Here is a 56,555-nt window from a genome sequence, read left to right on the forward strand (position 1 = left end):
TCTACGCGGCCGGCGGGGCCACGGCCGTCGCGATGTTCGCCTACGGCACCGAGTCCTGCGCGCCCGCGAACATGGTCACCGGCCCCGGCAACATCTGGGTCGCCGCCGCCAAGCGCTACTTCACCGGCCGGATCGGCATCGACGCCGAGGCCGGCCCGACCGAGATCGCGGTCCTCGCCGACGACACGGCCGACCCGGTGCACGTCGCCTCGGACCTGATCAGCCAGGCCGAGCACGACCCTCTGGCCGCCGCCGTCCTGGTCACCGACTCCGTCGAGCTCGCCGACGCGGTCGAGAAGGAACTGGAGCCGCAGGTCGCGGCCACCCGGCACGTCGAGGACCGGATCGTCCCGGCCCTGTCCGGCCGGCAGTCCGCGATCGTGCTGGTCGACGGCATCGACGAGGGCCTCAAGGTGGTCGACGCGTACGGCGCCGAGCACCTGGAGATCCAGACGGCCGACGCCGCCGCCGTGGCCGACCGGGTCCGCAACGCCGGCGCGATCTTCATCGGCCCCTGGGCGCCCGTGTCGCTGGGCGACTACGCGGCCGGGTCCAACCACGTCCTGCCCACCGGCGGCTGCGCCTGCCACTCCTCGGGCCTGTCCGTCCAGTCCTTCCTGCGCGGCATCCACATCGTCGACTACACGCGCCAGGCGCTGGCCGACGTCGCGCACCACGTGGTCACGCTGGCCGAGGCGGAGGATCTGCCGGCCCACGGCGCGGCGATCAAGGCGAGGTTCGACTGGAAGGTTCCCCAGGGCAAGTGAACGACGTACGCATCGACGATCTCCCCGTACGGGACGAGCTGCGCGGCAAGTCCCCCTACGGCGCGCCCCAGCTGGACGTCCCCGTACGGCTGAACACCAACGAGAACCCCTACCCGCTGCCCGAGCCGCTGGTCGAACGCATCGCCGAGCGGGTCCGGGAAGCCGCCCGGAACCTCAACCGCTACCCGGACCGGGACGCGGTCGAGCTGCGCACGCGGCTGGCGGAGTACCTCACCGACACCTCCGGCCACGAGGTCGGCCTGGCCAACGTCTGGGCGGCCAACGGCTCCAACGAGGTCATCCAACAGCTGCTGCAGACCTTCGGCGGACCGGGCCGCACGGCCATCGGCTTCGAGCCGTCGTACTCGATGCACGGCCTCATCTCGCGCGGCACGGGCACCGGCTGGATCTCCGGCCCCCGCAACGAGGACTTCACCATCGACCTCGCCGCCGCCGAGAAGGCGATCGCCGAGAACCAGCCGGACGTCGTCTTCATCACCACCCCCAACAACCCCACCGGCACGGCCGTCCCGCCCGAGACGGTCCTCGCGCTGTACGAGGCCGCGCAGGCCGCCAAGCCGTCGATGGTCGTCGTCGACGAGGCGTACATCGAGTTCAGCCACGGCGACTCGCTGCTGCCGCTGCTGGCGGGCCGCCCGAACCTCGTCGTCTCCCGCACCATGTCGAAGGCGTTCGGCGCGGCGGGCCTGCGCCTCGGCTACCTCGCGGCGCACCCGGCCGTCGTCGACGCCGTCCAACTCGTCCGGCTGCCCTACCACCTGTCGGCCGTGACCCAGGCGACCGCCCTGGCCGCCCTGGAGCACACCGGCACGCTGCTGGGCTACGTCGAGCAGCTGAAGACCGAACGGGACCGCCTGGTCACCGAACTGCTCGCGATCGGCTACGAGGTCACCGCGTCGGACGCGAACTTCGTGCAGTTCGGCCGGTTCGCGGACTCCCACGAGACCTGGCGGAAGATCCTCGACCGGGGCGTCCTGGTCCGGGACAACGGCGTGCCCGGCTGGCTCCGGGTCACCGCCGGGACCCCCGAAGAGAACGACGCGTTCCTCGACGCGGTACGTGAGTTGAAGAAGGAGCAGAGCACATGAGCCGCGTAGGCCGCATAGAGCGGGTGACCAAGGAGACCTCGGTCCTCGTCGAGATCGACCTCGACGGCGCCGGGAAGACCGACATCAAGACCGGCGTCGGCTTCTACGACCACATGCTCGACCAGCTCGGCCGGCACGGTCTGTTCGACCTCACGGTGAAGACCGAGGGCGATCTGCACATCGACTCGCACCACACCATCGAGGACACCGCCCTCGCCCTCGGCGCTGCCTTCAAGCAGGCCCTCGGCGACAAGGTCGGCATCTACCGCTTCGGCAACTGCACGGTCCCGCTGGACGAGTCCCTCGCCCAGGTCACCGTCGACCTGTCCGGCCGCCCCTACCTCGTGCACACCGAGCCCGAGAAGATGGCGCCGATGATCGGCGAGTACGACACGACCATGACCCGGCACATCCTGGAGTCCTTCGTGGCCCAGGCACAGATCGCGCTGCACGTGCACGTGCCCTACGGGCGCAACGCGCACCACATCGTGGAGTGCCAGTTCAAGGCGCTCGCCCGCGCCCTGCGCTACGCGTCCGAGCGTGACCCGCGCGCGGCCGGCATCCTCCCGTCCACGAAGGGCGCCCTGTGAACGGCACCTCGACCCTGCTGATCGTCGTCGGTCTCTTCCTCGTCGGCGGGATCTACTCCTTCGTCAAGCAGAAGATGCCCAAGGGCCTCATCGTGCTGCTGTCGATCGGCGCCGCGATGTGCCTGGCGGCCGGTGTGGTGAGGCTGGAGGTGTGGAATTGAGCGGCCCGGTGAAGACGCGGAAGAAGGTCGTCGTCTTCGACTACGGCTTCGGCAACGTCCGTTCCGCCGAGCGCGCCCTCGCCCGCGCGGGTGCCGACGTCGAGATCACGCGTGACTACGACGAGGCCTTGAACGCCGACGGCCTGCTGGTCCCCGGCGTCGGCGCCTTCGCCTCCTGCATGACGGGCCTGCGCGAGGCCCGCGGCGACTGGATCGTCGACCGGCGGCTGTCCGGCGGCCGCCCGGTCATGGGCATCTGCGTCGGCATGCAGATCCTCTTCGCGCGCGGCATCGAGCACGGCGTGGAGAGCGAGGGCCTCGACGAGTGGCCCGGCTCGGTCGAGCCGCTCCAGGCCGAGATCGTGCCCCACATGGGCTGGAACACCGTCGAAGCGGCGCCCGGCTCGCAGCTGTTCGCCGGCCTCGACCCGGACGCCCGCTTCTACTTCGTGCACTCCTACGCCGTCCACGACTGGTCGCTGGAGACGCACAACCCGGCGATGACGGCCCCCAAGGTCACCTGGTCCACCCATGGCAAGCCGTTCGTCGCCGCCGTCGAGAACGGCGCCCTGTGGGCCACGCAGTTCCACCCCGAGAAGTCCGGCGACGCCGGAGCCCAGCTCCTCACCAACTGGATCGGAACACTGTGAGCAAGCTCGAACTCCTCCCCGCCGTCGACGTCCGGGACGGCCAGGCCGTCCGCCTGGTGCACGGCGAGTCCGGCTCGGAGACCTCCTACGGCTCCCCGCTGGAGGCCGCCCTCGCCTGGCAGCGCTCCGGCGCCGAATGGCTGCACCTGGTCGACCTCGACGCCGCCTTCGGCACCGGGAACAACCGCGAGCTGATCGCCGAGGTCGCCCGCGCCATGGACATCAAGGTGGAGCTGTCCGGCGGCATCCGCGACGACGAGACCCTCGCCGCCGCCCTCGCCACCGGCTGCAAGCGCGTCAACCTGGGCACGGCCGCCCTGGAGACGCCGGAGTGGGTCGCCAAGGTCATCGCCGAGCACGGCGACCAGATCGCCGTCGGTCTCGACGTCCGCGGCACGACCCTGCGCGGGCGCGGCTGGACCCGCGACGGCGGCGACCTCTACGAGACGCTGGAGCGCCTCGACAAGGAGGGCTGCGCGCGGTACGTCGTCACCGACATCGCCAAGGACGGCACGCTCCAGGGCCCCAACCTGGAACTGCTGCGCAACGTGTGCGCCGCCACCGACCGCCCGGTCGTGGCCTCCGGCGGGGTCTCCTCGCTCGACGACCTGCGCGCCATCGCCGACCTCGTCCCGCTCGGTGTCGAGGGCGCCATCGTCGGGAAAGCGCTGTACGCGAAGGCGTTCACCCTGGAAGAGGCCTTGGAGGCTGTGTCGTCATGACCGTGCGGCGTGTGCAGAGCGGAAGTCCCTGGGAAGAGTCCTTCGGTTTTGCACGCGCCGTCGCGGCGGGCGACCGTGTGCTGGTCGCGGGCACGACCGCGTTCAAGGGCGATGTGCTCTACGGCGAGGGCGACCCGTACGAGCAGGCCAAGGTGGCCTTCACCACCGCCCTGGAGGCGATCGCCGAGTTCGGGCTCGCGCCCGAGTCCGTGATCCGCACCCGTGTGTGCCTGGCACACGCCCGGGACGTCGACGCGGTGGGCCGGGCCCACAAGGAGATGTTCGACGCCGTACGCCCGGTCACGACCCTGCTGGTCGTGCAGGGCTTCATCGACTCCCGGGTCCTGGTGTCGGTGGAAGTGGAAGCATTCAGAGGGACACCTTCAGAGGAACACTAGAGGAGCACGATTCATGACCCTGGCGGTCCGAGTCATCCCCTGCCTGGACGTGGACAACGGCCGGGTCGTCAAGGGCGTCAACTTCCAGAACCTGCGCGACGCGGGCGACCCCGTCGAGATGGCCAAGGTGTACGACGCCGAGGGCGCGGACGAGCTGACGTTCCTGGACATCACCGCCTCGTCGGGCAACCGCGAGACCACGTACGACGTGGTGCGCCGCACGGCCGAGCAGGTGTTCATCCCGCTCACGGTCGGCGGCGGCGTCCGCACGGCCGAGGACGTGGACAAGCTGCTGCGCGCCGGTGCGGACAAGGTCGGCGTCAACACGGCCGCGATCGCCCGCCCCGACCTGATCCGCGAGATCGCCGAGCGTTTCGGCCGTCAGGTGCTGGTGCTGTCGGTCGACGCCCGCCGCACCGAGTCGGGCTCCTTCGAGGTCACCACCCACGGAGGCCGCAAGGGCACCGGCATCGACGCCGTCGAGTGGGCCCACCGGGCCGCCGAACTGGGCGCCGGTGAGATCCTGCTCAACTCGATGGACGCCGACGGCACCAAGGACGGCTACGACCTGGAGATGATCCGGGCCGTACGCAAGCACGTCACCGTCCCGGTCATCGCCTCGGGCGGCGCCGGCAGGCTGACCGACTTCCCCCCGGCCGTCGAGGCGGGCGCGGACGCGGTCCTGGCGGCCTCGGTGTTCCACTTCGGCGACCTGCGCATCGGCCAGGTCAAGGAGACGCTGCGGGAGGCGGGGCACCCGGTGCGGTGACGCCCCCGTCTGACGAGAGCCCCGGCCGCGTGGCGCGGCCGGGGCTCTCGCCCGTCCCTCGGATCCCTCAGATCCCGAGCTGCTTCGACTCGTGCAGCTTCGTGATCGCGTTCTCGTCACCGTCCAGCTCGACCTTGGCCGCGCTCTGACGGCCGTAGGAGAACAGGACCAGTTCGGACGGCTCGCCGGTCACGGTGACCACCGGGGTGCCGCGGTGGGCCACCGCCGTCTGGCCGTCGGGGCGGCGAAGGACCAGGCCCGTCGGCACACCGCGGCCCATCAGTCGGGCGGTGCGCTCCAGGCGGGACCACAGGGCGTCCTGGAAGACCGGGTCGAGGTCGCGCGGGGACCAGTCGGGCTGGGCGCGGCGGACGTCCTCGGTGTGGACGTAGAACTCGATGATGTTCGACGCCTCGTCGACCGGCTTGAGGGAGAAGGGCGAGAAACGCGGGGGGCCCGTACGGATCAGCTGGATCAGCTCCTCGTACGGCTTGTCGGTGTACTCCGCCATCACCTTGTCCAGGCGAGACGCGAGCTGCTTGATCAGCATCCCGCCGGCGGCGTCCGGACGGCGCTCGCGCACCACCACGTGCGCGGCGAGGTCCCGGGTGGCCCAGCCCTCGCACAGGGTGGGCGCGTCCGGGCCCGCGGTCTCCAACAGGTCGGCGAGGAGAAGTCGTTCACGCTTGGCATGGGTCGACATGCGGCCAGCCTACGACCGGCCTGCCGGTCAGCCCAGCGGACGTGCCGTCAACGGTCGGGGGACCGGTCCGTCCAGTGGACACCCGACCTGGCCTGCCGCCGGCGCGCGGCACAATGGACGGCATGACCAGCACGCCCAGTCACCTCGACCCGGAGATCGCCGCGCGCCTCAAGCGCAGCCCCGACGGTCTCCTGCCCGCCATCGCCCAGCAGTACGACACCGGAGAGGTGCTGATGCTCGGCTGGATGGACGACGAGGCGCTGCACCGCACCCTGACCACCGGCCGGTGCACGTACTGGTCGCGCAGCCGCGGCGAGTACTGGGTCAAGGGCGACACCTCCGGTCACTTCCAGTGGGTGAAGTCCGTCGCGCTGGACTGCGACGCCGACACCGTGCTCGTCAAGGTCGACCAGGTCGGCGCCGCCTGCCACACCGGCGCGCGCACCTGTTTCGACGAGGACGTGCTCCTCAAGGACGGCGGTCCCGCCGGCTCCGCCACGGATCAGTAAGGTCAGCGGCCATGGACCTCGAGACCTTCCGCAAGCTCGCCACCGACCGGCGGGTCATCCCCGTCACCCGCAAGCTCCTCGCCGACGGCGACACCCCGGTCGCGCTCTACCGCAAGCTCGCCGCCGAGCGCCCCGGCACGTTCCTGCTGGAATCCGCGGAGAACGGCCGCTCGTGGTCCCGGTACTCCTTCGTGGGCGTGCGGTCCGCGGCCACCCTGACCGCACGGGACGGGCAGGCCCACTGGCTCGGCGCCCCGCCCGTCGGCGTCCCCACGGACGGCGACCCCCTCGCCGCCCTGCGCGCCACCATCGAGGCCCTGCACACGCCCCACCAGGAGGGCATGCCGCCCTTCACCGGCGGCATGGTCGGCTACCTCGGCTACGACATCGTCCGCCGCCTGGAGAAGATCGGCCCCGGCGAGCGCGACGACCTGAAGCTGCCCGAGCTGACCATGCTCCTCACCAGCGACCTGGCCGTCATGGACCACTGGGAGGGCTCGGTCCTGCTGATCGCCAACGCGATCAACCACAACGACCTGGAGACCGGCGTCGACGAGGCCCACGCCGACGCCGTCGCCCGCCTCGACGCCATGGAGGCCGACCTCTCCCGCCCGGTCGCCCAGCCCCCGGCGGTTCTCCCGCCCTCCGAGCTCCCCGAGTACACCGCGCTGTGGGGCGGCCCCGACTTCCAGGTGGCCGTCGAGGACATCAAGGAGCGCATCCGCGCCGGTGAGGCCTTCCAGGTGGTCCCCTCCCAGCGCTTCGAGACCCCGTGCACGGCGAGCGCGCTGGACGTCTACCGGGTCCTGCGGGCCACCAACCCGTCCCCGTACATGTACCTGTTCCGCTTCGACGGGTTCGACGTCGTCGGTTCGTCCCCCGAGGCCCTGGTCAAGGTCGAGGACGGCCGGGCCATGGTCCACCCCATCGCCGGCACCCGCTGGCGCGGCGCCACCCCGCAGGAGGACCAGGCCCTCGCCGAGGAACTGCTCGCCGACCCCAAGGAGCGCGCCGAGCACCTCATGCTCGTCGACCTGGGCCGCAACGACCTGGGGCGGGTCTGCGAGCCGGGCTCGGTCGAGGTGGTGGACTTCATGTCCGTCGAGCGGTACTCGCACGTCATGCACATCGTCTCGACGGTGACGGGCCGCGTCGCCCAGGGCCGCACCGCCTTCGACGTCCTCACGGCCTGCTTCCCGGCCGGCACCCTCTCCGGTGCCCCGAAGCCCCGCGCCATGCAGATCATCGACGAACTCGAACCCTCCCGGCGCGGCCTCTACGGCGGCTGCGTCGGCTACCTCGACTTCGCCGGCGACTCCGACACCGCCATCGCCATCCGCACCGCCCTCCTGCGGGACGGCACCGCCTACGTCCAGGCCGGGGCGGGCATCGTCGCCGACTCCGACCCGGTCGCCGAGGACACCGAATGCCGCAACAAGGCGGCCGCGGTGCTGCGGGCCGTCCACACGGCGAACCGGCTGGGAAAGGCCTGAGATGAACCCCGGGTGACGGTTCGCCCGGGGTTCAGGCGATAGTGGGACGCGTGACTGCTGTACCTCACCCCCGTTCCGAAGCCCCCGGATCCGCCCGGGCCGGCCGCCTGAGCCTCGCCGTCGCGCTGCTGAGCGGCGCGCTCGGCGCCGCCGTGGCGCTGCTCGCCACCCGGCAGCAATGGTCGCAGGGCACCGCGACGGTGGCCGGTGGCGCCTTCCCCCTGACCGCCAAGGGCAGCGACGTCACGGGTGTTCCCGCGGCGCTCGCCATAGTGGGCCTCGCCGCGCTCGTCGCCGTGTTCGCCGTCCGCCGCGCCGGCCGCTTCGTCGTCGCCGCGCTGCTCGCGCTCTCCGGCGTCGGCATCGTCGCCGCGGCCCTGCTCGGCGCCTCCGACAGCTCCGCGCTCGACGAGCAGGCCGCCCAGGCCTCCGGCGACGCCTCGGCCTCCGTCGACGCCCTCAGCCACACCGCCTGGCCGTACGTCGCGGTCGTCGGCGGTGTCCTGATCCTCGTGGCCGGACTGCTCGCCCTGCGCTACGGCCGGCTGTGGCCCGCCATGTCCGGCCGCTACGAGCGCGGCGCGACGCCGCAGCCGCGCCGCAAGGCCCCCGCCGTCGACCCCGACCGGCCCGAGGACCTGTGGAAGGCACTCGACCGCGGCGAGGACCCGACCGGGGCCTGAGCCCACCCGGGGGAGCGGTGGAGCACCCCCGCTCACCCCGCGGGCGCGCGTGCGGGACAATGGCCCCGAGCGTCCTGCTCAGACACGCACACAGCAACGAGGAGCAAGCAATGGCGGGCAGCAGCCACGGTCACACCCCGGCCGCCTGGACCGGTGTCACGATCGCCTTCATCGGTTTCTGCGTCTCGGGCGCGTTCATGGTGCTGGACCAGCCGGTGGGCTTCTGGGCGGGCATGGTGGTCGTGCTGCTCGGCGGTGTCGTCGGCGGCATCATGCGGATGATGGGCCTGGGCCAGCCCAAGGAGGCGCACCAGCCGCACCGGACCACGGGCGACCGCGAGCCGGCCGGCGCCGGGAGCTGACCTCCGCGGCACGATCCGCGGAGCACGTCCTCACGTGAGGGGCGGCCTGGCACACGGGTGCCGGAACCGCCCCTCACGCGCGTGCGGGGCACAATGCATACCGTGAACGCCGAGAGCCGAAGGGTGACGCAGAGCGCCCCGAGCCGCCTGGCCGTCCCCGCCGGGGTGCTCGCGGCCGTCGCCGCCGCGTTCGCCTACGTGGGCACCGTGGACCCCAACGAGCCCGGCCACTACCCCGTCTGCCCGCTGCTGCGTTACACCGGCCTCTACTGCCCCGGCTGCGGCGGACTGCGCAGCGCGCACGCCTTCGTCCACGGGGACCTCCTCGCGGCGCTGCACGCCAACGCGCTCGCGACCCTCGGCTATCTGGGCTTCGCCGTGCTGTGGACCGTATGGGTGGTCCACGCGGTTCGCGGGCGCCCCCTGCGGATCGACCCGCGCCCGGGGCTGGTGTGGAGCCTCGGAGCGTTGCTGCTGGTCTTCACCGTTGTCCGGAACCTGCCCTTCGGTGGCTGGCTCCATCCTTGATCAACAGGCGGATGTCCAGGTAGTGGGACCGGCGTCAACCGGATGTGAGGCCTACGCCCCGCTGCGGATACCATCGCAGTGACCATCGGTTTTCGATCGGTCGCTGGAACTGTCAAGAGTCTGGAAGGGGGCCGCTCGCGTGAGTGTGCTCGACGAGATCATCGACGGAGTCCGTGCCGACCTTGCGGAGCGGCAGGCGCGCGTCAGCCTCGACGAGCTCAAGGAGCGCGCGGCGAAGGCTCCCGCGGCCAAGGACGGCGCGGCCGCACTGCGCGGCGACGGCGTCAAGGTCATCTGCGAGGTCAAGCGCTCCAGCCCCTCCAAGGGCGCGCTGGCCGCGATCGCCGACCCGGCCGGACTCGCCGCGGACTACGAGGCGGGCGGCGCGGCCGTCATCTCCGTCCTCACCGAGGAGCGCCGCTTCGGCGGCTCGCTCGCCGACCTCGAGGCGGTCCGCGCCCGGGTGGACATCCCCGTGCTGCGCAAGGACTTCATCGTCACGTCGTACCAGCTGTGGGAGGCCCGCGCCTACGGCGCCGACGTCGTGCTGCTGATCGTCGCCGCCCTCGACCAGCCCGCCCTGGAGTCCCTCATCGAGCGCGCCGAGTCCATCGGGCTCACGCCGCTCGTCGAGGTGCACGACGAGGACGAGGTCGAGCGCGCCGTCGACGCCGGCGCCCGCGTGATCGGCGTCAACGCGCGCAACCTCAAGACCCTCGAGGTCGACCGCGGCACCTTCGAGCGGGTGGCGCCGGAGATCCCCGACCACATCATCAAGATCGCCGAGTCCGGCGTCCGCGGCCCGCACGACCTCATCGCGTACGCCAACGCCGGCGCCGACGCGGTCCTGGTCGGCGAGTCCCTCGTCACGGGCAAGGACCCGAGGACGGCGGTCTCGGACCTGGTGGCGGCCGGCGAGCACCCCGCACTCCGGCACGGCCGGAGCTGATCACCCGCTAGGCTTGCCCCGATGACTCCCACCATGACGACCGTGGACCGGTACGCCCGCCTCGCGCGCGGCTGCCGCCCCCGCGGCTGCCGTGCACCGGCCCGCCGGATCCACGGCCGCCGCGTCCGGTACGTCATCGGCGACGAACCCGGGCAGGTCAACGGCATGCGATGGCAGCGCGCCCTTTAGGGGCGCGGGGAACTGCGCGACCAGCCCCAACGGGCCCGCAGCCGACAGGTAGTCCTCGCTCCCACGGCGATTAGTGCATTCCACACACACTCACCGTGAGGTATTCGCATGCCCAGCCAGTTCTTCATCCCCGACCCCGAGGGTCAATCGCCCAACCCCGAAGGCTACTTCGGGGCCTTCGGCGGCAAGTTCATCCCGGAGGCCCTCGTCGCCGCGGTCGACGAGGTCGCCGTCGAGTACGACAAGGCCAAGCACGACCCCGAGTTCGCCAAGGAACTCGACGACCTCCTGGTCAACTACACCGGCCGCCCCAGCTCCCTCACCGAGGTGCCGAGGTTCGCCGAACACGCCGGTGGCGCACGGATCTTCCTGAAGCGGGAAGACCTCAACCACACCGGCTCCCACAAGATCAACAACGTCCTCGGCCAGGCCCTGCTCACCAAGCGCATGGGCAAGACCCGGGTCATCGCCGAGACGGGCGCCGGCCAGCACGGCGTGGCCACGGCCACCGCCTGTGCGCTGTTCGGCCTCGAGTGCACCATCTACATGGGCGAGATCGACACCCAGCGCCAGGCCCTCAACGTCGCCCGCATGCGCATGCTCGGCGCCGAGGTCATCGCCGTGAAGTCCGGCAGCCGCACGCTGAAGGACGCCATCAACGAGGCCTTCCGCGACTGGGTCGCCAACGTCGACCACACCCACTACCTCTTCGGTACCGTCGCCGGACCGCACCCCTTCCCGGCGATGGTCCGCGACTTCCACCGGGTCATCGGCGTCGAGGCCCGCCGCCAGCTCCTGGAGCGCGCCGGACGCCTGCCCGACGCGGCCGTCGCCTGCGTCGGCGGCGGCTCCAACGCCATCGGCCTCTTCCACGCCTTCATCCCCGACACCGACGTCCGCCTCATCGGCTGCGAACCGGCCGGGCACGGCGTCGAGACCGGCGAGCACGCGGCCACCCTGACCGCGGGCGAGCCCGGCATCCTGCACGGCTCCCGCTCCTACGTCCTCCAGGACGACGAGGGCCAGATCACCGAGCCGTACTCCATCTCGGCCGGTCTGGACTACCCGGGCATCGGCCCGGAGCACTCGTACCTGAAGGACTCCGGCCGCGGCGAGTACCGCGCGGTCACCGACGACGCGGCCATGCAGGCCCTGCGCCTGCTGTCGCGCACCGAGGGCATCATCCCGGCCATCGAGAGCGCCCACGCGCTGGCCGGTGCCCTGGAGGTCGGCAAGGAGCTCGGCAAGGACGGGCTGATCGTGGTCAACCTGTCCGGCCGCGGCGACAAGGACATGGACACCGCCGCGCGCTACTTCGGCCTGTACGACACCGACGCCGAGGTCGCCGAGGACGCCTCCGGCACCGCCGAGATCGAGGGGGACGCCAAGTGAGCGGGAACATCCGGCTGTTGAGCGACACCCTCGCCGCGGCCAAGTCCGAAGGGCGCTCCGCCCTCATCGCCTACCTCCCGGCCGGGTTCCCGACCGTGGACGGCGGCATCGAGGCGATCAAGGCCGTCATCGACGGCGGCGCCGACGTCGTCGAGGTGGGCCTGCCGCACAGCGACCCCGTCCTCGACGGCCCCGTCATCCAGACGGCCGACGACATCGCCCTGCGCGGCGGCGTGCGGATCGCCGACGTGATGCGCACGGTCCGCGAGGCGCACGCCGCCACCGGCAAGCCGATCCTCGTCATGACGTACTGGAACCCCATCGACCGCTACGGCGTCGAGCGGTTCACCGCCGAGCTCGCCGAGGCGGGCGGCGCCGGGTGCATCCTGCCCGACCTGCCCGTGCAGGAGTCGGCGCTGTGGAGGGAGCACGCGGAGAAGCACGGTCTCGCCACCGTCTTCGTCGTCGCCCCCAGCAGCAAGGACGAGCGGCTCGCGCAGATCACCGCGGCGGGCACCGGCTTCGTCTACGCCGCCTCCCTCATGGGCGTCACCGGAACCCGCGCCAGCGTCAGCAATCAGGCCCAGGACCTGGTGGAACGCACCCGGGCCACGGGGACGGACCTGCCGGTCTGCGTCGGGCTCGGCGTCTCCAACCCCGCCCAGGCCGCCGAGGTCGCGCGCTTCGCCGACGGCGTGATCGTCGGCTCGGCCTTCGTCAAGGCCATGCTGGACGCCCCGGACGACGCGGCCGGTGTCGAGGCCGTGCGCGCGCTCGCCGGTGACCTCGCCAAGGGCGTGCGCGGACAGGCGTAAGAACGCCGGAAGTCATACCGGTCCCTCGTACGGGTGGACCTGAGGCCGGGGAGGCGCGCTGCGCCTCCCCGGTTCGTTTCCGGGGTGTGAGCGAGAAGAACCGTGAGGGAAAGCGCACCGCCCGGGAGAAGCTGGCGGTCGAGCGCGAGAAGCAGAAGTCCGCGGACAAGCGCCGGCGCGCGCTGATCGTGGGCGGGGCCGTCGTCGCCGTCCTGGGACTCGCGGCCGTGATCGGCGTCGTCGCGGCCAACGCCGGCAAGGACGACGACAGCGAGGCCTCGGGCCCGGTCGTGGCGCCCTCGGGGGCCCAGGGCAAGGACAGCCTGGCCATCCCGGTCGGCAAGGACAGCGCCAAGTCCACGCTCACGGTGTGGGAGGACTTCCGCTGCCCCGCGTGCAAGTCCTTCGAGACGGCGTACCGGCCGGTGATCCACGAGTTGACGAACGCAGGCGAGCTGAGGGTCGAGTACCACCTGGTCACCCTGATCGACGGCAACATGCGCGGCACGGGCTCCCGCAACGCCGCCAACGCCGCGGCCTGCGCCCAGGACGCCGGGAAGTTCCCCGCGTACCACGACGTGCTCTTCGACAACCAGCCCTCGGAGGTCGACGACGCCTACGCGGACAACGCCAAGCTGATCGAGCTGGCCGGCAAGGTCGACGGTCTGGACACCCCCGCCTTCCGCACCTGCGTCGAGAAGGGCACGCACAACGGCTGGGTCGCCAAGTCCCACCAGGCCTTCAACAAGGGCGGCTTCTCGGGCACGCCGACCGTGCTGTTCGACGGCAACAACATCTACCAGGACCGGACGATGACCCCGGCCAAGCTGAAGCAGATGGTGCAGGAGGCGAACAAGGAGTAAGGGTCTTCTCACGCCCCCGTTATGGACCCGTAGCCGGGCTGCCTGCCGCGGGCCCGGTGCGGCACGGTAGCGTCGACCTTGCCATGGAACTTGCCTTCATTCCCAGCCCGTCACGCGGGGTGCTGTACCTCGGCCCCATTCCGCTGCGCGGCTACGCGTTCTGCATCATCATCGGCGTCTTCGTCGCGGTCTGGCTCGGCAACAAGCGCTGGATCGCCCGGGGCGGGCGGGCCGGCACGGTGGCCGACATCGCCGTCTGGGCCGTGCCCTTCGGTCTCGTCGGCGGCCGGCTCTACCACGTGATCACGGACTACGAGCTGTACTTCAGCGAGGGCCGTGACTGGGTGGACGCCTTCAAGATCTGGGAGGGCGGCCTCGGTATCTGGGGCGCGATCGCACTCGGCGCGGTGGGCGCGTGGATCGGCTGCCGCCGCCGTGGCATCCCGCTGCCCGCGTACGCCGACGCCATCGCCCCCGGCATCGCCTTCGCGCAGGCGATCGGCCGCTGGGGCAACTGGTTCAACCAGGAGCTGTACGGCAAGCCCACCGATCTGCCGTGGGCCCTGGAGATCACCTCCTCGTCGGACGGGCGGGTGCCGGGCACGTACCACCCGACGTTCCTCTACGAGTCGCTGTGGTGCATCGGTGTGGCGTTCCTCGTCATCTGGGCGGACCGCCGCTTCCGCCTCGGACACGGCCGGGCGTTCGCGCTGTACGTCGCCGCGTACTGCACGGGCCGGGCGTGGATCGAGTACATGCGCGTCGACGACGCCCACCACATCGCGGGCCTCCGGCTGAACGTCTGGACCGCGATCCTGGTGTTCCTGCTCGCGGTGACCTACCTGGTCGTGTCGTCCAAGAAGCGGCCCGGGCGGGAGGACGTCGTGGAGCCGGGCGCCGTGACCTCCGGTGACGACGCCGACGGCGGCGAGAAGTCCGAGGACACCGGTACGTCCGCGGACGCGGGCAAGGACGACGGGAACGAGAACGAGGCCGAAGCCGAGGCGGACGCCAAGGACGAGGCCGGGTCGGGCAAGAAGACCTGACGACCCGCACACGTGACGAACCGAGAGCGCCCGGGGAGATCTCCCCGGGCGCTCTCGGCATGTCAGCGTCGGCGTGCCAGGGACAGGGTGCGCTGGGCCGCAGTCACCACCGCCGCGTCGACGAAGCGGCCGTCCGGCAGGGCCTGGGCGCCCCGATCCGTGGCGGCGGCCTTGAGCACCGTCTCCGCCCGCTCGATCTCCGCCTCGGTGGGCAGATAGGCGCGTTCGATCACCGCGAGCTGACGGGGGTGGATCGCGGCCCGGCCGAGGAACCCCAGGGCGCGGCCGTGGGCGCAGGAGGCCGCCAGCCCGTCCAGGTCGCGGGTGTCCGGGTGGACGGACTGGGGAGGAGGGGGCAGACCGGCGGCCCGGGCCGCCACGACCACCCGGGAGCGGGGCCAGTCGAGGCCGCTGTCGTCGCGCACACCGAGATCGGCCCGCAGGTCGGCTTCACCGAGTGCGATGCCGCGCAGGTTCGGATGGGCGCCGGCGATGGCGTACGCCTGCTCCACGGCGAGGGCCGTCTCCAGCAGGGCGTACAGGTCGGCCCGAGCGGCCCGGCGTGCCACGTGGGCGACCTCGGCGGGTGAGGTGATCTTGGCGAGGCGGAGACCGGAGAGCCCGGGAGCCGGGGCCAGGGCCGCGATGTCGCGCTCGCCCCAGGGGCTGTCCAGGGCGTTGACACGGACATGGACCGGGACGGCCGGCGGGTGTTCGAGCAGGTCGGCGGTGGCGGCGCGGGCGTAGTCCTTGCGGTCGGAGGCGACCGCGTCCTCCAGGTCGACGACGACAACGTCGGCGCCGGAGGCCAGGGCCTTCGCGACCACCTGAGGGCGGTCACCCGGGGCGTAGAGCCAGGTGAGCGGGTACGCCGTCACAGGGCGCCCTCCGCGCGCAGTGCCGTGACGTCGTCCGGGGTCAGGCCCAGCTCGGTCAGGATCTCCTCGGTGTCGGCGCCGTGCGGGCGGCCGGCCCAGCGGATCGCGCCGGGCGTGGCGGAGAGCCGGAAGAGGACGTTCTGCATCCGCAGCGGGCCGAGTTCGGGGTCGTCGACGGTGGTGATGGTGCCCAGGGCCTGGTACTGCGGGTCCGCCATCACGTCCCGGACGTCCTGGACCGGGGCCACCGCCGCCTCGGCCTTCTCGAAGGCGGCCATGACGTCGGTGCGGGTGCGCGCGGCGATCCAGCCGCCGACCGCCTCGTCCAGGACGTCCGCGTGCCGGGCGCGCTCGGCGCCCGAGGCGAACCAGGGCTCGTCGATCAGTTCCGGGCGCCCGACCAGGTGCATCACGCGTTCCGCGACCGACTGCGCCGAGGTGGAGACGGCGACCCAGGTGCCGTCCGCGGTGCGGTAGACGCCGCGCGGGGCGTTGTTGGGGGAGCGGTTGCCGGTGCGGGGCTGCACATGGCCGAGTTGGTCGTACCAGAGGGGCTGGGGGCCGAGGGCGGCCAGGATCGGCTCGATCAGGGCCATGTCGACGACCTGGCCCTCACCGGTGCGCTCGCGGGCGGCGAGCGCCGTCATCACCGCGTACGCCGTCGTCAGGCCCGCGATGGAGTCGGCCAGGCCGAACGGCGGGAGGGTCGGGGGCGAGTCCGGTTCGCCGGTCATCGCGGCGAAGCCGCTCATCGCCTCGGCGAGGGTGCCGAAGCCGGGGCGATGAGCGTAGGGGCCGAACTGGCCGAAGCCGGTGACACGGGCCAGGACCAGGCGGGGGTTGACGGCCGACAGCTCCGGCCAGCCCAGGTCCCACTTCTCCAGGGTGCCGGGGCGGAAGTTCTCGATGATCACGTCGGTGGTGGCGGCCAGGCGCAGGAGGGTGGCGCGGCCGCCGGGCTTCGACAGGTCCAGGGTCATGGTCCGCTTGTTGCGGCCGAGCATCTTCCACCACAGGCCCACGCCGTCCTTCGACGGACCGTGGCCGCGGGAGGGGTCCGGCTTGCCCGGGTGCTCGATCTTGACGACCTCGGCGCCGAAGTCGCCGAGCAGGGTGGCGGCCATCGGGCCGGCGAAGAGGGTGGCGAGGTCGAGGACGCGGAGGCCGGTGAGGGGCGCGGTCGTGGACGCGGTCATGGGCGGCAGGTCTCCCGGTGCGTGAGGTGGGCGAGGGTGTCGAAGCCGATGCCGTCGAAGTCGCCGATGGAGGTGGCCAGCCGGTTCTTCAGGGGCGCCGTCCAGCTGTCGGGGAGCGCCGCGGGGTGCCCGGCCAGCAGTCCGGCGACGGAGCCGGCCGTGGCGCCGCCCGAGTCGGTGTCCCAGCCGCCGCTGACGGCACGGCAGATGGAGCCGGCGAAGTCGCCGTGCGCGTGGGTGAGGGCGGCGGCGATCAGGGCGGTGTTGGGGACGGCGTGCACCCAGTGGTGGGTGCCGGCGTGGGTGGCGTGGAGTGCGTCGACGACCGACTCGAAGTCCGCGTGCTCGTGCGCGAGTCGCACGGCCTGCCGGACGGCTCGGGCCAGGCGGGAGCGCGGGGGGACGACGGCGAGACCGGTGCGCAGGCAGGTGTGGACGTCGTGGTCGCCGGTGGCCGCCGTGGCGATGGTGGCCGCCGTGAACATCGCCGCGTAGACGCCGTTGGCGGTGTGCGTGAGGGTCGCGTCCCGGTGGGCCTGTTCGGCTGCCGCGGCCGGGTGGCCGGGGTTGGTCCAGCCGTGGACGTCCGCGCGGATCAGGGCGCCGATCCATTCGCGGAACGGGTTGCGGTGGCGGGCGGTGCGCGGAGGCTCCAGGCCGGAGAGGAGGTTGCGGTAGGCGATGCGTTCGGCGGTGAACGTGCGGCCGGCGGGGAGCTCGTCGAGCCAGGTGCGGGCCACGTCCGTGGTGGTGAACGTCCTGCCGTGGCGTTGCAGGAGGACGAGGTTGATCAGGGGGTAGTTGAGGTCGTCGTCCTCGGGCATGCCGTCGATGTTCTCGGCAAGGGAGGTGGGCGCCGAGCGGCGGTTCCAGGGGTGCCGCGCGAGGAGTTCCTCCGGGACGCCCCGGGCGGTGAAGTAGGTGGTGAGGGGCCAGTTGCCGGTGGCCCGGGCGAGTCGGCGGATGGCGTCGAGGGGGAGCTTCTCGACCGGTTTGCCGAGGAGGCAGCCGGTGGCGCGGCCGAGCCAGGCGGCTTCCAGGGCGTGCGGGGTGGTGGCCGGGGTGCCCACCGGCTCCGGCCAGTCGGGGCAGGCGGACCGGATCCTGGCCAGGTCCGTGGGTTCGTCGTCCGCCAACGCGCTCGGCAGATCGGCCAGTTCGTCCAGGAGGTCTTCCGCCAGCTGACGGAGGTAGCGGGACGCCGGCGTGGGGGACGCGCCCGCGGTGGCCGGGGCCTCGGGGCCGCCCGCCGCTCGCCAGCGGGCCGCGACCGCCTTCGGCTCGCGGCCGTCCTGGGCCGCCTGGCGGAGCTCGTGGCCGAGCAGGTCCTCCGGCTGGACCCAGGTCAGCCGGAGCATGCCGGGCCTCCGAGGGACGCGAAGGCCTGCTCGTGGGTGCGGCGGCGGGCCACGTCCCGGTCGAAGATCTCGCGGGTCACGGCGGTGAGGGTGGCCGCCGGTTCCCAGAGGTCCAGGCGGCTTGCCTCCGCGACCGTCTTGGCCCACTCTTCCGGGACCGGTGAGCCCAGGGCCCCGGCCACGGCTCCGGCCATCGTGGCGATGGAGTCGCAGTCGCGGCCGTAGTTCACCGCGCCGAGGACCGCGTGACGGTAGTCGCCCCGCGCCACGAGCAACATGCCCAGAGCGACGGGCAGTTCCTCGATAGCGTGCAGGCGGGACGGGCGGCGGGCGCCGAGCGAGGGGGCCCGGTAGTCGGGGCCGACCGTGTCGTAGGGGGTCACCGCCTCGCGCAGCGGGCGCAGTGCCGACTCGAAGTCCGTGTGGCGGGCCGCCTCTTCGCAGACCCGCTCGATCGCGGCCCGGGTGCCGTCCTTCGCGAGGGCGAGACACGCCGAGACGACCGAGTCCGGCGTCGCGCCCGGGGTGCACGCCGCCGCCACCGCCGCGGCCAGGACACCGGCCGCCTCACGGCCGTACGACGACTGGTGCGCGCCGGCGATGTCGAGGGCCTCGGCGTACGCCGCCCGTGGGTCGGCCGCGTTGATCAGGCCGACGGGCGCCATGTACATCGCCGCGCCGCAGTTGACGATGTTGCCGGTGCCGGCCTCGCGCGGGTCGGCATGGCCGTAGTGGATCCGCGTCACCAGCCACTTCTCCGCCAGGAAGATCCGCTGGAGGGGGAGGGCCTCGCTCTCCAGTTCCGGGATCCAGCGCGGCTCCGTCATCAGGTCCGGGACCAGATGGTCGGCGATGGCGTAGGCGTCGAGGTGGTCGCGGACCCGGGCGTAGACGCGGACCAGCGCGTGGGTCATCAGGGTGTCGTCGGTGACGTGGCCGTCGCCCTTGTGGTACGGGGCGAGGGGGCGGGCCGTGCGCCAGTCGTCGCCGTGCCAGGGGCCGACGACGCCGTGCACGCGGCCGCCATGGCGTTCGAGGATCTGCTCGGGCGAGTAGCCCTCGACGGGGCCGCCGAGCGCGTCGCCGACCGCCGCCCCGACCAGGGCTCCGGCGATCCGCTCGTCCAGCGGGGCGTTTTGGTGGGTTTTGGGCTGCATGGCCGCATCATCCACCCGGGCGGGCCGGTTGCACCGCTTCCAGGAGTTCGGCGAGTTCCACGAGGTCGGTGCCGGTGAGGCGGGGGAGGACGCAGCCGGAAAGGGTGCGGCAGGTCTCCCGCCAGGAGGCGGGGATCGAGGCGCCGCCGCCGAGGGCGCCGGTGAGGGCACCCGCCAGGGCCGGGGCGGAGTCCGCGACGCGGGACAGGCAGGCCGCGGCCGGGATCGCCTCCGCGGTGCGGCCGCGGGCGGCGGTGGCCAGGGCGAGGGCGACCGGGACCGTCTCGGCGGCGGCGATGCCGTAGCTGTAGACGTGGTCGACGATCTGGTGCTCCAGGGGCGGGACCAGGGCGAAGGCGCTGTCCGCGGCGGAGGCGAGCGCCAGGGCCTGCCGGGCGTTGCGGCCGATCTCCGTCTCCTCGGGGAGCTCGGTGAGGGCCGCGGTGACGCAGGCGCCGACGTCCGCGCCGGCCAGGGCGAGCGCGAGGGCCGCCGCCATCGCGCGGGCGCCGTGGACGCCGTCGCCGTCCTGGGTGTAGCGGGCGTCGAACTCGGCGAGGTCGGCGGCGCTGCGGGGGTCGCCGGGGTGGGCCACGGCCAGGACGCAGGCGCGTACGCAGGCGGCGTCGTCGAAGTAGTGCGGGTTGTCGTGGCCGGTGGCGGGCGGGCGCAGGCCGGTGGCGAGGTTGCCGAGGCCGGCACGGACGGAGATGCGGGCGCGCAGGGGGAGCACGGCGGACTCGATCTCGGGTGCGCGGTTCGCCGCGGCGGCGACCTCGGCGGCGAGGGCGTTCCAGGTGAGGTCGATGGCGGCCCGAGTGCGGCGTTCGCGGCTGAGGTCGTCTCGGACGGTGTCGTCGCCCGCGCGCAGGAGGGCTTCTGCCGCGAAGGCCGCCCACTCGGCGTCGTCGGAGGGGCCGAGGCGGAGGGGCTCGGGGGGCTGGTTCAGGGCGATGGGGACGGGGAGGGTGGTCGTGGCGTTGTGTTCGGCGAAGGTGTCCAGTTCGCGGGTGAGGCGCCGGGTCCAGTCGGGCATGCGGGCGGCTCTGTGGCGGGCGGCGGGCCAGCCGGCGGCGTCGCCGGCGGCCAGTCCGAGCAGGAGTCCTTCGGCCCGTCTCGGGGCCTCGGCTTCGCCTTCGGCCCCTTTGCCTCCCGCCCGCGCACCGCCCGTGACTGCCACCCGAGGGGTCCTGGTCTCCCGTGGGGCGCGCTCGCCGTCGGCGGCCGCGGGTGCGTGGGTGGTCATGTGGGGGTCTCCGATCCGTCGCCGGCGACCAGGATGAAGTCCGTCGGGCCCGGGGTTTGGGTGCCCGCGGCCGGCCGGTCCTCGTCCTCCGCCGGGGTCAGCAGGTCCGCCACGTCCAGGACGTGGTAGCCCGCCATCGCCGGGAGACATCTGCCGAGGACCGGGCCGATGGGGCTCGCCCAGGCCTGGGGGATCGCCGACACGCCCCGGGTCGCGCCCGCCAAGGCGCCCGCCACCGCCGCCGTGGTGTCCGCGTCGCGGCCCATGTTCACCGCGGTCAGGACGGACTGCTCGAAGTCGCCGTCGGCCGCCGCGTACGCGCCGAAGGCGAGGGCGACGGCCTCGGGGGCCAGGTCGGTCCAGGGGTAGCCGCCGATGACGACCGCGGAGCGGACCGCGCGTTCGCCGCGGTGGGCGACGGCCACCGCGCGGCGCAGGCTGCGGGCCGTCCAGGAGTCGTCGGGGACGACCGCGAGGGCCGCGGCCACGACCGCCGTCGACGGCGCGCCGGCCATCGCCGCCGCGACGCCCGCCGCCACCGCCTGGCCGCCGTAGATGCCCTCGCCGTCGTGGCTCACCGAACCGTCGATCGCGACCAGCCGGGCCGCCTCCGCCGGGCGGCCCGCCGCGAACACCCCGAAGGGGGCCGCGCGCATGGCCAGGCCGTCGCTCCAGGCGTGCCGGTGCTGCGCGGAGATCGGGGCGGCCAGCCCCCGGCGGAGGTTCTCCAGCGTGCCGCGTTCGCTGAAGCCGGCGCCCCGGAAGGGGCCCTCGTCGCGGTCGGCGATCCACTCGTGCCAGGCCGCCTCCACATGGGCCGGGGTGAGCGCGGAGCCGTGCCGGGCCAGCAGGAGGCCGGAGAAGATCGCGTACTCGGTGTCGTCCGTGCCGGACGGGTTATCAGTGACGTAGCCGGTGATGCGGCCCCACCGGGCGCGGATCTCGGAGGGCTTCATGTTCTCGGCCGGGGCCCGAGGGCGTCACCGACGGCCAGGCCCAGCAGTGCGCCGCGTGCGCGTGCGCGGAGCCCGGTGGCGTCCCCGGGCGCCGGGACGGAGGGGATGCAGGCGATCGATGCCATACGGCATGTGTCCCACTCCGGTGACTCCGCCGAGCCTCACGAGCCCCAGCATCACCCGGTCGACATCTGGGCGCACTGTTGATCAAGTGAGCGCGGAAGGGCAAAACCGCAGGTTAGCGCAGCCTTTCCTTGCTGGCGAGGTCGGAATTCGACGGGTAGTTTTGTTGCTGTAAAAGTCTGGAACGTGTCCAAAAGACGGGGAGTGGGGTTCCTTCCATGGCCATCATCGAGACCGAGGCGACGCTGCACGAGGCGCACCGGGACAACCACACGCACCGGGACGTGAACGGCGGCTGGCTGCGTCCCGCGGTGTTCGGTGCGATGGACGGCCTCGTCTCCAACCTCGCCCTGATGACCGGCGTCGCGGGCGGATCGGTCAGCCAGCACACCGTGGTCCTCAGCGGCCTCGCGGGCCTGGCCGCCGGTGCCTTCTCCATGGCCGCCGGCGAATACACCTCGGTCGCCTCGCAGCGTGAGCTCGTCGAGGCCGAGCTGGACGTGGAGCGGCGCCAGCTGCGCAAGCACCCCAAGGACGAGGAGGCCGAGCTCGCCGCGCTCTACGAGTCGAGGGGCGTCGAGCCGGGACTGGCCCGCGAGGTCGCGCGGCAGCTGTCGAAGGACCCCGAGCAGGCGCTGGAGATCCACGCCCGGGAGGAACTGGGCATCGACCCCGGCGATCTGCCCTCACCGACCGTGGCCGCGGTGTCGAGTTTCGGCTCCTTCGCGCTGGGCGCGCTGACGCCCGTCCTGCCCTACCTGCTGGGCGCGAGCAGCATGTGGCCCGCGGTGATGCTGGCGCTGCTGGGGCTTTTCCTGTGCGGTGCGGTGGTGGCCAAGGTGACGGCACGCACCTGGTGGTACAGCGGGCTTCGGCAACTGTTCCTGGGAGGCGCGGCGGCCGGTGTGACGTACGCCCTGGGCACCTTGTTCGGAACGGCCGTAGGATAGCGCGGCTCGGACCTATGCAAGGGACTGCATAGGTAGCCGTTACTCACTGGTTTCGAATGCGGAACCACCGGGCATGAGCCGTAAGCGCTGCGGGCAACGACGCTCGCCGCGCACCCCCCGGCGAGGCGGGCGAAGACGCCCGTCCCGCTCCTCGGGCCGATGGAAAGCGATCTGACCCGATCGTTCCGTGCGGTCCCTCCATAGCTTCCACCGCTGGCGCGGTACCCCCGCCGCACACCCGCGGTGTCCGCATGCTGGAACGGATTATCCCGGTTCCCGAGAACCGCTCCATCATGTAACCTGCACGAAATTTTGCGATCACGCGAGGGCCAACGTCGTCCCTCGGCACTTGCATATGCCAGATGACGACGACGGGAGAGCCGATGCGTACGCCGCGCCAGCCGTCCCAGCATTCCGCGAATGGCCAGAACTGGTCCTTCATGGATGCTCGCCCTGCTGCGCAGGGTATGTACGACCCCCGCAACGAGCACGACGCCTGCGGCGTCGGCTTCGTCGCCACCCTCACCGGCGAGGCGTCCCACACCCTGGTCGAGCAGGCTCTGACCGTCCTGCGCAACCTCGAACACCGCGGCGCCACCGGCTCCGAGCCCGACTCCGGCGACGGCGCCGGCATCCTGTCGCAGGTTCCGGACGCCTTCTTCCGTGACGTGGCCGGATTCGAACTGCCCGACGCCGGCTCCTACGCCGTCGGCATCGCCTTCCTGCCGGAGGACTCCACCGCCGACGCCGTCTCGCAGATCGAGACGATCGCCGCCGACGAGGGCCTCACCGTCCTCGGCTGGCGCGAGGTGCCGGTCGCCCCCCAGCTGCTGGGAGCCACCGCCCGGTCGACCATGCCGGTCTTCCGCCAGATCTTCGTCAGCGACGGCGTTTCGGAGGGCATCGCCCTCGACCGCAAGGCCTTCGTGCTGCGCAAGCGCGCCGAGCGCGAGGCCGGTGTGTACTTCCCGTCGCTGTCCGCGCGGACCATCGTCTACAAGGGCATGCTGACCACCGGCCAGCTCGAGCCCTTCTTCCCGGACCTGTCCGACCGCCGCTTCGCCTCCGCGATCGCGCTCGTGCACTCCCGGTTCTCGACGAACACGTTCCCGTCGTGGCCGCTGGCCCACCCCTACCGCTTCGTCGCGCACAACGGTGAGATCAACACCGTCAAGGGCAACCGCAACTGGATGGTGGCCCGCGAGTCGCAGCTCGCCTCCGAGCTGTTCGGCTCCGACGACAAGGCCATCGACCGGATCTTCCCGGTGTGTACGCCGGACGCCTCCGACTCCGCCTCCTTCGACGAGGTCCTGGAGCTCCTGCACCTGGGCGGCCGCTCCCTGCCGCACTCCGTGCTGATGATGATCCCGGAGGCGTGGGAGAACCACGACTCCATGGACCCGGCCCGGCGCGCCTTCTACCAGTTCCACTCCACGATGATGGAGCCCTGGGACGGCCCGGCCTGCGTCACCTTCACCGACGGCAAGCAGGTCGGCGCGGTCCTGGACCGCAACGGCCTTCGCCCCGGCCGCTACTGGGTCACCGACGACGGCCTCGTCGTCCTCGGCTCCGAGGTCGGCGTCCTGGACATCGACCCCTCCAAGGTCGTCCGCAAGGGCCGCCTCCAGCCGGGCCGCATGTTCCTCGTCGACACCGTCGAGCACCGCATCATCGAGGACGACGAGATCAAGGCCGGGCTCGCCGCCGAGAACCCCTACGCGGAGTGGATCGAGGCCGGCGAGATCGAGCTCGAGGACCTGCCCGAGCGCGAGCACATCGTGCACACGCACGCCTCGGTCACCCGCCGCCAGCAGACCTTCGGCTACACCGAGGAGGAGCTGCGCGTCCTCGTGGCGCCGATGGCCAAGGCCGGCGCCGAGCCGATCGGCTCCATGGGCACCGACTCGCCGATCGCCGCGCTGTCGGACCGCCCGCGTCTGCTCTTCGACTACTTCACCCAGCTGTTCGCGCAGGTCACCAACCCACCGCTGGACGCCATCCGCGAGGAACTGGTCACCTCCCTGCGCTCGTCGCTGGGCCCCCAGGGCAACCTGCTCGACCCGAACGCGGCCTCCTGCCGCAGCGTCCTGCTGCCCTTCCCGGTGATCGACAACGACGAGCTGGCCAAGCTCATCCACATCAACGCCGACGGCGACATGCCCGGCTTCAAGGCCGCGACGCTCTCCGGCCTGTACCGGGTGCACGGCGGCGGTGACGCGCTGGCCGCGCGCATCGACGAGATCTGCACCGAGGCCGACGCCGCCATCGAGAACGGCGCCCGCCTGATCGTCCTGTCGGACCGCCACTCGGACGCCGAGCACGCGCCGATCCCGTCGCTGCTGCTCACCGCGGCCGTCCACCACCACCTCATCCGCACCAAGCAGCGCACCCAGGTGGGCCTGCTGGTCGAGGCCGGTGACGTCCGCGAGGTCCACCACGTCGCCCTGCTCATCGGCTACGGCGCCGCGGCGGTCAACCCCTACCTCGCGATGGAGTCCGTCGAGGACCTGGTCCGCGCCGGCACCTTCCTGCCCGGCATCGAGCCCGAGAAGGCCATCCGCAACCTCATCTACGCCCTCGGCAAGGGCGTGCTGAAGGTCATGTCGAAGATGGGCATCTCGACCGTCGCCTCCTACCGCGGCGCCCAGGTCTTCGAGGCCGTCGGTCTCGACGAGGCCTTCGTCGAGAAGTACTTCAACGGCACGGCCACCAAGATCGGCGGCATCGGCATCGACGTCGTCGCCAAGGAGGTCGCCGCCCGGCACGCCAAGGCCTACCCGGCCTCCGGCATCGCCCCGGCGCACCGCGCGCTGGAGATAGGCGGCGAGTACCAGTGGCGCCGCGAGGGCGAGCCGCACCTGTTCGACCCGGAGACGGTCTTCCGCCTCCAGCACTCCACCCGCTCCGGCACGTACGACATCTTCAAGAAGTACACCGAGCGCGTGAACGAGCAGTCCGAGCGGCTGATGACGCTGCGCGGCCTGTTCGGCTTCAAGTCGGACCGGCAGCCGATCTCCATCGACGAGGTCGAGCCGGTCTCCGAGATCGTCAAGCGCTTCTCCACGGGCGCCATGTCGTACGGCTCCATCTCCCAGGAGGCGCACGAGACCCTCGCCATCGCCATGAACCAGCTGGGCGGCAAGTCCAACACCGGTGAGGGCGGCGAGGACCCGGAGCGCCTGTACGACCCGGCCCGCCGGTCGTCCATCAAGCAGGTCGCCTCCGGCCGCTTCGGTGTGACCTCCGAGTACCTGGTCAACTCCGACGACATCCAGATCAAGATGGCCCAGGGCGCCAAGCCCGGCGAGGGCGGCCAGCTGCCCGGCCACAAGGTCTACCCGTGGGTCGCCAAGACGCGGCACTCGACGCCGGGCGTGGGGCTCATCTCCCCGCCGCCGCACCACGACATCTACTCCATCGAGGACCTCGCCCAGCTGATCCACGACCTGAAGAACGCGAACCCGCAGGCGCGGATTCACGTGAAGCTGGTCTCCGAGGTCGGCGTCGGCACGGTCGCCGCGGGTGTCTCCAAGGCGCACGCGGACGTCGTCCTGATCTCCGGGCACGACGGTGGTACGGGTGCCTCGCCGCTCACCTCGCTGAAGCACGCCGGCGGTCCCTGGGAGCTCGGCCTCGCCGAGACCCAGCAGACGCTGCTGCTCAACGGCCTGCGCGACCGCATCGTCGTCCAGACCGACGGCCAGCTGAAGACCGGCCGTGACGTGGTCATCGCCGCGCTGCTCGGCGCCGAGGAGTTCGGTTTCGCGACCGCGCCGCTCGTCGTCTCCGGCTGCGTCATGATGCGCGTCTGCCACCTGGACACCTGCCCGGTCGGCATCGCCACGCAGAACCCGGTCTTGCGCGAGCGGTACAACGGCAAGGCCGAGTACGTCGTGAACTTCTTCCAGTTCATCGCCGAAGAGGTCCGCGAGATCCTCGCCGAGCTGGGCTTCCGCTCCATCGAGGAGGCCGTCGGTCACGCCGAGACCCTCGACGTCACGCGGGCCGTCGACCACTGGAAGGCACAGGGCCTGGACCTGGAGCCCCTGTTCCACGTGCCCGAACTGCCTGAGGGCGCGGTGCGCCACCAGATCATCGCGCAGGACCACGGTCTGGAGAAGGCGCTCGACAACCAGCTGATCAAGCTGGCCTCGGACGCGCTCTCCGCGGCCGGTGCCACCGACGCCCAGCCGGTGCGCGCCCAGGTGCAGATCCGCAACATCAACCGCACGGTCGGCACCATGCTCGGCCACGAGGTGACGAAGAAGTTCGGTGGCGCGGGCCTGCCCGACGACACCGTCGACATCACCTTCACCGGCTCCGCGGGCCAGTCCTTCGGCGCCTTCGTGCCGCGCGGTGTCACGCTGCGCCTGGAGGGCGACGCCAACGACTACGTCGGCAAGGGCCTGTCCGGCGGCCGGATCGTGGTCCGCCCGGACCGCGCGGCCGACCACCTCGCCGAGTACAGCGTCATCGCCGGAAACACGATCGGCTACGGCGCCACCGGCGGCGAGATGTTCCTGCGCGGCAAGGTCGGCGAGCGGTTCTGCGTCCGCAACTCCGGCGCCACGGTCGTCTCCGAGGGCGTGGGCGACCACGGCTGCGAGTACATGACCGGCGGCCACGCGGTGGTCCTCGGTGAGACGGGCCGCAACTTCGCGGCCGGCATGTCCGGCGGTATCGCGTACGTGATCGACCTGGACCGCGACAACGTCAACGTCGGCAACCTGGACGCCGTCGAGGCGCTGGACGACGCCGACAAGCAGTGGCTGCACGACGTGGTCCGCCGCCACCAGGAGGAGACGGGCTCGACCGTCGCCGAGAAGCTCCTGGCCGAGTGGGACACCGCCGTCGAGCGGTTCAGCAGGATCATCCCCAGCACCTACAAGGCAGTGCTCGCCGCCAAGGAAGCCGCCGAGCGAGCCGGTCTCTCCGAGACCGAGACCCACGAGAAGATGATGGAGGCGGCGATCAATGGCTGACCCGAAGGGCTTCCTGAACCACGGGCGCGAGCTCGCCAAGTCCCGCCCCGTCGAGGAGCGCGTCAAGGACTGGAACGAGGTCTACGTTCCCGGCTCCCTGCTGCCCATCATCAGCAAGCAGGCCAGCCGCTGCATGGACTGCGGCATCCCGTTCTGCCACAACGGCTGTCCGCTCGGGAACCTGATCCCCGAGTGGAACGACTACGCCTACCGCGAGGACTGGGCGGCCGCCTCGGAGCGTCTGCACGCGACGAACAACTTCCCGGAGTTCACGGGCCGTCTGTGCCCCGCTCCCTGCGAGTCGGCGTGTGTGCTGGGCATCAACCAGCCGCCGGTCACCATCAAGAACGTCGAGGTCTCGATCATCGACAAGGCGTGGGAGACCGGGGACGTCGCCCCGCAGATCCCGGAGCGCCTGTCCGGCAAGACCGTCGCGGTCGTCGGTTCGGGCCCGGCGGGACTCGCCGCCGCCCAGCAGCTGACCCGGGCCGGTCACACGGTCGCCGTCTACGAGCGTGCGGACCGCATCGGAGGCCTCCTCCGCTACGGCATCCCCGAGTTCAAGATGGAGAAGCGGCACATCAACCGCCGCATCGAGCAGATGCGCGCGGAGGGCACCCGCTTCCGCACCGGCATCGAGATCGGCCGCGACCTGAAGGCCACGGACCTGAAGAAGCGCTACGACGCGGTCGTCCTGGCCGTCGGCGCGACCATGGCGCGTGATCTGCCGGTGCCCGGCCGTGAACTCAAGGGCATCTACCAGGCCATGGAGTACCTGCCGCTGGCCAACAAGGTGCAGGAGGGCGACTTCGTGGCGCCCCCGATCTCGGCCGAGGGCAAGCACGTCGTGGTCATCGGCGGCGGCGACACCGGCGCGGACTGCGTCGGCACCGCCCACCGCCAGGGCGCGGCCTCCGTCACGCAGCTGGAGATCATGCCCCGCCCTGGCGAGGAGCGGAACGCGGCCTCCCAGCCGTGGCCGACCTTCCCCATGCTGTACAAGGTCACCTCGGCCCACGAGGAGGGCGGCGAGCGGGTCTACTCCGTCTCGACGACCCACTTCGAGGGCGACGAGGACGGCAACGTCCAGTGGCTGCACCTCACCGAGGTGGAGTTCATCGACGGCAAGCTGACCCCGAAGCCGGGCTCCGAGCGCAAGATCCCCGCGCAGCTGGTCACCCTCGCCATGGGCTTCACCGGCACCGACCGGGAGAACGGCCTGGTCGAGCAGTTCGGCCTGGAGCTCGACGAGCGCGGCAACATCGCCCGCGACGCCGACTTCCGTACCAACGTGCCCGGCGTGTACGTCGCCGGTGACGCCGGCCGTGGCCAGTCGCTCATCGTCTGGGCGATCGCGGAGGGCCGCTCGGCGGCGCGCGGTGTGGACCGTGCGCTGACGGGTGTGAGCGAGCTGCCGGCGCCGATCCGCCCGACGGACCGCGCGCTGATGGTCTGACCGCACCTCACCCGCGGTCCGGCCACCTCATCCGTGGTCCGACCGCACCTCACAAGACGTCCCGCACAAAGGCGTGCGGAACACTGACGGCGCCTGCCCCTTGTCCCCGACCGGACGAATGGGCGGGCGCCGTCGCACGTCCTCAGCCGTTCTCGTTCCCGGTTCCGGGTGCCTTCGCGTGCCCGTCCGGCCAGACCTGGATGTGGTCCTCCTCCAGCTCCAGCAGCACCCGGTCCGCCATGCCCAGAGCCGCGGTGTACTCGGCCGGCAGCTGGAGGCGGCCCGCGCGGTCGAGCATCGCGTACTCACGGGCCACCAGGGACTCCCGGCCCGTCTCGTCGACCTCCGTGCGGCGCAGGACCTCCGTCGAGGTGCGGCCGTCGCGGATCGCGACCGTGCGGCGGACCTCGCCGGCGACCGCCTGGTCGTGCGTGACGATGACGATCGTCGTCCCCAGCTCCTCGTTGGCCCGGCGGAAGGCCGCGAAGACCTGCTGCCCGGTCGCCGAGTCCAGCTCGCCGGTCGGCTCGTCGGCGAGGAGGACGGCGGGGGCGTTGGCGAGGGCGACGGCGATCGCGACGCGCTGCTGCTGGCCACCGGACATCGCCTGCGGACGCCGGTCCCGGCAGTCGGCGACGCCGAGCAGGGACAGCAGGTCGTCCGCCCGCCCGGCCCGCTTCCGCCGGGAGGCGCCCGCCAGCTGCATGGGCAGGGCGACGTTCTGCGCGGCCGTCAGGTACGGCAGCAGATTGCGCACCGTCTGCTGCCAGACGAAGCCCACCACCTCACGCCGGTACCGCAGCCGGGCCTTCGCGTCCATCGTCAGCAGATCGCGGCCCGCGACCTTCGCGGCGCCGGCGGTCGGGACGTCCAGGCCCGCGAGGATGTTCATCAGCGTCGACTTGCCGCTGCCGGACGCTCCCACCAGGGCCATCAACTCGCCCTCCCGCACCAGCAGATCGAGCCCTTGCAGCGCCTGCACCTCCACGGCGTCCCCGCCGCCGCGCCGGGCGAAGATCCGCACCAGCCGGTCGCAGGCGATCAGGGCGTCGTGCCCGTACGCGGGCCGGTCGCGATGCTGCGCCGCGCGCCGCTGAAGCTCCGCGAGCGACTCCGTCGTACCGCTCATCGCATGTCTCCCGCCCTGAGGTGAGTGATCGGTGTCCGGCGTCCGGCCCACCAGACCTGCGCGACGGCCACCGCCCCGGCCAGCAGCACCGCGCCCGCCGCGGGCAGGCCCAGTGACCACACGTCGGCCCGCAGCACGGCATTCGGCGCCGTGACTCCGGCAGCGTCGGCCAGGGCGAGCCGGTCCAGGTCGATGCCGGGGGCGAGCAGCCCCACCGTGGCCCGGCCGACGGCCATGCCCCCGGCCGCCGCGAGCAGCGTCTGGGGCAGCGCCTCCAGGCCGAGCAGGTGCCGCCCCTGGCGGGTCGTCATGCCGAGGGTGCGCAGCCGGGCCAGCAGCGCGGCCCGCTCCGGCGCGGACCGCAGCAGCCCGAGCACCAGGGCGAGCACCGCGTAGCCCGCGCCCGCGGCGACGGCCCAGACGTAGATCCGCTCGGCACCGGCCTGCAACGGCGAGTCGGACAGCGCCGCGCGCTCCTCGCTGCGCAGGGTCACCGAGAGGTCCGGGCCGGCGCCGCGCACGGCCGCCCGCAGCGCCTTCGGGTCGAGCCCGGGACCGGCCGCCAGCAGGACCGAGGGGCCGGGGGAGCCCTTCAGGCCCGCCGCGTCGACCAGGAGGAACTCACCCTCGGGGACGGCCGGGGTGCGGGGGCGCACGGCGGTGATCCGCACGGTGACTGGGCCGCCGTCGGTCTCGATCCGGCGCGGTGCCCGCCCGAGCCGTTCGGCGACGCCCGGGGAGGCGACCGCGTCCAGCACCCCGCCCCGGCTCCGCAGCCGGTCGGCCGTGAAACCCCCCAGTCCCATCTGCCGGGCCAGTTCCGCGTACGAGTCCGGCTCGACCCCGACCACGGCCGACGACGGCGTCTCCTCGGACGCGCTCTCCGACGCGTGCCCGATGCCCACGGCGGTGACCTGCCGTACCCCCGCCACCTCCCGGACGGCCCGTGCCAGTCCCGCCGGCAGCGGGGTGCCGTCGGTGGTGGCGACCAGCGCGTCCGCGCCCGTCGCCAGCAGCGCGGCCCGGTCCCGGGCGTCCGCCACGCCCGTCAGCACGGATCCCCCGAACGCGGCCGTCGTCAGGGCCGTCAGCAGGGCGAGCAGCGGCAGGGTGGCGACCGCCGCCGGTGAGCGGCCGGCGCGGGCCAGGGACAGGAAGCCGACCACGCCCCGCCGCCGCGCGGCCGGACCGGCGGCCCACCGCAGGGGCAGGGGGTACAGCCGGACGAGGACCAGCGCCGCGACCAGCCCGACGAGCACCGGGGCGGCGCTCACCAGGAGGTCACCCGCCCCGCCGGTACCGCGGCGGCGCAGCGTCAGGACCGAGCCGACGGCCAGCACCAGCAAGGTCAGTTCGGCGACCGCGTGGCGCCCGCCGGGCCTGGCGTGGGCCAGGTCGTCGCGCTCCCGGTGGGCCCGCGGCCTGCGGTGCGCCACGGCCGCCCGCACCGGCAGCGCCGCACAGGCCAGCAGCGCCACGGCGGACGCCCCGAGTACGGCGGGCAGCAGCCGGGCCCCGTCCACGACGAGCACGGCGAACAGCAGACCGCAGGCCGCGGCGGGCAGCGCCGGCACGGCGTTCTCCGCCAGCAGCCGACCGGCGATGCCGCGCAGCGAACCGCCCCGGGCCCGCAGCAGGGCCAGTTCGGCGTCGCGACGGGCGGCGGTCAGACCCCCGCTCATGACCACGACGACGAAGGCCACCGCGGCGATCCCGAAGGCCGCGACGGCGACGACCGGCGTGATCGCGTCACGCGTCTGCGTGTACGAGCCGACGACCTGCTCCAGACCGGTGGACAGCTGCGCCGTCGGCCCGGCGGGCCCACGCATCCGCACCAGCCCCGGCCCGTCCTCCAGGGACGCGATCGCCTCGACGAGCGCCGAGGTGTCCGCCGCGGTGAGCCGTCCGGTCGCGGGCGCGAACCGCCAGTACTTCTCCGCCTCGCCCTGCCCGCCCAGCAGCGCCGGCGCGGCCCCGGGCGCCAGCAGGACGCCCGCCTCCCAGTAGAACAGCGGCGGGTGGTTCCCGACGGAGGCCAGGGCCGGTGTGCGCAGGACCGGTTCCGCGGACCAGTAACCGCCCCGCGGGTGCCGGGGTTCGAGGACGCCGGTGATCCGCACGGTCAGCGGCCCGTCCGGGAAGCCCGCCAGGGTGAGGGTGGAGCCGGACCGCAGCCGCAGCGTGCGGGCGGTCTCGGCGGTCACGGCACCTTCCACCGACCGGGTGTCCACGGACACCGTGCCGGCGGTCGGCAGCCGGCCCTCCCGCACGGTGGCGTGGCCGGCCGCTCCCGACTGCGCGAGCAGCGTGAACCGGGGCGGCACCCCGTCGGGCCGGGGCAGCGACGCGTCCAGCGCCTCCAGGCTCTTGCCGGTCCGCACCCCGTGCGCCGACTCGGCCGGGTCCGCCCGCAGCGGGGCGGGCAGCAGGGCCCGGGCCTGGGCGTCGACCGCGGCGAGCGCCTCCGGCAGGACCGCGTTCGCACGGGCGTCGTCCGGCAGTTCGAGCCCCGGCGCCGGTGCCTTCAGCTCCAGCACGGTGGACTCGGGGGCCGCGGCGGCCACGGCCTCGCGCAGCCCGTCCGTCTCGTAGGCCTCCACGGCCCGGGGCAGGACGGCCGCGAGGAACGCCGTGACCAGCACCAGCACGCCGAAGGCCACGGTGGACAAGGGCGCGGCCCGCAGCCGGGTCCGCACCCAGGGCGCGCCCTGCTCGTCCGTCGGCATGTCAGTCCTCCCCCTGGTGGCGGAGCGCGACCGCCGGCTCGGCGCGGCGCAGCGCCGACGCGGCGGTGATCAGCAGCAGCGGGGCGGCCACCCCCGCGAGGAGCAGGGCCACCCGGCCCACCGGGAGTTCGACGAGGACGGGCGGGACGGGCCGTGCCGCGTCGGAGGCCAGCACGATCAGCGGCACGACGGCCCGGGTCAGTACGGTGCCGAGCCCCAGTCCCGCGAGCAGTCCGGCCCCGATCAGCAGGCTCTGCTCGGTCGCGACCAGCCGGGCGAGGTCCCGGCGGGGCGTCCCCAGGGCGCGCAGCACCGCGAACTCCGAGGACCGCTCCCGCCGCGCCCCCGCGGCGCTCACCGCGAAGCCTCCGGCGGCGAGGGCCACGGCGGCCACCGCCACCGCCGTCAACGCCGAGCGCGGGCCCGCGCCCAACGGATCCCGCAGCAGCTCGGCCGCGGTCTCGTCCCGCACCAGCACCTGCTGCGGTTCGAGATCGGGGCGCGCCCGCAGCGCTGCGGCGACCTCGGCGGCCTTGCCGGGGGCGGCGCTCACCCACCACTCCGTGGGACCGAGCGGCGCGGCGGCCCGCCGGTCCAGCACGGCATCGACGGCCCGCAGATCGAGCAGCAGCGCCCCGCCGTCCGTGACCTCCCCGTTCGGGCCGGTGGCGGTGGTCGGCAACTCCTCCACCACCCGGACGATCCGCACCCGCACCTGCTCCCCGGACAGCGGTACGTCGACGGTGTCCCCGCGGCCGGTCCCCGCCGCCCGCAGGAAGTCCCGGGTGGCGACGGCGGCGATGCTCCGCGGCGCCCGGTCCCCGACGGTGGCGACCCGGACGCTGTAGAGCGGGGCGGTGTTGACACTCTCGTCGGGGTCGGCGCCGGTGCCGTACGACACGGTCAGCGGCGTGGTCCCGGACACGGTGGGCTTCGTGGCGGCACGAGTGAGGACGGTGCCGTTCTCCGTCACGGTCCGGCCGCCCCGCCAGCGCGTTCCGGCGGGCGCGGGAACAGTCCGGGCGGCGCCGTCGAGGCCGGTGGCGAGCAGCCGTTCGACGGTGAACCGGTGCTGTTCCGGGCGTCCGACGGGAGCGGTGTCGTCGAGCTGGAGCCCGGTCAGCCGCAGCGGTCCGGCCGGGGCCGCACGGCGGCCCGTCGCCGTCACGTCCAGATCGAGCGCGATCCGGCGCACCCGGCCGTCCACCGGGATCTCCCCGCCGCCCAGCCGGTACGCGATCCCGTACCGGTCCTCGACGACCGCCGTCAGTCGGGGTGCGCGGCCGGAGGGGGAGGAGCCGCCCCGGGCCCGCACGTCGGTGATCCGCACGTCGAGGGCGAGCCGCCGGGTGCCGTCGGGCAGCCGTATCGCCCGGTCCTCGTCCCGCCCGGGCGGGGCCAGGGACCGCAGCAGCTTCGCCGGGGCCTCGTCGGCGAGGTCGCCGCGCATCAGCATCCCGTCCCCGGCACGGGCCGTGTCCAGGGCGAGGACCGTCGCGTCGCGGCCGCCGGAGAGGCTCAGGGCGGTGCGGTGCGCGGGAGCGGCGGCCCGGGCGCCGGGCAGCGCGGCGTAGAGGCCGGTCTGCCCGGGACTGCCCGGCCGGTAGTCGAGAACCCGCACGGAGGCGCCCGTCCCGAAGTCGGCCTGGTCGCCCTGCGAGCGGTCCCAGGACGCGCCGTGCCCGATCGCCAGCATCCCGGTCGCCACGGCGATGACCAGCAGCAGCACCGGACCCGCCCCGCGCAGCGGGCGCCGGCTGAACTGCCAGCCCGCGAGCGCCGCCGGCAGCCCACGCCCGCTCGCGGAGCGCCGTTCCGCAAGCCGGGCCGCGAGCGGCAGCAGACGCAGCGTCAGCACCGTGCCCGCCAGCAGGGCCAGCGCGGGCGCCGCGACCAGCAGCGGATCGATGCCCAGCCGGCCGGCCCGGTCCCGGCTGAGCACACCGCCGCCGCTCGCGTCGGTCTGCCGCTGAAGCTGCCAGTACGCCACGCCCGCGATCAGCAGCAGCGCGGCATCGGCTCCGGCGCGCACGGGAGCGGCCGTCGTGGTGGCACGGACCCGCCGCAGCCGTACGGGCACGCTTGCCGTCGCCGCCAGCGCGGGCCCCACCACCGCCACCGCGCACGCCAGTGCCACGCCGGCCGCGACCAGCCAGACCCGGCCCGTCGGAGCGGTGTCGAGCCGCAGACCGATCCGCTCGAGCGAGGACCACCGGGCCAGCAGCCGGGCCAGCGGGCCGGACAGCAACGCGGCACAGACCGCGGCCGGCACCGCCAGCAGCAGCGCCTCCAGCGCGGCGAGCGACGCGATCCGGCCGCGCGATCCGCCCCGGGCCCGCAGCAGTTCGGTCTCGCCGGCGCGCTCGCCGTCCAGCAGCCGGGCCACCAGCAGCAGCGCGTACCCGGCGAGCAGCACCAGCTGCACGGAGACGATCACCAGGGTGGAGCGGGACACCAGCAGGGTCCGCGCGGTCCGGTCCAGGACGTCCGGCAGCCCGGTGCGCACGCTCGCGTCGCCCCCGAGCGCCGGGTCCCCGCGCAGCGCTTCGGCTCCGCGCACGGCGTCCGCGCGGAGCCCGCCGATGCCGCCCGTGGTGAAGGTCCGGTAGTCGGCCGTCGCCACCCAGCCGGTGTTGTCCTCGGAGGTGCGGCCGGAGGCGAGCACCGACGCGTCGGCCAGCAAAGGTCCGTAGGTGGTGAAGGCGAGGGTGCGTACGCCCTGGCCGCCGACGGTGTCCGCCTGCCAGTAGGGATCGGAGCTGTCGGCCGCCCGGTACACCCCGCTCACCCGTACCCGCAGAGGTGCGCCGCCCAGCCGGTCGGTGAGCGTGAGGCGTGCTCCGGCCCGCAGCTTCAGCCGGTGGGCGGCCGTCTCGGGCAGGGCGACGGGCACGGTGGCGTCGCCGTCCGCCCGGGCCGGCCCGGGCAGGGCGCCCGAGACCAGCCGGATCCGGGACCGGTCGAGAGCGGCGAGATGCGTGAGGTCGGGCTGCCCGGCCCGGGCGTCGGCGTCCTGGAGGGAGCGGGGCAGCGCGTACGGCCCGGACCGCTCCAGCCGCCGCACGGTCACCGGCAGCCCGCCGAACACCTCCCGCGCCCCGCGCACCACGGCCCGGTGCGCCGCGTCCCGCTCCTGCCGGGGCACGTCCGCCTCGACGACGAGGGAGGCGGAGACCGCGGCCCGGCCGCCCAGGGTGCTGCGCAGCGCCGCGTTCCCGACGGAGCCGGAGAAGGCCGCGAGGGCGGCGAGCACCGAGGTGGTCAGCAGGACGGCGAGCAGGGCGGCGGTGAGCAGCAGCCGATGCGCGCGCAGGCGCAGCATCAGTAAGCCCGTCACTCTTCCCCCACCCGATGCGCGAGCCGCTTTCCCCCAACCCGGCATGCATATCACGGCGTTGCCCACCCGGAACATGAGTGCGATCGCGGGTTGTCCGGCCCTTGACCGCCCGGACCGCTTCCGTATGGGATGCGGTGATGACCGAGAACGCCAACCCGGGACCCGGCGCCGCCCTCGCCGGCGAAGCGCCCGGGGAGCCGATGCTGCGGGTGGAGGACCTGCACCACTCCTACGGCACGGGGGCCGCGGCCGTGCACGCGCTGCGCGGGGCCTCCTTCGCCGTCCGGCGCGGTGAACTCGTCGCCCTCAAGGGCCGTTCGGGCTCCGGCAAGTCGACGCTGCTCCATCTGATCGGCGGCCTCGATTCCCCGCAGCGCGGCCGGGTCGTGGTGGACGGCACCGACCTGTCCGCGCTCGGCGAGAGCGAGCTGCTGGAACTGCGCCGGGACCGGATCGGTTTCGTCTTCCAGTCCTTCGGGCTCATCCCCATCCTCACCGCCGCCGAGAACGTGGGCGTGCCGCTGCGGCTGCGCCGGACCGAGCCGCGGGAACGCGAGGAGCGGGTGGCGCTGCTGCTGGCCCTGGTGGGACTGGCCGGCCACGAGACACAGCGGCCCGCCGAGCTCTCCGGCGGGCAGCAGCAGCGGGTCGCCATCGCCCGGGCCCTCGCCAACAGCCCGGCCCTGCTGCTCGCCGACGAGCCGACCGGCCAGCTCGACGCCGCCACCGGCCTGGCGGTGATGGAGCTGCTGCGGGCCGTGGTCCGCAGCGAGGGCGTCACGGCCCTCGTCGCCACCCACGACCCCCAACTCCTCGGCCTGGCCGACCGGGTGCTGGAGCTGAGCGACGGTGCGGTCGTCGAGGACTGATCGGAGCAGTGGTCCGGTTCAGGAGTGAACGGGGCGGTGGTCCTGGAGTGATCGGAGCGGTTGTCGAGGAGTGAGAGGATGCGGCCCATGGTCGCGATCAGTCTGAGCAAGGTGCAGGAGACCGCCCCCGCCCTGGTGGACCTCTACAAGAGCGCCGGGGTGTCCCTCACCAAGCACGGCCTCGACGGGCTGCGGGCCGCGGTCTACCTGGTGGTCGACTACTCCGGCTCGATGAAGCCGTACTACAAGGACGGCAGTGTGCAGGCGCTGGCCGACCGGGTGCTCGGGCTGTCGGCGCACCTGGACGACGACGGCAGCGTGCCCGTGGTGTTCTTCTCCACCGACGTCGACGCCGTCACCGACATCGCGCTCGCCGACCACCGCGGAAAGATCGAGCGGATCGTGGCCGGGCTCGGGCACATGGGGAAGACCGGCTACCACCTGGCGATGGACGCCGTGATCGACCACTACCTCGACAGCGGGGCGGCCGAGCCCGCCCTGGTGGTCTTCCAGACCGACGGCGGACCCATCAACAAGCTCGCCGCCGAACGGTACCTGTGCAAGGCGGCCAAGCTGCCGCTGTTCTGGCAGTTCATCGGGTTCGGCGACCCGGGCAGCAGACAGTTCGACTTCCTGCGCAAGCTGGACGAGCTGGCCGTGCCGGGCAAGCGGGTCGTCGACAACGCGGGGTTCTTCCACGCGGGGGAGGATCCCCGGAAGGTCTCGGACACCGAGCTGTACGACCGGCTGGTCGGCGAGTTCCCGAAGTGGCTGGTGGCCGCGCGGGCCCAGGGCATCGTCAGGGGCCCCGGCAGCCGCTGACCGGGGCTCGCTCCCCTGGCCCAACCGCCCCGCCCCTTGGCCCACGCCCCGTTTGCACGGCCGCGACGCCGTGCCACGCTGGGAAGGATCCGACGGGGAGGCGACGACGTATGGGCGACGACGGCGCACGACGGGTGTACGGGACGGACTCCGACCGGAGACCTCCCGCCGGCAAGGGCGAGAAGCTCGCCGACTGGGCGGACGGGCGGCTCGGGCTCTACGGCCTGGCCAAGGCCAACATGCGCAAGGTCTTTCCGGACCACTGGTCCTTCATGCTGGGCGAGGTCACCCTCTACAGCTTCGTCGTGCTGATCCTCACCGGCGTCTACCTCACCCTGTTCTTCGAGCCCAGCATGCAGGAGGTCGTCTACAACGGCTCCTACACGGAGCTCAACGGCGTGCTCATGAGCAAGGCGTTCGAGTCCACGCTGGACATCAGCTTCGATGTGCGCGGCGGGCTGCTGATCCGCCAGATCCACCACTGGGCGGCCCTGGTCTTCATCACCGGCATGCTGGTGCACATGATGCGGGTGTTCTTCACGGGCGCCTTCCGCAAGCCGCGCGAGCTGAACTGGCTCTTCGGCTGGACCCTGCTGATGCTCGGCATCATCACCGGCCTGACCGGCTACTCCCTGCCCGACGACCTGCTGTCCGGCACCGGCATCCGCTTCGCGCAGGGCGCGATCCTGTCCATCCCGATCGTCGGGACGTACCTGTCGTTCTTCCTGTTCGGCGGGGAGTTCCCGGGCGAGGACATCATCTCGCGGCTCTATCCCGTCCACATCCTGCTGCTGCCCGGGATCATGCTCGGCCTGGTCACCGCCCATCTGATCCTGGTCTTCTACCACAAGCACACCCAGTTCCCGGGCCCCGGACGCAAGGAGCGGTCGGTCGTCGGGATGCCCTTCCTGCCCGTCTACATGGCCAAGGCCGGCGGCTTCTTCTTCCTCGTCTTCGGCGTCCTGACGGTGATGGGCGCCATCGCCCAGATCAACCCCGTCTGGGCCTTCGGCCCCTACCGTCCCGACCTGGTCACCACCGGCGCCCAGCCCGACTGGTACCTCGGGTTCTCCGAGGGGCTGATCCGGGTGATGCCGGGATGGGAGATCAACTTCTGGGGGCACACGCTCGTCCTCGGCGTGTTCATCCCCTTCTCGCTCTTCCCGCTGATCCTGCTCGCCCTCGGCCTGTACCCCTTCATCGAGGCGTGGATCACCGGCGACAGACGCGAGCACCACATCCTGGACCGGCCACGCAACGTGCCCGTGCGCACCGGTCTCGGCGTGGCCTGGCTGACCCTGTACGCGGTGCTGCTGATCGGCGGCGGCAACGACATCGTCGCCACCCATCTGCATCTGTCCATCAACGTGATCACCTGGTTCGTGCGGATCGGCGTCTTCGTGCTGCCGGTCGCCGCCTTCATCGTCACGAAGAAGATCTGCATGGGCCTGCAGCGCCGCGACCGCGCCAAGGTGCTGCACGGCAGGGAGACCGGCACCATCAAGCGGCTGCCGACCGGTGAGTACATCGAGGTCCACGAGCCCCTCGCGCAGGCCGAACTGCACACCCTCACCCAGCACGAGCAGCACCCGCCGTACGAGATCGGGCGCGAGGTCGACGCGGGGGGTGTCCGCCGCAAGGTCAAACGGTCCGAGCGGCTGCGCGCCCGGCTCGCGCAGGCCATGTACGGGCCCGACGCGCGGATCGAGAAGCCGACCGTGGCCGAATACCGGGAGATCACCGGTGGCGATCACCGGCACTGACGACCAGGGCCCGGCACTCCTCGGGCGCGCCCCAGGCGGTGCGCAGGGCCCGGGCCTTGGTCAGCCACAGCGACAGGCCGTACTCGGCGGTGTAGCCGATCGCCCCGTGCATCTGCAGCGCGGTCCGGGCGGTGGCGTACGCCGCCTCGCACGCGGCGGCCTTGGCGGCGGCGGCGTCGCAGGGCTCCATGGTCAGCGCGGCGCCGAACACCAGCGGGCGCGCGAACTCCAGGGCGATCCTCGCGTCGGCCAGCCGGTGCTTGACCGCCTGGAACGCCCCGACGGGGACACCGAACTGGGTGCGCTGCTTGACGTATCCGACCGTTCTGTCGAGCAGTGCCAGGCCCAGGCCGAGGGCCTGCGCGGCGGTGGCGAGGCGGGCCCAGGTGAGGGCCTCGTCCGCGGTGAGCGCGAGGAGGTCGCCGCCGGGGAGGAGCGGGGTGAGGCGGCGGGCCGGGTCGAGGGAGGGGCGCACGGGGCCGTGGCCGGGGGAGAGGCGGATGCGGCCGGGCTCCCAGGAGATCCGGAGGGCGGCCGCGTCGCCGTCCAGGGCGTACGCCCCCTCGGCGGCCACCGTCGCCATCGTCTCCCCGGACGCCAGCGCCGGCAGCAGTCGTTTCGCCGTCCCCGGGTCCGCCCCTTCGAGGAGCACCGCCGCTGTGACCGTCTCGACGAGGGGCCCCGGCACCGCGTGGCGGCCCAGCTCCACGAAGGCCGCGGCCAGTTCGACCGGCCGCGGGCCCAGGCCCTCGTACGCCTCCGGCACCGCCAGCGCGAACACGCCCGCGTCCGCCACGCGGGACCACAGCGCCCGCCCGCTCGCATGGTCGCCCCGGCTCCAGTCCCGGATCACCGCCGGGGTGTCCGCCGCCGTCAGCAGGGCGTCCAGCGACGCGGCGAAGGCCCGCTGCTCGGCATCGAGGAGGAAGCGCATCACAGGTGCCCCTTCGGTGTTGCCTGCCGCGGCACCGGCGCCCCGGGCGTCGGCGGCGGCTCTTGGGCTGAGGTCCCGGGCGTCGGCGGAGGCCCTTCGGCAGAGACCCCCGGCGTCGGCAGCGGCCCTCCGGCAGAGACCCCCGGCATCAGCGGCGCCCCTTCGGCAGGCCGAGCAGGCGCTCGGCGATGATGTCGCGCTGGATCTCGTTCGTGCCCGCGTAGAGAGGTCCGGCGAGGGCGAAGACGTACCGCTCCGCCCAGTCGGTGTCCGCCATCTCACCCTCCGGGCCGAGCAGGTCGAGGGCCGTCTCGTGCACGGCGATGTCCAGCTCGGACCAGAAGACCTTGCTGAGGCTCGACTCGGGGCCGGCGCTCTCGCCGTCCAGGAGGCGGGAGGCGGCCGCGTAGGTGAAGAGCTGGTAGGCGCGGGCGCCGATCAGGGCGTCGGCCACCCGGTCCCGCACGGACGCCGGCCGGCCCTGCCGCCGCCACAGCTCCTCCAGCCGGCGGGCCGAGGCGAGGAAACGGCCGGGGGAGCGGAGCATCAGCCCGCGTTCGTTGCCCGCCGTCGACATCGCGATCCGCCAGCCCCGGCCCGGCTCGCCGATCACGTCCTCGTCGGGCACGAAGACCTCGTCCAGGAACAGCTCCGCGAAGGCCGGCTTGCCGTCGAGGCGGGCGATCGGGCGGACCGTGACACCCGGGGCGCGCAGACCGAACATCAGGTACGTCAGACCCTGGTGGGGTTTCGCCGCGTCCGGGTCGCTGCGGAACAGACCGAAGGCGCGATCGGCGAACGCGGCCCGCGAGGACCAGGTCTTCTGGCCGGTCAGCAGCCAGCCGCCGTCCGTGCGCACGGCCCTCGCCCGCAGGGACGCCAGGTCCGAACCGGCCTCCGGTTCCGACCAGGCCTGCGCCCAGATCACCTCGCCGGAGGCCATCGGGGGCAGCACCCGGGCCCGCTGCTCCTCGGTGCCGTGGTCGAGGAGGGTCGGGGCGAGCAGCTGAATGCCGTTCTGGCCGACGCGGCCCGGCGCGTGGGCCGCCCAGTACTCCTCCTCGAAGAGCAGCCACCGCAGGAGCCCCGCGTCCCTCCCGCCGTAGCGCGAAGGCCAGTTGACGACCGACCAGCGGTCCGCTGCGAGCTCCGCCTCCCAGGAGCGGTGTGCGGCGAAGCCCTCCTCGGTCTCCAGGGAGGGCAGGGGTGCGCGCGGCACGTGCGCGCGCAGCCACTCCCGCACCTCGGCGCGGAACGCCTCGTCCGCCGGGGAGAACACCAGGTCCATGACCGCCCCTCCTTCCCTAACAAGTGTTTGGTAGGTTAGCGTGAGCCCATGACAGACGTCGAGAGCCCGGCGTACGTGCCCGGGCACGGCCTGCTGAAAGGGCGGACCGCCGTCGTCACCGCGGCGGCCGGTGCGGGGATCGGCGGGGCCACGGCGCGGCGCTTCCTGGAGGAGGGGGCCCGCGTGCTGATCAGCGACGCGCACGCGCGACGGCTCAAGGAGTACGAGACCCGGCTGGCCGGGGAGTTCGGCAGGCGGTCGGTCACCGCGGTGCCCTGCGACGTCACCGACGAGGATCAGGTGCGCGCCCTCTTCGAGACGGCCGCGGAGGAGCACGGGCGCCTCGACGTCGTGGTCAACAACGCCGGTCTGGGCGGCACCGCGGAGCTCGCCGACATGACCGACGAGCAGTGGTCCCGCGTCCTGGACGTGACGCTGAACGGCACCTTCCGGTGCACCCGCGCCGCCCTGCGCCTGATGCGGCAGTCGGGGGGCGGCGTGATCGTCAACAACGCCTCCGTCGTCGGCTGGCGCGCGCAGGCGGGACAGGCGCACTACGCCGCAGCGAAAGCCGGGGTGATGGCCCTGACCCGGTGCGCGGCACTGGAGGCGGCCGGGTACGGCGTCCGGGTCAACGCCGTCTCGCCGAGTCTCGCCATGCACCCCCACCTGGTGAAGGTGACGTCGGCGGAACTACTGGCGGAGCTGACCGAGCGCGAGGCCTTCGGGCGGTACGCCGAGCCCTGGGAGGTGGCCAACGTCATCGTGTTCCTGGCGTCCGGCTACTCCTCGTACATGACGGGCGAGGTCGTCGCCGTCAGCAGTCAACACGCCTAGGACAATGGACGATGTGCCGACCAAGAAGAAGCCCCAGGTGAGCGCCGCAGCGCCCGCGCGCCGCCGTGAACTCCTCGACACCGCCGCCGAGGTCTTCGCCGAACAGGGCTACAACGCCACCACCGTCCGCAAGATCGCGGACCACGCGGGGATGCTCGCCGGCAGCCTCTACTACCACTTCGACTCCAAGGAATCGATGCTGGAGGAGATCCTGCGCACCTTCCTCGACGAGCTGTGGGACGGCTACGACACCGTCCTCGGCGCCGGGCTCGGGCCGCGCGAGACCCTCCAGGCCCTGGTCACCGAGTCGTTCCGGGAGATCGACCGGCATCGCGCGGCCGTCGCGATCTACCAGAAGGAGAGCAAACAGCTCGTGGCGCAGGAACGGTTCGCGTTCCTCGCCGCATCGCAGCGCCGGTTCGAGAAGGCCTGGCTGTCCACGCTGGAGCGCGGCGTCGCCGAGCGGGCCTTCCGGGCCGACCTCGACGTCCGGCTCACCTACCGGTTCGTGCGCGATACGGTCTGGGTCGCCGCGTCCTGGTACCGGCCGGGCGGACAGCACAGCCCGGAGGAGATCGCCCGGCAGTACCTGTCGATGGTGCTGGACGGGATCGCCGTACGCGAATAACCCCTAGGTGCGAGGGAGTCGTCATGGCCGAGGCCTACATCGTCGAAGCGGTCCGCACGCCCGTCGGGCGGCGCGGGGGAGGGCTGAGCGCGGTCCACCCGGCCGACCTCGGCGCGCACGTCCTGGCGGAGCTGATGGACCGCTCGGGCATCGACCCGACCGCCGTGGAGGACGTCGTCCTCGGCTGCCTGGACGCGGTCGGGCCGCAGGCCGGGGACATCGCCCGGACCTGCTGGCTGGCGGCCGGGCTGCCCGAGGAGGTGCCGGGCGTGACCGTCGACCGGCAGTGCGGCTCCTCGCAGCAGGCCGTGCACTTCGCCGCGCAGGCCGTGCTGTCCGGCACCCAGGACCTCGTGGTCGCGGGCGGCGTGCAGAACATGTCGATGATCCCCATCGCCTTCGCCACCCGGCAGGCCGCCGAACCGCTCGGGCTGACGCAGGGCCCCTTCGCGGGCAGTGCCGGCTGGCGGGCCCGGTACGGGGACAAGCCCGTGAACCAGTTCGTGGGCGCCGAGATGATCGCCGCGAAGTGGGGGATCAGCCGACAGGACCAGGAGGAGTTCGCCCTGCGCTCCCATCAGCGAGCGGTGCGGGCCGTCGACGAGGGGCGCTTCGGCCGCGAGACCGTGCCGTACGGGGAGGCCACCACCGACGAGGGGCCGCGCCGGGACACCTCCCTGGAGAAGATGGCCGGGCTCAAGCCGGTCCTCGACGGCGGCACGGTCACCGCCGCCTGCTCCTCGCAGGTCTCCGACGGGGCGGCGGCGATGCTGCTGGCCTCCGAGCGGGCCGTGCGCGACCACGGGCTCACCCCCCGCGCCCGTGTGCACCACCTCTCGGTGCGCGGCGAGGACCCGATCCGGATGCTCACCGCCCCGATCCCGGCCACCGCCCACGCCCTGAAGAAGACCGGCCTGACCATCGACGACATCGACCTCGTCGAGATCAACGAGGCCTTCGCGCCGGTCGTCCTGGCCTGGCTGAAGGAGACCGGCGCCGACCCGGACCGGGTCAACGTCAACGGCGGTGCGATCGCCCTCGGCCATCCCCTCGGCGCGACCGGCGTCAAGCTCATGACGACCCTGCTGCACGAACTGGAGCGCACCGGCGGCCGGTTCGGCCTGCAGACCATGTGCGAGGGCGGCGGCCAGGCCAACGTGACGGTCATCGAACGGCTGTGAGCCGCGCCAGCGTCTCGTCGGCCTCCTTCACGATCCGCTCCACCAGCTCCGCGCACGACGGCAGGTCGCCGATCACCCCGGCGACCTGCCCGGATGCCATCACCCCCAGGTCCGTACGGCCGTCCACCATCGCCGACTTCAGCAGCATCGGCGTGTTCGCGGCGAGCAGCACCTGGCTCCAGGACAGGTCCTTGCCGTGCCGGAGGGCGAGCCCGTCGCGGACCAGCTGCGGCCAGGTCAGCCCGGACAACCGCCGGAATCCGGCCGCCGCGCGCACGGCCCGCACCAGCGCCCGGGCCCGGCCGGTGTCCTCCAGGGCGGCCACCAGTTCCGTCCGCAGCATGCGGTGCGGGAGCCCGTCCACCGCCCGGGTCACCGTCACGTCCCGCACGGTCGCCGCGAGGTACCGTGCCTTCACCGCGTCCGGCACGGTCGAGTCGGAGGTCAGCAGGAACCGCGTGCCCATCGCCACGCCCGCGGCCCCGTAGGCGAGGGCCGCGGCCAGCCCGCGCCCGTCGAAGAAGCCACCCGCCGCGACGACGGGGATCCGCACCGCGTCCACCACCTGCGGCAGCAGCACCGTCGTGGCCACCTCGCCGGTGTGCCCGCCGCCCTCCGCGCCCTGCACCAGCACCGCGTCCGCGCCCCAGGCCTCGACCTTCTCGGCGTGCCGCCGCGCTCCCACGGTCGGCATGACGACCACACCGGCCTCCTTGAGCTCGCCGATCAGCTCCCGGGAAGGGGCGAGGGCGAAGGAGGCGACACGGACGCCCTCCTCGATCAGGATCCGCACCCGTTCGCCCGCGTCGGCGGCGTCCGCGCGCAGGTTCACCCCGAACGGCGCGTCGGTCCGCGCCTTCACCTCCCGTACGGCCTCGCGCAGCCGGCCCGGCGTCATCGTCGCCGAGGCCAGGATGCCGAGGGCGCCCGCGTTGGCCGAGGCGCAGACCAGACGGGGACCGGCCACCCAGCCCATCCCGGTCTGCACGACCGGATGGCGGGCGCCGGTCAGCCGGGTCAACGCCGTCCCCCTCACGCGGCGACCTCCCGGGCCCGGGCCCCGGCCGGGTCGACGACCTCGCGGATCAGCCGGAGCTCCTCGTCGGTCGGCTCCCTGGTCGCCGGCACCTCGTCCGGCACCGTCAGCTCGAAGCCCGTGGCCTCCTTGACCTGCTCGACCGTGACGCCGGGGTGCAGCGAGGCCAGCCGCATCGAGCGGTCCGGCGTGGCGAAGTCGAAGACGCCCAGGTCGGAGACGACCCGCGGGATGCGGTGGTAGCGCGCCCCGGCCGCACGGTCGTAGCCGACCCCGCAGACCATGTCGACCCGGTCGACGAAGACCCGCCGGGAGTGCCTCGGGATCCAGTAACTGGTCGGGTTGTTCAGGGTGTTGACCGGAGCGCCACGCACCCCGAGCAACTGCCGCCTCGGCCGCTCCCAGTCGCCGATGCACGCGATGTTCTGGTTGCCGAACCGGTCGATCTGGCTCGCGCCCATCATCACGTGCCGCCGCCCGCCCGTGACCCAGGCCAGATGCTCGCGGTAGGGCAGCCAGCCCTCGGGTGTCCCGTCCGGGCGGACGAGCAGGGCCTCGCCATCGGTCAGCAGCAACTCCGGCGCGAAGGTGAGCCGGGCCAGCCGGGCGCCGATCGACGGGATCAGCCCCATGGGGCTCGCCAGCACCTCGCCGTCGTCCCGCCAGGCCTCGGCGCAGGCGATCACGCAGTACTCGGCGCGGGTGGGCCCGGTCATGTCCCCTCCCGCACGGCCCGCTGGTACGTCTGCTCGTCCCCGGCGAGGAACCCGGCCTCGAACTCGGGCCAGGGCGTGGTCGCGTACCTCTTCTGGAAGGCCTCGTCCCGGCCGTAGTCGGGCGCGCAGGACGTGAAATGCGCCCCGTTCGGCGCCTCGACGACGCCGGTGACCGTGTGCCGCCTGATCAGCAGCGTCTGGGGTGGGCCCTGCTTCGTCAGCTCGGCCGTATCGACGATCCGCTCGCAGCTCACGTACGCCGTGTCGGCCGCCGCGCAGAACAGGTCGTCGAAGTACGGGTCCGGGCCCAGGTACTGCCCGTTGCCGGAGCGGTCGGCGCGGTTGACGTGCACCAGGGCCGCGTCCATCCGCAGGGCGGGCACGGCGACGAACGTCTCCCCGTCCTCGTACGGCGAGGTGACCGTCCGCAGGCCGGGGTTGACCCGCATCACGTCCGAGCCGAACCCCGCCCGCACCGGCAGGAACGGCAGCCGGTTCGCCGCCGCCCGCAGGCCCCACAGGAACATCGCCTCGTCGATCTCCGTCAGCTCGAACGCGCCCCGCTCGCGGGCGGCCCGGTAGTGCGGTTCCAGCGGGATCGAGTCGAGGGTGACGAAGGCCGTGACCAGCTTCCGGATCCGCCCGGCGGCGGCCAGCATGCCCACGTCCGGGCCGCCGTAGGAGACGACCGTGAGGTCGGTGATCCCCGACCTGAGCAGCGCTCTCACCAGGGCCATCGGCTTGCGGCGCGAGCCCCAGCCGCCGATGCCGAGGGTCATGCCGCTGGACAGCCGGGCCACGGCCTCGTCCGCCGGCATCGTCTTGTCCTTCATCGCGCTCCCTCCTGCCCTTCGCCGCCGGATTCACTGGGTGTGCCGAAAGCACCGGACTCACCGGGTGCGCCGGAGCCGCCGGACCCACCGGGTGTACCGGAGCCGCCGGACCCACCGGGTGTACCGGAGCCGCCGGACCCACCGGGTGTACCGGAGCCGCCGGACCCACCGGGTGTACCGGAGCCGCCGAAGGCGCCGCGGACCCGCGCGCCCACCCCGCTGAGGCCCGCCTCGAAGGTGAAGCCCTGCTCGAAGCGGTAGCTGCGGCGCACGTCCACGGGGTCGATGCCGTTGAGCGCAGCCTTGGCCAGGCGGAGCAGCCGGCCGTCCTTGGCGGCGATCTCCCGGGCCAGCTCCAGGGCGGCGGCGGGCAGTTCGGCGCGCGGCACCACCCGCCACACCGACCCGTGCGCGTGCAGTTCGGCCGCGCTCGCCGTGCGGGCCGTGTAGTACAGCGCCCGCATCAGGTGCTGGGGGACCAGCCGGGCCAGGTGGGTGGCCGCGCCCAGGGCGCCGCGGTCCAGCTCGGGCAGCCCGAACACCGCGTCCTCGCTCGCCACGATCGCGTCCGCGTTGCCCACCAGGCCGACGCCGCCGCCCAGGCAGAAGCCCCGCACCGCCGCCACGACCGGCACCTCGCACTCGTAGACCGCCGCGAAGGCCTCCGCGCAGCCGCTGTTCACCCCGCGCAGCGCGCTGTGCTCCCGGTCGTCCGCCTGCAACTCCTTGATGTCCACGCCCGCGTTGAACCCGCGCCCCTCGGCGGCCAGCACCACGCACCGCACCTCCGGGTCGCGCCCGGCCGCGCGCACCGCGTCGGCCAGGGCGAACCAGCCCGCCACCGGCAGGGCGTTCACCGGCGGAAAGTCGACCGTGACGACGGCTATGCCCTTTTCCTCGCACGAGGTGGAGACACCCATGGCCGCATCAGCTACCTTTCCACCAAACGTTTGTTAGGTGGAAAGGTAGCAGCGCATGGAGCTGGACGGGAAGGTCGCCGTCGTCACGGGCGGGACCCGCGGCGTCGGCGCCGGCATCGCGCGGGCCTTCGTGCGGGCGGGCGCCGAGGTCGTGGTCTGCGCCCGCCGGCCACCGCAAACCCCGCTGCCCGGCACCGAGTTCATGCCGCTGGACGTCCGGGACGCCGACGCCGCCGGACGCCTGTTCGCCGGCCTGCCCCGGGTGGACGTCCTCGTCAACAACGCGGGCGGCGCACCCCACCGGCTGCTCACCGAGGCCGGGGCGGACCGGCACGCGCGCGTGGTGGAACTCAACCTGCTCGCGCCGCTGACCGTGTCCCTCGCCGCCTACGACCGGCTCCGGTGCGCCCGGGGCTCGATCGTCATGATCGGCAGCGTCAGCGGCAGCCGCCCCTCGCCCGGCACCGCCGCCTACGGAGCCGCCAAGGCGGGCCTGGAGAGCCTCGCCCGGTCGATGGCCGCGGAGTGGGCGCCCGACGTCCGGGTCAACACCCTCGTCGTCGGCATGGTCCGCACGGAACGGTCCCACCTCCACTACGGCGACCAGGACGGTGTCGCGGCCGTCGGCCGCACGGTCCCGCTGGGGCGCCTCGCCGAGCCGTCCGAGGTGGGTTCCGCCGCGGTGTTCCTGGCGTCCGGAGCCGCCGCCTACATCAGCGGGGCGAGCCTGCTGGTGCACGGGGGCGGGGAACGTCCGGCGTTCCTGGACGCGGCCACCGCGGACCGCACCCTAGCCGCGGACAAGGCCACGATCGGTCACCCGCCTGTAGCGCACGAGGAGAACTGACATGAGCGGACTCTGCGCGGGCCGGGTCGTGGTCGTGACGGGCGCGGGCCGGGGGCTCGGCCGGGCCCACGCGCTGGCGTTCGCGGCCGAGGGGGCCCGGCTCGTCGTCAACGACCTCGGCGTGGGCCTCGACGGCACACCCGAGCCCGACGGCCCCGCCGCCCGGGTCGTCGAGGAGATCCGCGCGGCGGGCGGCGAGGCCGTGGCGCACGGCGGCGACATCGCCACGGCCGAGGGCGCCGCCTCCCTCGTCCGCACCGCCCTGGAGACGTACGGCCGGCTCGACACCCTCGTCAACAACGCGGGCTTCCTGCGCGACCGCATGCTGGTCAACCTCGGCGAGGACGATTTCGACGCCGTCGTACGCGTCCACCTCAAGGGCCACTTCCTGCCCCTGCGGCACGCGGCCGCGCACTGGCGGTCCGAGGCGAAGGCCGGCCGCCGGCCCGAGGCCCGGATCGTCAACACCAGCAGCGGCGCGGGCCTGCTCGGCTCGGTCGGGCAGGGCAACTACAGCGCCGCCAAGGCCGCGATCGTCGCCCTGACCCTGGTCGCCGCGGCCGAACTGCGGCGCTACGGCGTCCAGGTCAACGCGATCGCCCCCGCCGCCCGGACCCGGATGACGGAACGCACCTTCGCCGACACCATGACGGCCCCCGACTCCGGATTCGACGCCATGGCCCCGGAGAACGTCTCCCCCCTGGTGGTCTGGCTGGGCTCCCCGGCGAGCGCGGGGGTGACCGGCCGGGTCTTCGAGGCGGAGGGCGGCCGGATCACGGTGATGGAGGGCTGGCGTCCGGGCCCGAGCACGGACAGGGACGGCCGGTGGACCCCGGCCGAGGCGGGCGAGCAGGCCCGCACACTCCTGTCCGAGGCGGCCGAGCCCGGACCGGTGTACGGAACCTAGGCGGTCACGTGCCCCGGACGTTCACGTGTCCCGGACGTTGTCCCAGACGTTGCCCCGGACGTTGTCCCGGACGTTGTCCCGGACGTTGTCCCAGACGTTGTCCCGGACGTTGTCCCGGACGTTCACGTGCCCCAGACGTTCACGTATCGCACTCCAGCACGCTCCGGCACAACGCGCACCGCGCCCGGACCCGCCCCCGCACCGGCACCCTGATCCGCTGGTGGCACGTGGGGCAGGGGAACGACACCCGCAGCCGCCCGCCCCCGTCGGGGGAGAACGCGTAGCGCACCCCCGGCTGCGGCGGACCCGCCGGCGCGTGCCGCCGGTCCCGGGCGTACCGCCGCCGCCCCGCCCACCCCGCCGCGGTCAGCGGCGGCTGCTGCCCGTCCCGGCGGGCCAGCTCCATCCCCTTCACGTACGCCGTGTACGCCTGCGCACTGGTGAACCACACCGACGGGTCCTCCCCGAACAGCAGCGCCCGCTTGGCCAGCACGTACCCGAACTCCTCCGGCGTGAGATACCCCAGCTTCTGCGAGGACGCCCCGTCCTCCCGGTACGCGTCCAGCAGCAGCCACCCCGCACCCAGATAGGTCGTCGCCGTGTCCGTGAGGATCTCGTTGTCCCGCACGCCCGGGAAAGACAGGTCGAGCCGGTGCAGGTACACGTGCATCACCTCGTGCGCGAGGGCCGCCCCGATGTCCTGCCGATGGTCACGGAACCGGTCGTTCAGCTCCACGAAGTACTCCGGCCCGGCCGCGAGCTCCACGCTCGCCGCGTGCCGCATCTCCCGGAAACTCACGACCAGCCGGGCGTCCGGCAGCCGGTAGTGCCGCACCAACTCGTGCGCCACCCGCTGCGCCCCCATATACAGGTCGTCGGTGTCGCAGAACGCCACGTCGACCGGGAGCACGCTGGTCTCGAACGTCCGCACGGTGTCGTACGACAGCCGCTTGTACAGCGCCGTGATGGCGGCCCGCACCGTCTCCAGATGCGGGTAGCCGTGCTCGACCGACCCGTCGTTCGCCACGCCTCACCCCCAAGACGCCCCTGAACCCTCCACTGTACGAGGACGTGCCCCGCCGCGGACGGGCGCCGGTACGGCGAAAACCGGTCGTCACCGCGCGGCGCCCGGGGCAGAATCCGGGCCGTGACCAGCGCACAGCACACCGTCGCCGCTTCGCTCCGGGTGGGCGGCCAGGACGACGACCTCGAAAAGCGCCTCGACGAGGAGCTGACCGCCTTCAACACCGCCGCCGCCGACGGGGCCGTCACCGAGCCGCTCTCCGTCCGCGTCACCGACGAGGCCGGCGACCTGGTCGGCGGCCTCACCGCCTGGACCTGGGGCACCCTGTGCTCGGTGGACATGCTCTGGGTGCGCGAGGGCCGGCGGCAGTCCGGCTGGGGCGGCCGGCTGATGCGCGCGGCGGAGGCGGAGGCCGCCCGGCGCGGCTGCACCGACATGATCGTCTCCACGTACAGCTTCCAGGCACCCGCCTTCTACCCGGCGCTCGGCTTCACGGAACGGGCCCGCATCCGGGGCGTCCCCGGCGGCCACGAGGACATCCACTTCCACAAGCGACTCGTACCGCCGAAGGATGAGACGGCCGGCGGCCACCCGGCGTGATCCCCGTAGGCTGACGCCCCATGACCACCAGCAACACCGGTTCCCCCGACGTCGACCCCGCCGTGCGCGAAGAGCTCGCCCGGCTGCGCGCCAGCATCGACAACATCGACGCGGCCGTCGTCCACATGCTCGCCGAGCGCTTCAAGGCCACCCAGCAGGTCGGGCACCTCAAGGCCCAGCACCAGCTGCCGCCCGCCGACCCGGCCCGCGAGGCCCGCCAGATCGCCCGGCTGCGCGCACTCGCCGAGAACGCCAAGCTGGACCCGGCCTTCGCCGAGAAGTTCCTGAACTTCATCGTCGCCGAGGTCATCCGGCACCACGAGCGCATCGCCGACGAGGCGCTCAACGGCACCACCACAAGCGGCAACTGACCTCGCGCGCACCCCCCGGGGGGAGTGACACGGCGGCCCGCCCGGGGCATGCTGCGCTGTGCACAGCATGTCAGGTGACGAGCACTGCGCGTCAGTGTCCCGGACTACTCTGGACCTCCACGAGGGAGGGGCGTCGGGCCATGCCGTCGGATACCAGGATCCTCATCGTCGACGACCACGAGGACACGCTGTACGCGCTGGAGAGCGCCCTGGCCCCGCTGGGCTACCAGCTCGGCCGGGCCACCAGCGGCGACGAGGCACTCAAACAGGTGCTGCGCGGCCAGGTCGGCCTGCTCCTGCTCGACGTGCGCATGCCCGGCGTCAGCGGACTGGAGGTCGTGCGCTACATGCGGCGCGTGGAGCAGACCCAGCACATCCCCGTGATCCTGCTCACCGGCTTCGGCGCCGACCACGAACTGACCACCACCGCCTTCGGACTCGGCGTCGCCGACCTCGTCCTGAAGCCCGTGGACCCGTGGGCCCTGCGCACCAAGGTCCGCTACCTCTACGACGCCCACCGGCGCCATCTCGCCCTCGAACGGGAAGTGCGCCGCCTGCGCGCCCTCACCGGGGAGCACACCGAAACCGCCGCACACCCACGCCCCGGACTACCGCACCCCGACGCGCGCGTACCGACACAGCGGCCCATGGGGGCGCACGCCGGGGAGCTGGAAAAGGACCGCACGTAGACCGGACATTGGGCACGTACCGATCCGCCTCTGTGCGTTGCCGACGCCATCAGGCAGCATGTCTCGCATGTCCGTACTGACGCGCGACGAAGCGCAGACCCGAGCAGAGCTCCTCGACGTCCACCGCTACACGATCGAACTCGACCTGACCCGCGGAGACGACACCTTCGACTCCCGCACCCTGATCAGGTTCGCTGCCCGCGTGGACGGGGACACCTTCGTCGAGCTCAAGCCCGCCGAGCTGCGCTCCGTCACCCTCGACGGACACCCCCTGGACCCGGAGGCCCTCGACGGCAACCGGCTCCCGCTCACGGACCTCACCGCCGGCGAACACGAACTGCGCGTCGACGCCCGCATGCGCTACTCCCGCACCGGCGAGGGCATGCACCGCTTCACCGACCCCACCGACGGCGAGACCTACGTCTACACCCAGCTCTTCCTGGACGACGTCCAGCGGGTCTTCGCCGCCTTCGACCAGCCCGACCTGAAGGCCGTCTTCGAACTGTCGGTGAAGGCCCCGCAGGACTGGACCGTCCTCACCAACGGCATCACCGAACAGGCCGACGGCGTATGGAAGGCGGCCCCCACACCGCTCATCTCCACCTACCTCGTCGCCGTCGCCGCCGGCCCCTGGCACTCCGTGCGCACCGAGCACCGCGGCCTGCCCTTCGGCCTGCACTGCCGCCGCTCCCTCGCCCCCTACCTCGACGCGGACGCCGACGAACTCCTCGACATCACGCGCGCCTGCTTCGACCGCTACCACGAGAAGTTCGACGAGCCCTACCCGTTCGACTCCTACGATCAGGCCTTCGTCCCCGAGTTCAACGCCGGCGCCATGGAGAACCCGGGCCTGGTCACCTTCCGCGACGAGTTCGTCTACCGCTCCGCCGTCACCGACACCGAACGCCAGACCCGCGCCATGGTCATCGCCCACGAGATGGCCCACATGTGGTTCGGCGACCTCGTCACCCTCAAGTGGTGGGACGACATCTGGCTGAACGAGTCCTTCGCCGAGTACATGGGCTACCAGACCCTCACCGAGGCCACCCGCTTCACCGACACCTGGACCGACTTCGGCGTCACCCGCAAGTCCTGGGGCTACGACGCCGACCAGCGCCCCTCCACCCACCCCGTCGCCCCCGAGGCCGTCGACGACACCGCCTCCGCGCTGCTCAACTTCGACGGCATCTCCTACGCCAAGGGCGCCAGCGCGCTGCGGCAACTGGTCGCCTGGCTCGGCGAGAAGGACTTCCTCGCCGGCATCAACACCCACTTCGCCCGGCACAAGTTCGCCAACGCCACCCTCGCCGACTTCATCGACAACCTCGCCGCGGCCACCGACCGCGACGTCCACGCCTGGGCCGACGCCTGGCTGCGCACCACCGGCGTCGACACCCTCACCCCGCGCATCGCCCCCGGCGAGCACGGCACCTGCGCCCTCACCGTCGACCGCGCCGGCAGCCGCCCGCACCGCGTCGCCGCCGGCCTCTACGACCGGGACCTCGGCGACGACGGCGGCCAGCTCGTCCTGCGCGAACGCCTCCACCTCGACCTCCCGCAGACCGACGCCCACCCCATCGGCAAGCGGCCCGCCCTGCTCCTCCTCAACGACGGCGACCTCAGCTACGCCAAGGTCCGCTTCGACCCCGAGTCCTTCGAGACCGTCCGCAAGGAGCTGTCCGGCCTGCCCGAACCGCTCACCCGCGCGGTCGTCTGGAACGCCCTGCGCGACGCCGTCCGCGACGGCGAACTCGCCCCCGGCGCCTACCTGGAGACCGCCCGCGCCCACCTCCCGCTGGAGACGGACCTCGCCATCGTCCAGGGCGTGCTCGCCTTCGCCTCCACCTACATCACCGACCGCTACCTCACCCCCGAGGAGCGGCCCGCCGCCCTCGCCACCCTCTCCGACCTGTGCCGCGACCTCATCCGCCGCACCGAGGACGGCGACAACCCCGGCCTGCGCCTGATCGCCGTACGCCACCGCATCGCCGTGGCCGCCCACCCCGACACCATCGCCGCCTGGCTCGCCGACGGCACCGTCCCCGGCGGCCCGGAACTCGACCCCGAGCTGCGCTGGCGCGTCCTAGCCCGGCTCGCCGTCCTCGGCGCCACCGACGAGGCCGCCATCGCCGCCGAGCTGGATCGTGACCCGAGCGCCACCGGCCAGGAAGGCGCCGCCCGCTGCCGGGCCGCCCTGCCCGACCCGGAGGCCAAGGCCCGCGCCTGGGAGGCCATGTTCGGCTCCGACACCCTGTCCAACTACCTCTTCACCGCCACTGCCCGGGGCTTCTGGCAGCCCGAACAGGCCGACCTGGTGGGCGAGTACGTGGGGCGCTACTACGCCGACGCGGTCGCCGTCGCCGACCGCCGCGGCCCCGCCATCGCCGTGGCCGTCGGCCGCGACGCCTTCCCCGCCCACGCGGTCGACGCCGACACCCTCCGCCTCGGCGAGGCATGCCTGCGCGACGCCGACCCCAGCCCCGCGCTGCGCCGCAAGCTCGTCGACCAACTGGACGACCTGGCGAGGGCGTTGCGGGTACGCGAGGCGTAGCCCGACGGCACGCAGGGCACTCGACGGGCGGCCGGCCTCCCTCGCCGACACGGCAGGTCGGCCGCCCCTGCCGACGTCAGGAACTGGCTCGGGGCCGTGAGGGCCCCACCGACGTCAAGAGCTGGCCTGGGGCCGCGCCGTCCCCGTCGACGTAGGGAACCGGCCCGGGGCCGTGAGGCCCCCGCCGACATCGAGAACTGGCCCGGGCCACGCGGCCCCTCCGACGTCGAGAGCTGATCAGGGCCACGCGGCCCCCGACGATGTCAAGAACCGATCTGGGGCCACGCGGCCCCTCCGACGTCAAGAACCCGATCCGGGCCACGCGGCCCCCGATGACGTCAAGAACCGATCCGGGGCCGGGCGGCCCCGACCGGTTTTCCCGTACGGAGGTACCTCCACCCGGGTTGTGTCGTTGAGCTCTCCGGGCGCGCCGCCCCGCGCCCCGGAGGTCAGCCCCATGAGCACGCCGCCCCTCGCCTCAGGCCACGAAGGCCCCCACGCCCTGCGGCCGTTGCTCGACACCGTCCTCGAAGCGCTGGACACCGGCGCCCGGGCGCGGGGCGGACCCTTGCCGGCGGGCGGTCCGGAGGCCGTCGCGGCCCGGACCCGCGAGGCGGTCGGAGAGGTCCTCCCCGACCGCGGCGACCCGCAGGCCGTCCGCACCCTGGTCCACGCCTTCGCCGCGACCGCCGCCGACCCCGCCCACCCCCTGTGCGCCGCCCACCTCCACTGCCCCCCGCTCGCCGTCGCCGCGGCCGCCGACCTCGCCGCCTCCGCCCTCAACCCGTCGATGGACTCCTGGGACCAGGCACCGGGCGCCTCAGAACTGGAGAGGCTGGTCGCCACAGCACTGGCCCAGGAGGTCCACCCGGCCGGCACCCCCGACGCCCTCGTCACCACCGGCGGCACCGAATCCAACCAACTCGCCCTGCTCCTCGCCCGGGAGGCCCACGGCGGATCCGTCCGGCTCGTGTGCGGGGCCAACGCCCACCACTCGCTGCCCCGCGCCGCCTGGCTGCTCGGACTGCCCGAACCCGCCGTCGTACCCGCCCCGGGTGGAACGCTCGACCCCGACGCGCTCGACGCGACCCTCACCCGCCTCAGCGGCCCGCTGCTCGTCGCCGCCACCGCCGGCACCACCGACGCCGGACTCATCGACCCGCTGCCCGAGATCGCCGCCCACTGCGCGGCCCACGGCGCCCGGCTGCACGTCGACGCCGCCTACGGCGGAGGCCTCCTCTTCAGCGACCGGCACCGCACCCGGCTCACCGGGCTGGACGCCGCCGACACCGTCACCCTCGACCTGCACAAACTCGGCTGGCAGCCCGTCGCCGCAGGCCTCCTCGCCGTCCGCGACGCCCACGACCTCACCGCCCTGCGGCAACGCGCCGACTACCTCAACGCCGACGACGACACCGAAGCCGGGCTCCCCGACCTCCTCGGCCGCTCCCTGCGCACCACCCGCCGCCCCGACGTCCTCAAACTCGCCGTCACCCTCAAAACCCTCGGACGCGGCGGCCTCGGCGCGCTCGTCGACCAGGTCTGCG

General features: G+C 73.1%; 50 protein-coding genes and 2 pseudogenes (2 of these 52 only partly in view). 35 read left to right on the forward strand and 17 right to left on the reverse strand.

Going from position 1 to position 56,555, the window contains the following annotated elements; all coding sequences use genetic code 11:
- The 8 genes in view from hisD to hisF are tightly spaced (at most 13 nt apart) and all read left to right on the forward strand, a layout consistent with a single transcriptional unit that may run on beyond the window.
- On the forward strand, positions 1-767 hold the 3' portion of the coding sequence (gene hisD, locus IE153_RS12080; RefSeq protein ID WP_189589718.1) for a histidinol dehydrogenase. The gene continues 559 nt to the left of window position 1, outside the view; the window shows 767 of its 1,326 coding nt (coding positions 560-1,326); its start codon lies off the left edge, out of view; it ends in the stop codon at positions 765-767.
- Positions 764-1,876 carry a histidinol-phosphate transaminase gene (locus IE153_RS12085; RefSeq protein ID WP_189589719.1) on the forward strand — a complete coding sequence of 371 codons (1,113 nt, stop codon included), beginning with the start codon at positions 764-766 and terminating at the stop codon, positions 1,874-1,876. The genes hisD and IE153_RS12085 overlap by 4 nt, the downstream gene beginning before the upstream one ends.
- On the forward strand, positions 1,873-2,466 hold the full coding sequence (gene hisB / locus IE153_RS12090; RefSeq protein WP_189589720.1) for an imidazoleglycerol-phosphate dehydratase HisB: 594 nt from the start codon (positions 1,873-1,875) through the stop codon (positions 2,464-2,466). Before IE153_RS12085 ends, hisB begins: the two co-directional genes overlap by 4 nt.
- Positions 2,463-2,627, forward strand: a complete 165-nt coding sequence (locus tag IE153_RS12095) for a CG2302 family histidine operon protein (protein ID WP_003989585.1) — start codon at positions 2,463-2,465, stop codon at positions 2,625-2,627. Before hisB ends, IE153_RS12095 begins: the two co-directional genes overlap by 4 nt.
- Before the next feature lie 8 nt (positions 2,628-2,635).
- On the forward strand, positions 2,636-3,277 hold the full coding sequence (gene hisH, locus IE153_RS12100) for an imidazole glycerol phosphate synthase subunit HisH (RefSeq protein ID WP_189589992.1): 642 nt from the start codon (positions 2,636-2,638) through the stop codon (positions 3,275-3,277).
- A complete protein-coding gene (gene priA / locus IE153_RS12105; RefSeq protein ID WP_184912456.1) occupies positions 3,274-3,999 on the forward strand; it encodes a bifunctional 1-(5-phosphoribosyl)-5-((5-phosphoribosylamino)methylideneamino)imidazole-4-carboxamide isomerase/phosphoribosylanthranilate isomerase PriA in 726 nt (241 codons plus the stop codon). The genes hisH and priA overlap by 4 nt, the downstream gene beginning before the upstream one ends.
- On the forward strand, positions 3,996-4,397 hold the full coding sequence (locus IE153_RS12110) for a RidA family protein (RefSeq protein ID WP_031107367.1): 402 nt from the start codon (positions 3,996-3,998) through the stop codon (positions 4,395-4,397). The genes priA and IE153_RS12110 overlap by 4 nt, the downstream gene beginning before the upstream one ends.
- Before the next feature lie 13 nt (positions 4,398-4,410).
- Positions 4,411-5,166: an imidazole glycerol phosphate synthase subunit HisF gene (hisF, locus tag IE153_RS12115; protein WP_184912460.1), complete on the forward strand. Its 756-nt coding sequence runs from the start codon at positions 4,411-4,413 to the stop codon at positions 5,164-5,166.
- Between the two features lie 67 nt (positions 5,167-5,233).
- Here the strand turns inward: hisF and IE153_RS12120 are convergent, their stop codons facing one another.
- Positions 5,234-5,869, reverse strand: coding sequence for a TIGR03085 family metal-binding protein (locus tag IE153_RS12120; protein WP_189589721.1), 636 nt, complete (start codon positions 5,867-5,869; stop codon positions 5,234-5,236).
- Between the two features lie 122 nt (positions 5,870-5,991).
- On the opposite strand from IE153_RS12120, the gene hisI reads away from it, so the two are divergent.
- The 11 genes from hisI to lgt all read left to right on the forward strand — a co-directional run bounded on the left by hisI (position 5,992) and on the right by lgt (position 14,698).
- On the forward strand, positions 5,992-6,378 hold the full coding sequence (gene hisI / locus IE153_RS12125) for a phosphoribosyl-AMP cyclohydrolase (RefSeq protein ID WP_189589722.1): 387 nt from the start codon (positions 5,992-5,994) through the stop codon (positions 6,376-6,378).
- An 11-nt stretch (positions 6,379-6,389) separates the two neighbouring features.
- Positions 6,390-7,871 (forward strand): anthranilate synthase component I, encoded by a 1,482-nt coding sequence (locus IE153_RS12130; protein ID WP_189589723.1) that lies wholly within the window; start codon positions 6,390-6,392, stop codon positions 7,869-7,871.
- 41 nt (positions 7,872-7,912) lie between these two features.
- Positions 7,913-8,554 carry a TIGR02234 family membrane protein gene (locus IE153_RS12135; RefSeq protein WP_189589724.1) on the forward strand — a complete coding sequence of 214 codons (642 nt, stop codon included), beginning with the start codon at positions 7,913-7,915 and terminating at the stop codon, positions 8,552-8,554.
- Between the two features lie 110 nt (positions 8,555-8,664).
- Positions 8,665-8,916, forward strand: coding sequence for an HGxxPAAW family protein (locus IE153_RS12140; protein ID WP_030848361.1), 252 nt, complete (start codon positions 8,665-8,667; stop codon positions 8,914-8,916).
- A 93-nt stretch (positions 8,917-9,009) separates the two neighbouring features.
- Positions 9,010-9,444: a DUF2752 domain-containing protein gene (locus tag IE153_RS12145; protein WP_189589725.1), complete on the forward strand. Its 435-nt coding sequence runs from the start codon at positions 9,010-9,012 to the stop codon at positions 9,442-9,444.
- Positions 9,445-9,583: 139 nt separating this feature from the next.
- Positions 9,584-10,393, forward strand: coding sequence for an indole-3-glycerol phosphate synthase TrpC (gene trpC, locus IE153_RS12150; RefSeq protein ID WP_030848367.1), 810 nt, complete (start codon positions 9,584-9,586; stop codon positions 10,391-10,393).
- Positions 10,394-10,414: 21 nt separating this feature from the next.
- The gene (gene trpM / locus IE153_RS12155; RefSeq protein ID WP_184912475.1) at positions 10,415-10,582 is read left to right on the forward strand and encodes a tryptophan biosynthesis modulator TrpM; all 168 of its coding nucleotides are present in this window, start codon (positions 10,415-10,417) and stop codon (positions 10,580-10,582) included.
- A gap of 108 nt (positions 10,583-10,690) precedes the next feature.
- On the forward strand, positions 10,691-11,974 hold the full coding sequence (gene trpB / locus IE153_RS12160; protein WP_189589726.1) for a tryptophan synthase subunit beta: 1,284 nt from the start codon (positions 10,691-10,693) through the stop codon (positions 11,972-11,974).
- Complete coding sequence (trpA, locus tag IE153_RS12165) at positions 11,971-12,789, forward strand: tryptophan synthase subunit alpha (protein WP_189589727.1); 819 nt, start codon at positions 11,971-11,973, stop codon at positions 12,787-12,789. The genes trpB and trpA overlap by 4 nt, the downstream gene beginning before the upstream one ends.
- 86 nt (positions 12,790-12,875) lie before the next feature.
- Complete coding sequence (locus IE153_RS12170; protein ID WP_189589728.1) at positions 12,876-13,652, forward strand: DsbA family protein; 777 nt, start codon at positions 12,876-12,878, stop codon at positions 13,650-13,652.
- Positions 13,653-13,735: 83 nt separating this feature from the next.
- Positions 13,736-14,698: a prolipoprotein diacylglyceryl transferase gene (lgt, locus tag IE153_RS12175; protein WP_189589729.1), complete on the forward strand. Its 963-nt coding sequence runs from the start codon at positions 13,736-13,738 to the stop codon at positions 14,696-14,698.
- A 62-nt stretch (positions 14,699-14,760) separates the two neighbouring features.
- Here lgt and IE153_RS12180 read toward each other — a convergent pair whose 3' ends face one another.
- The 6 genes and pseudogenes from IE153_RS12180 to IE153_RS12205 form a co-directional block, all read right to left on the reverse strand.
- Positions 14,761-15,576 (reverse strand): HpcH/HpaI aldolase/citrate lyase family protein, encoded by an 816-nt coding sequence (locus IE153_RS12180; protein WP_189589730.1) that lies wholly within the window; start codon positions 15,574-15,576, stop codon positions 14,761-14,763.
- Positions 15,573-16,772 (reverse strand): CaiB/BaiF CoA transferase family protein, encoded by a 1,200-nt coding sequence (locus IE153_RS12185; RefSeq protein ID WP_189589731.1) that lies wholly within the window; start codon positions 16,770-16,772, stop codon positions 15,573-15,575. The genes IE153_RS12180 and IE153_RS12185 overlap by 4 nt, the downstream gene beginning before the upstream one ends.
- The gene (locus tag IE153_RS12190) at positions 16,769-18,130 is read right to left on the reverse strand and encodes an ADP-ribosylglycohydrolase family protein (RefSeq protein WP_189589732.1); all 1,362 of its coding nucleotides are present in this window, start codon (positions 18,128-18,130) and stop codon (positions 16,769-16,771) included. Before IE153_RS12190 ends, IE153_RS12185 begins: the two co-directional genes overlap by 4 nt.
- Complete coding sequence (locus IE153_RS12195; protein ID WP_189589733.1) at positions 18,118-19,287, reverse strand: ADP-ribosylglycohydrolase family protein; 1,170 nt, start codon at positions 19,285-19,287, stop codon at positions 18,118-18,120. The genes IE153_RS12190 and IE153_RS12195 overlap by 13 nt, the downstream gene beginning before the upstream one ends.
- Positions 19,288-19,294: 7 nt before the next feature.
- The gene (locus IE153_RS12200; protein ID WP_189589734.1) at positions 19,295-20,533 is read right to left on the reverse strand and encodes an ADP-ribosylglycohydrolase family protein; all 1,239 of its coding nucleotides are present in this window, start codon (positions 20,531-20,533) and stop codon (positions 19,295-19,297) included.
- Positions 20,530-21,614: pseudogene (locus IE153_RS12205) on the reverse strand (ADP-ribosylglycohydrolase family protein). Before IE153_RS12205 ends, IE153_RS12200 begins: the two are co-directional and overlap by 4 nt.
- Before the next feature lie 216 nt (positions 21,615-21,830).
- On the opposite strand from IE153_RS12205, the gene IE153_RS12210 reads away from it, so the two are divergent.
- The 3 genes from IE153_RS12210 (at position 21,831) to IE153_RS12220 (ending at position 29,000) form a co-directional block, all read left to right on the forward strand.
- Entirely contained in the window at positions 21,831-22,562 is a 732-nt protein-coding gene (locus tag IE153_RS12210) for a VIT1/CCC1 transporter family protein (protein ID WP_189589735.1), read from the forward strand.
- Positions 22,563-22,945: 383 nt separating this feature from the next.
- Positions 22,946-27,544, forward strand: a complete 4,599-nt coding sequence (gene gltB / locus IE153_RS12215) for a glutamate synthase large subunit (protein ID WP_189589993.1) — start codon at positions 22,946-22,948, stop codon at positions 27,542-27,544.
- Positions 27,537-29,000: a glutamate synthase subunit beta gene (locus IE153_RS12220; RefSeq protein ID WP_189589736.1), complete on the forward strand. Its 1,464-nt coding sequence runs from the start codon at positions 27,537-27,539 to the stop codon at positions 28,998-29,000. Before gltB ends, IE153_RS12220 begins: the two co-directional genes overlap by 8 nt.
- Positions 29,001-29,142: 142 nt before the next feature.
- Here the strand turns inward: IE153_RS12220 and IE153_RS12225 are convergent, their stop codons facing one another.
- From IE153_RS12225 to IE153_RS12235, 3 genes are read right to left on the reverse strand one after another with little or no spacing between them, the layout of a single operon-like run.
- Positions 29,143-30,129, reverse strand: a complete 987-nt coding sequence (locus IE153_RS12225; RefSeq protein ID WP_189589737.1) for an ABC transporter ATP-binding protein — start codon at positions 30,127-30,129, stop codon at positions 29,143-29,145.
- Positions 30,126-32,855, reverse strand: coding sequence for an ABC transporter permease (locus IE153_RS12230; RefSeq protein ID WP_189589738.1), 2,730 nt, complete (start codon positions 32,853-32,855; stop codon positions 30,126-30,128). Before IE153_RS12230 ends, IE153_RS12225 begins: the two co-directional genes overlap by 4 nt.
- 1 nt (position 32,856) lies before the next feature.
- The gene (locus IE153_RS12235; protein ID WP_189589739.1) at positions 32,857-36,192 is read right to left on the reverse strand and encodes an FtsX-like permease family protein; all 3,336 of its coding nucleotides are present in this window, start codon (positions 36,190-36,192) and stop codon (positions 32,857-32,859) included.
- A 137-nt stretch (positions 36,193-36,329) separates the two neighbouring features.
- On the opposite strand from IE153_RS12235, the gene IE153_RS12240 reads away from it, so the two are divergent.
- From IE153_RS12240 to qcrB, 3 genes are all read left to right on the forward strand, one after another.
- Complete coding sequence (locus tag IE153_RS12240; protein ID WP_189589740.1) at positions 36,330-37,061, forward strand: ABC transporter ATP-binding protein; 732 nt, start codon at positions 36,330-36,332, stop codon at positions 37,059-37,061.
- An 87-nt stretch (positions 37,062-37,148) separates the two neighbouring features.
- Entirely contained in the window at positions 37,149-37,883 is a 735-nt protein-coding gene (locus IE153_RS12245) for a vWA domain-containing protein (RefSeq protein ID WP_189589741.1), read from the forward strand.
- Positions 37,884-37,993: 110 nt separating this feature from the next.
- Positions 37,994-39,646, forward strand: coding sequence for a cytochrome bc1 complex cytochrome b subunit (gene qcrB / locus IE153_RS12250; protein WP_189589742.1), 1,653 nt, complete (start codon positions 37,994-37,996; stop codon positions 39,644-39,646).
- On the opposite strand, the gene IE153_RS12255 is transcribed toward qcrB, so the two are convergent.
- Complete coding sequence (locus IE153_RS12255; RefSeq protein WP_189589743.1) at positions 39,621-40,580, reverse strand: acyl-CoA dehydrogenase family protein; 960 nt, start codon at positions 40,578-40,580, stop codon at positions 39,621-39,623. The genes qcrB and IE153_RS12255 overlap by 26 nt on opposite strands.
- A 148-nt stretch (positions 40,581-40,728) precedes the next feature.
- Positions 40,729-41,868, reverse strand: a complete 1,140-nt coding sequence (locus IE153_RS12260) for an acyl-CoA dehydrogenase family protein (protein ID WP_189589744.1) — start codon at positions 41,866-41,868, stop codon at positions 40,729-40,731.
- A gap of 48 nt (positions 41,869-41,916) precedes the next feature.
- Here IE153_RS12260 and IE153_RS12265 point away from each other — a divergent pair, with 48 nt between their 5' ends.
- The 3 genes from IE153_RS12265 to IE153_RS12275 are packed head-to-tail and all read left to right on the forward strand — an operon-like array spanning position 41,917 to position 44,514.
- Positions 41,917-42,705 carry an SDR family oxidoreductase gene (locus tag IE153_RS12265; RefSeq protein ID WP_189589745.1) on the forward strand — a complete coding sequence of 263 codons (789 nt, stop codon included), beginning with the start codon at positions 41,917-41,919 and terminating at the stop codon, positions 42,703-42,705.
- A gap of 13 nt (positions 42,706-42,718) precedes the next feature.
- Positions 42,719-43,333: a TetR/AcrR family transcriptional regulator gene (locus tag IE153_RS12270; RefSeq protein ID WP_189589746.1), complete on the forward strand. Its 615-nt coding sequence runs from the start codon at positions 42,719-42,721 to the stop codon at positions 43,331-43,333.
- 23 nt (positions 43,334-43,356) lie between these two features.
- The gene (locus tag IE153_RS12275; RefSeq protein WP_189589747.1) at positions 43,357-44,514 is read left to right on the forward strand and encodes an acetyl-CoA C-acetyltransferase; all 1,158 of its coding nucleotides are present in this window, start codon (positions 43,357-43,359) and stop codon (positions 44,512-44,514) included.
- On the opposite strand, the gene IE153_RS12280 is transcribed toward IE153_RS12275, so the two are convergent.
- From IE153_RS12280 to IE153_RS12295, 4 genes and pseudogenes are all read right to left on the reverse strand, one after another.
- Entirely contained in the window at positions 44,498-45,550 is a 1,053-nt protein-coding gene (locus tag IE153_RS12280) for an NAD(P)H-dependent flavin oxidoreductase (RefSeq protein ID WP_189589748.1), read from the reverse strand. The two genes, IE153_RS12275 and IE153_RS12280, sit on opposite strands and share 17 nt — an antisense overlap.
- Complete coding sequence (locus IE153_RS12285; RefSeq protein WP_189589749.1) at positions 45,547-46,266, reverse strand: CoA-transferase subunit beta; 720 nt, start codon at positions 46,264-46,266, stop codon at positions 45,547-45,549. The genes IE153_RS12280 and IE153_RS12285 overlap by 4 nt, the downstream gene beginning before the upstream one ends.
- Positions 46,263-47,099, reverse strand: coding sequence for a CoA transferase subunit A (locus tag IE153_RS12290; protein ID WP_189589750.1), 837 nt, complete (start codon positions 47,097-47,099; stop codon positions 46,263-46,265). The genes IE153_RS12285 and IE153_RS12290 overlap by 4 nt, the downstream gene beginning before the upstream one ends.
- Before the next feature lie 176 nt (positions 47,100-47,275).
- Positions 47,276-48,019 (reverse strand): annotated as a pseudogene (locus IE153_RS12295) (enoyl-CoA hydratase family protein); the annotation flags it as partial.
- A 55-nt stretch (positions 48,020-48,074) separates the two neighbouring features.
- Between IE153_RS12295 and IE153_RS12300 the strand changes: the two are divergent.
- The gene (locus IE153_RS12300) at positions 48,075-48,866 is read left to right on the forward strand and encodes an SDR family oxidoreductase (RefSeq protein ID WP_189589752.1); all 792 of its coding nucleotides are present in this window, start codon (positions 48,075-48,077) and stop codon (positions 48,864-48,866) included.
- Position 48,867: 1 nt separating this feature from the next.
- The gene (locus IE153_RS12305) at positions 48,868-49,773 is read left to right on the forward strand and encodes an SDR family oxidoreductase (protein ID WP_189589753.1); all 906 of its coding nucleotides are present in this window, start codon (positions 48,868-48,870) and stop codon (positions 49,771-49,773) included.
- A 139-nt stretch (positions 49,774-49,912) separates the two neighbouring features.
- On the opposite strand, the gene IE153_RS12310 is transcribed toward IE153_RS12305, so the two are convergent.
- Positions 49,913-50,800: a hypothetical protein gene (locus tag IE153_RS12310; protein WP_189589754.1), complete on the reverse strand. Its 888-nt coding sequence runs from the start codon at positions 50,798-50,800 to the stop codon at positions 49,913-49,915.
- Between the two features lie 120 nt (positions 50,801-50,920).
- Between IE153_RS12310 and IE153_RS12315 the strand changes: the two genes are divergently transcribed.
- From IE153_RS12315 to IE153_RS12335, 5 genes are all read left to right on the forward strand, one after another.
- On the forward strand, positions 50,921-51,397 hold the full coding sequence (locus IE153_RS12315; RefSeq protein WP_229828973.1) for a GNAT family N-acetyltransferase: 477 nt from the start codon (positions 50,921-50,923) through the stop codon (positions 51,395-51,397).
- Positions 51,398-51,417: 20 nt separating this feature from the next.
- Positions 51,418-51,768 carry a chorismate mutase gene (locus IE153_RS12320; RefSeq protein WP_189589755.1) on the forward strand — a complete coding sequence of 117 codons (351 nt, stop codon included), beginning with the start codon at positions 51,418-51,420 and terminating at the stop codon, positions 51,766-51,768.
- A gap of 140 nt (positions 51,769-51,908) precedes the next feature.
- A complete protein-coding gene (locus tag IE153_RS12325; protein ID WP_184845238.1) occupies positions 51,909-52,457 on the forward strand; it encodes a response regulator in 549 nt (182 codons plus the stop codon).
- A 67-nt stretch (positions 52,458-52,524) separates the two neighbouring features.
- Positions 52,525-55,008 carry an aminopeptidase N gene (gene pepN, locus IE153_RS12330; RefSeq protein WP_189589756.1) on the forward strand — a complete coding sequence of 828 codons (2,484 nt, stop codon included), beginning with the start codon at positions 52,525-52,527 and terminating at the stop codon, positions 55,006-55,008.
- A gap of 457 nt (positions 55,009-55,465) precedes the next feature.
- On the forward strand, positions 55,466-56,555 hold the 5' portion of the coding sequence (locus IE153_RS12335; RefSeq protein ID WP_189589757.1) for a pyridoxal phosphate-dependent decarboxylase family protein. It continues 302 nt past the right edge of the window; only the first 1,090 of its 1,392 coding nucleotides appear in the window; it begins with the start codon at positions 55,466-55,468; its stop codon lies beyond the right edge, outside the window.

It is taken from the genome of Streptomyces massasporeus, from assembly GCF_014648995.1.
GTDB classification, from domain to species: Bacteria; Actinomycetota; Actinomycetes; order Streptomycetales; family Streptomycetaceae; genus Streptomyces; species Streptomyces massasporeus.

What these genes read in the sequence shown, in the direction of transcription:
- hisI (WP_189589722.1), top strand. Translation starts at nt 5,992, where the DNA reads ATGACCAGCACGCCCAGTCACCTCGACCCGGAGATCGCCGCGCGCCTC.
- IE153_RS12195 (WP_189589733.1), bottom strand. Translation starts at nt 19,287, where the DNA reads ATGCAGCCCAAAACCCACCAAAACGCCCCGCTGGACGAGCGGATCGCC.
- IE153_RS12240 (WP_189589740.1), top strand. Translation starts at nt 36,330, where the DNA reads ATGACCGAGAACGCCAACCCGGGACCCGGCGCCGCCCTCGCCGGCGAA.
- trpM (WP_184912475.1), top strand. Translation starts at nt 10,415, where the DNA reads ATGACTCCCACCATGACGACCGTGGACCGGTACGCCCGCCTCGCGCGC.
- IE153_RS12300 (WP_189589752.1), top strand. Translation starts at nt 48,075, where the DNA reads ATGGAGCTGGACGGGAAGGTCGCCGTCGTCACGGGCGGGACCCGCGGC.
- IE153_RS12230 (WP_189589738.1), bottom strand. Translation starts at nt 32,855, where the DNA reads ATGCCGACGGACGAGCAGGGCGCGCCCTGGGTGCGGACCCGGCTGCGG.
- IE153_RS12305 (WP_189589753.1), top strand. Translation starts at nt 48,868, where the DNA reads ATGAGCGGACTCTGCGCGGGCCGGGTCGTGGTCGTGACGGGCGCGGGC.
- IE153_RS12290 (WP_189589750.1), bottom strand. Translation starts at nt 47,099, where the DNA reads ATGAAGGACAAGACGATGCCGGCGGACGAGGCCGTGGCCCGGCTGTCC.
- IE153_RS12255 (WP_189589743.1), bottom strand. Translation starts at nt 40,580, where the DNA reads ATGCGCTTCCTCCTCGATGCCGAGCAGCGGGCCTTCGCCGCGTCGCTG.
- pepN (WP_189589756.1), top strand. Translation starts at nt 52,525, where the DNA reads ATGTCCGTACTGACGCGCGACGAAGCGCAGACCCGAGCAGAGCTCCTC.
- IE153_RS12130 (WP_189589723.1), top strand. Translation starts at nt 6,390, where the DNA reads ATGGACCTCGAGACCTTCCGCAAGCTCGCCACCGACCGGCGGGTCATC.
- IE153_RS12145 (WP_189589725.1), top strand. Translation starts at nt 9,010, where the DNA reads ATGCATACCGTGAACGCCGAGAGCCGAAGGGTGACGCAGAGCGCCCCG.
- IE153_RS12260 (WP_189589744.1), bottom strand. Translation starts at nt 41,868, where the DNA reads ATGGACCTGGTGTTCTCCCCGGCGGACGAGGCGTTCCGCGCCGAGGTG.
- hisF (WP_184912460.1), top strand. Translation starts at nt 4,411, where the DNA reads ATGACCCTGGCGGTCCGAGTCATCCCCTGCCTGGACGTGGACAACGGC.
- lgt (WP_189589729.1), top strand. Translation starts at nt 13,736, where the DNA reads ATGGAACTTGCCTTCATTCCCAGCCCGTCACGCGGGGTGCTGTACCTC.
- IE153_RS12190 (WP_189589732.1), bottom strand. Translation starts at nt 18,130, where the DNA reads ATGCTCCGGCTGACCTGGGTCCAGCCGGAGGACCTGCTCGGCCACGAG.
- IE153_RS12220 (WP_189589736.1), top strand. Translation starts at nt 27,537, where the DNA reads ATGGCTGACCCGAAGGGCTTCCTGAACCACGGGCGCGAGCTCGCCAAG.
- trpB (WP_189589726.1), top strand. Translation starts at nt 10,691, where the DNA reads ATGCCCAGCCAGTTCTTCATCCCCGACCCCGAGGGTCAATCGCCCAAC.
- IE153_RS12285 (WP_189589749.1), bottom strand. Translation starts at nt 46,266, where the DNA reads ATGACCGGGCCCACCCGCGCCGAGTACTGCGTGATCGCCTGCGCCGAG.
- IE153_RS12185 (WP_189589731.1), bottom strand. Translation starts at nt 16,772, where the DNA reads ATGACCGCGTCCACGACCGCGCCCCTCACCGGCCTCCGCGTCCTCGAC.
- hisB (WP_189589720.1), top strand. Translation starts at nt 1,873, where the DNA reads ATGAGCCGCGTAGGCCGCATAGAGCGGGTGACCAAGGAGACCTCGGTC.
- IE153_RS12200 (WP_189589734.1), bottom strand. Translation starts at nt 20,533, where the DNA reads ATGACCACCCACGCACCCGCGGCCGCCGACGGCGAGCGCGCCCCACGG.
- IE153_RS12265 (WP_189589745.1), top strand. Translation starts at nt 41,917, where the DNA reads ATGACAGACGTCGAGAGCCCGGCGTACGTGCCCGGGCACGGCCTGCTG.
- IE153_RS12120 (WP_189589721.1), bottom strand. Translation starts at nt 5,869, where the DNA reads ATGTCGACCCATGCCAAGCGTGAACGACTTCTCCTCGCCGACCTGTTG.
- IE153_RS12275 (WP_189589747.1), top strand. Translation starts at nt 43,357, where the DNA reads ATGGCCGAGGCCTACATCGTCGAAGCGGTCCGCACGCCCGTCGGGCGG.
- IE153_RS12320 (WP_189589755.1), top strand. Translation starts at nt 51,418, where the DNA reads ATGACCACCAGCAACACCGGTTCCCCCGACGTCGACCCCGCCGTGCGC.
- IE153_RS12325 (WP_184845238.1), top strand. Translation starts at nt 51,909, where the DNA reads ATGCCGTCGGATACCAGGATCCTCATCGTCGACGACCACGAGGACACG.
- qcrB (WP_189589742.1), top strand. Translation starts at nt 37,994, where the DNA reads ATGGGCGACGACGGCGCACGACGGGTGTACGGGACGGACTCCGACCGG.
- IE153_RS12110 (WP_031107367.1), top strand. Translation starts at nt 3,996, where the DNA reads ATGACCGTGCGGCGTGTGCAGAGCGGAAGTCCCTGGGAAGAGTCCTTC.
- IE153_RS12210 (WP_189589735.1), top strand. Translation starts at nt 21,831, where the DNA reads ATGGCCATCATCGAGACCGAGGCGACGCTGCACGAGGCGCACCGGGAC.
- gltB (WP_189589993.1), top strand. Translation starts at nt 22,946, where the DNA reads ATGCGTACGCCGCGCCAGCCGTCCCAGCATTCCGCGAATGGCCAGAAC.
- IE153_RS12225 (WP_189589737.1), bottom strand. Translation starts at nt 30,129, where the DNA reads ATGAGCGGTACGACGGAGTCGCTCGCGGAGCTTCAGCGGCGCGCGGCG.
- IE153_RS12245 (WP_189589741.1), top strand. Translation starts at nt 37,149, where the DNA reads ATGGTCGCGATCAGTCTGAGCAAGGTGCAGGAGACCGCCCCCGCCCTG.
- IE153_RS12140 (WP_030848361.1), top strand. Translation starts at nt 8,665, where the DNA reads ATGGCGGGCAGCAGCCACGGTCACACCCCGGCCGCCTGGACCGGTGTC.